Source organism: Rhodococcus sp. P4_C10 (genome assembly GCF_056402135.1).
Window position 1 is genome coordinate 169940 of sequence record NZ_JBFUHZ010000016.1, and the last position, 56637, is coordinate 226576.

At 70.1% G+C, this 56637-nt stretch carries 54 protein-coding genes and 2 pseudogenes (2 of these 56 only partly in view); 31 read left to right on the plus strand and 25 right to left on the minus strand.

Translation table 11 applies throughout. The features are described from left to right. Both AC1DWC_RS13580 and AC1DWC_RS13585 read right to left on the minus strand, forming a co-directional pair. On the minus strand, window positions 1-225 hold the beginning of the coding sequence (locus AC1DWC_RS13580; RefSeq protein WP_477908743.1) for a 2-phosphosulfolactate phosphatase. Its footprint begins 534 nt before the window's first position; only the first 225 of its 759 coding nucleotides appear in the window; its start codon is at window positions 223-225; its stop codon lies off the left edge, out of view. 76 nt (window positions 226-301) lie between these two features. Then, window positions 302-940, minus strand: a complete 639-nt coding sequence (locus AC1DWC_RS13585) for a PaaI family thioesterase (protein WP_477908745.1) — start codon at window positions 938-940, stop codon at window positions 302-304. 115 nt (window positions 941-1055) lie between these two features. Between AC1DWC_RS13585 and AC1DWC_RS13590 the strand changes: the two genes are divergently transcribed. Then, window positions 1056-1949, plus strand: a complete 894-nt coding sequence (locus AC1DWC_RS13590; RefSeq protein ID WP_072842832.1) for a 1,4-dihydroxy-2-naphthoyl-CoA synthase — start codon at window positions 1056-1058, stop codon at window positions 1947-1949. 95 nt (window positions 1950-2044) lie between these two features. On the opposite strand, the gene AC1DWC_RS13595 is transcribed toward AC1DWC_RS13590, so the two are convergent. The 3 genes from AC1DWC_RS13595 to AC1DWC_RS13605 all read right to left on the minus strand — a co-directional run bounded on the left by AC1DWC_RS13595 (window position 2045) and on the right by AC1DWC_RS13605 (window position 6241). Continuing rightward, a complete protein-coding gene (locus tag AC1DWC_RS13595) occupies window positions 2045-2839 on the minus strand; it encodes an IclR family transcriptional regulator (RefSeq protein WP_477908748.1) in 795 nt (264 codons plus the stop codon). Window positions 2840-2937: 98 nt separating this feature from the next. Next, window positions 2938-4407 (minus strand): FAD-dependent oxidoreductase, encoded by a 1470-nt coding sequence (locus AC1DWC_RS13600; RefSeq protein WP_477908750.1) that lies wholly within the window; start codon window positions 4405-4407, stop codon window positions 2938-2940. 307 nt (window positions 4408-4714) lie between these two features. Next, on the minus strand, window positions 4715-6241 hold the full coding sequence (locus AC1DWC_RS13605; RefSeq protein WP_477908752.1) for an HNH endonuclease signature motif containing protein: 1527 nt from the start codon (window positions 6239-6241) through the stop codon (window positions 4715-4717). A 352-nt stretch (window positions 6242-6593) separates the two neighbouring features. Here AC1DWC_RS13605 and AC1DWC_RS13610 point away from each other — a divergent pair, with 352 nt between their 5' ends. Continuing rightward, on the plus strand, window positions 6594-7082 hold the full coding sequence (locus tag AC1DWC_RS13610; protein ID WP_477908754.1) for an FBP domain-containing protein: 489 nt from the start codon (window positions 6594-6596) through the stop codon (window positions 7080-7082). 180 nt (window positions 7083-7262) lie between these two features. On the opposite strand, the gene AC1DWC_RS13615 is transcribed toward AC1DWC_RS13610, so the two are convergent. Next, window positions 7263-9587, minus strand: coding sequence for an arylsulfatase (locus AC1DWC_RS13615; RefSeq protein WP_477908756.1), 2325 nt, complete (start codon window positions 9585-9587; stop codon window positions 7263-7265). A 74-nt stretch (window positions 9588-9661) separates the two neighbouring features. Here AC1DWC_RS13615 and AC1DWC_RS13620 point away from each other — a divergent pair, with 74 nt between their 5' ends. Next, a complete protein-coding gene (locus tag AC1DWC_RS13620; RefSeq protein WP_477837948.1) occupies window positions 9662-10111 on the plus strand; it encodes a hypothetical protein in 450 nt (149 codons plus the stop codon). 2 nt (window positions 10112-10113) lie between these two features. Next, window positions 10114-10494, plus strand: a complete 381-nt coding sequence (locus tag AC1DWC_RS13625) for a VOC family protein (protein ID WP_477908758.1) — start codon at window positions 10114-10116, stop codon at window positions 10492-10494. A 17-nt stretch (window positions 10495-10511) separates the two neighbouring features. Here the strand turns inward: AC1DWC_RS13625 and gad are convergent, their stop codons facing one another. After that, the gene (gene gad, locus AC1DWC_RS13630) at window positions 10512-11912 is read right to left on the minus strand and encodes a glutamate decarboxylase (protein WP_477908760.1); all 1401 of its coding nucleotides are present in this window, start codon (window positions 11910-11912) and stop codon (window positions 10512-10514) included. Window positions 11913-12130: 218 nt separating this feature from the next. On the opposite strand from gad, the gene AC1DWC_RS13635 reads away from it, so the two are divergent. Beyond that, a complete protein-coding gene (locus AC1DWC_RS13635; RefSeq protein WP_477908762.1) occupies window positions 12131-13732 on the plus strand; it encodes an MFS transporter in 1602 nt (533 codons plus the stop codon). Window positions 13733-13794: 62 nt separating this feature from the next. Here AC1DWC_RS13635 and AC1DWC_RS13640 read toward each other — a convergent pair whose 3' ends face one another. From AC1DWC_RS13640 to AC1DWC_RS13660, 5 genes are all read right to left on the minus strand, one after another. After that, window positions 13795-14148 (minus strand): hypothetical protein, encoded by a 354-nt coding sequence (locus AC1DWC_RS13640; RefSeq protein WP_072842830.1) that lies wholly within the window; start codon window positions 14146-14148, stop codon window positions 13795-13797. Window positions 14149-14150: 2 nt separating this feature from the next. After that, window positions 14151-14894, minus strand: coding sequence for an ABC transporter ATP-binding protein (locus AC1DWC_RS13645; RefSeq protein ID WP_477908765.1), 744 nt, complete (start codon window positions 14892-14894; stop codon window positions 14151-14153). Beyond that, on the minus strand, window positions 14891-15652 hold the full coding sequence (locus AC1DWC_RS13650) for an ABC transporter ATP-binding protein (RefSeq protein ID WP_477908767.1): 762 nt from the start codon (window positions 15650-15652) through the stop codon (window positions 14891-14893). The genes AC1DWC_RS13645 and AC1DWC_RS13650 overlap by 4 nt, the downstream gene beginning before the upstream one ends. Beyond that, on the minus strand, window positions 15639-17966 hold the full coding sequence (locus tag AC1DWC_RS13655) for a branched-chain amino acid ABC transporter permease (RefSeq protein ID WP_477908769.1): 2328 nt from the start codon (window positions 17964-17966) through the stop codon (window positions 15639-15641). The genes AC1DWC_RS13650 and AC1DWC_RS13655 overlap by 14 nt, the downstream gene beginning before the upstream one ends. 71 nt (window positions 17967-18037) lie before the next feature. After that, on the minus strand, window positions 18038-19432 hold the full coding sequence (locus AC1DWC_RS13660; RefSeq protein WP_477908946.1) for an ABC transporter substrate-binding protein: 1395 nt from the start codon (window positions 19430-19432) through the stop codon (window positions 18038-18040). 396 nt (window positions 19433-19828) lie between these two features. Between AC1DWC_RS13660 and AC1DWC_RS13665 the strand changes: the two genes are divergently transcribed. From AC1DWC_RS13665 to AC1DWC_RS13700, 8 genes and pseudogenes are all read left to right on the plus strand, one after another. Next, complete coding sequence (locus tag AC1DWC_RS13665) at window positions 19829-21118, plus strand: inorganic phosphate transporter (RefSeq protein WP_477908772.1); 1290 nt, start codon at window positions 19829-19831, stop codon at window positions 21116-21118. Between the two features lies 1 nt (window position 21119). Beyond that, window positions 21120-21392, plus strand: a complete 273-nt coding sequence (locus tag AC1DWC_RS13670) for a hypothetical protein (RefSeq protein ID WP_072842676.1) — start codon at window positions 21120-21122, stop codon at window positions 21390-21392. A 64-nt stretch (window positions 21393-21456) separates the two neighbouring features. Continuing rightward, window positions 21457-21747, plus strand: a pseudogene (locus tag AC1DWC_RS13675) (DUF3349 domain-containing protein); the annotation flags it as partial. Between the two features lie 101 nt (window positions 21748-21848). After that, on the plus strand, window positions 21849-22154 hold the full coding sequence (locus AC1DWC_RS13680) for a DUF3349 domain-containing protein (protein WP_072842674.1): 306 nt from the start codon (window positions 21849-21851) through the stop codon (window positions 22152-22154). A gap of 149 nt (window positions 22155-22303) precedes the next feature. Then, window positions 22304-23677: an NAD(P)/FAD-dependent oxidoreductase gene (locus AC1DWC_RS13685; protein ID WP_477908774.1), complete on the plus strand. Its 1374-nt coding sequence runs from the start codon at window positions 22304-22306 to the stop codon at window positions 23675-23677. A gap of 67 nt (window positions 23678-23744) precedes the next feature. Then, window positions 23745-24896, plus strand: coding sequence for an o-succinylbenzoate--CoA ligase (gene menE, locus AC1DWC_RS13690; protein ID WP_477908948.1), 1152 nt, complete (start codon window positions 23745-23747; stop codon window positions 24894-24896). Between the two features lie 112 nt (window positions 24897-25008). After that, a complete protein-coding gene (locus AC1DWC_RS13695) occupies window positions 25009-26004 on the plus strand; it encodes an ATP-binding cassette domain-containing protein (RefSeq protein WP_477908776.1) in 996 nt (331 codons plus the stop codon). Next, window positions 26001-26840, plus strand: coding sequence for an ABC transporter permease (locus AC1DWC_RS13700; RefSeq protein WP_477908778.1), 840 nt, complete (start codon window positions 26001-26003; stop codon window positions 26838-26840). Before AC1DWC_RS13695 ends, AC1DWC_RS13700 begins: the two co-directional genes overlap by 4 nt. Before the next feature lie 55 nt (window positions 26841-26895). Here the strand turns inward: AC1DWC_RS13700 and AC1DWC_RS13705 are convergent, their stop codons facing one another. Beyond that, window positions 26896-30213 (minus strand): AfsR/SARP family transcriptional regulator, encoded by a 3318-nt coding sequence (locus AC1DWC_RS13705; protein WP_477908780.1) that lies wholly within the window; start codon window positions 30211-30213, stop codon window positions 26896-26898. Between the two features lie 92 nt (window positions 30214-30305). Between AC1DWC_RS13705 and AC1DWC_RS13710 the strand changes: the two genes are divergently transcribed. Beyond that, on the plus strand, window positions 30306-31175 hold the full coding sequence (locus tag AC1DWC_RS13710) for a 1,4-dihydroxy-2-naphthoate polyprenyltransferase (RefSeq protein ID WP_477908782.1): 870 nt from the start codon (window positions 30306-30308) through the stop codon (window positions 31173-31175). A 167-nt stretch (window positions 31176-31342) separates the two neighbouring features. After that, window positions 31343-33028 (plus strand): outer membrane protein assembly factor BamB family protein, encoded by a 1686-nt coding sequence (locus AC1DWC_RS13715; RefSeq protein ID WP_477908784.1) that lies wholly within the window; start codon window positions 31343-31345, stop codon window positions 33026-33028. A gap of 74 nt (window positions 33029-33102) precedes the next feature. Here the strand turns inward: AC1DWC_RS13715 and AC1DWC_RS13720 are convergent, their stop codons facing one another. Continuing rightward, window positions 33103-33546: a hypothetical protein gene (locus tag AC1DWC_RS13720; RefSeq protein WP_477908785.1), complete on the minus strand. Its 444-nt coding sequence runs from the start codon at window positions 33544-33546 to the stop codon at window positions 33103-33105. Between the two features lie 55 nt (window positions 33547-33601). After that, window positions 33602-33982 (minus strand): phage holin family protein, encoded by a 381-nt coding sequence (locus tag AC1DWC_RS13725; RefSeq protein ID WP_477908786.1) that lies wholly within the window; start codon window positions 33980-33982, stop codon window positions 33602-33604. A gap of 231 nt (window positions 33983-34213) precedes the next feature. On the opposite strand from AC1DWC_RS13725, the gene AC1DWC_RS13730 reads away from it, so the two are divergent. The 9 genes from AC1DWC_RS13730 (at window position 34214) to AC1DWC_RS13770 (ending at window position 42128) form a co-directional block, all read left to right on the plus strand. Further along, window positions 34214-35023, plus strand: a complete 810-nt coding sequence (locus tag AC1DWC_RS13730) for an alkaline phosphatase family protein (protein WP_477837857.1) — start codon at window positions 34214-34216, stop codon at window positions 35021-35023. Window positions 35024-35169: 146 nt separating this feature from the next. Then, a complete protein-coding gene (locus AC1DWC_RS13735; RefSeq protein ID WP_477908788.1) occupies window positions 35170-35853 on the plus strand; it encodes a phosphonatase-like hydrolase in 684 nt (227 codons plus the stop codon). A gap of 43 nt (window positions 35854-35896) precedes the next feature. After that, on the plus strand, window positions 35897-37024 hold the full coding sequence (locus AC1DWC_RS13740; RefSeq protein ID WP_477908790.1) for a TIGR03364 family FAD-dependent oxidoreductase: 1128 nt from the start codon (window positions 35897-35899) through the stop codon (window positions 37022-37024). A gap of 39 nt (window positions 37025-37063) precedes the next feature. After that, window positions 37064-38200 carry an ABC transporter substrate-binding protein gene (locus AC1DWC_RS13745; RefSeq protein ID WP_477908792.1) on the plus strand — a complete coding sequence of 379 codons (1137 nt, stop codon included), beginning with the start codon at window positions 37064-37066 and terminating at the stop codon, window positions 38198-38200. Continuing rightward, the gene (locus AC1DWC_RS13750; protein WP_477908794.1) at window positions 38197-39075 is read left to right on the plus strand and encodes an ABC transporter permease; all 879 of its coding nucleotides are present in this window, start codon (window positions 38197-38199) and stop codon (window positions 39073-39075) included. Before AC1DWC_RS13745 ends, AC1DWC_RS13750 begins: the two co-directional genes overlap by 4 nt. Continuing rightward, window positions 39063-40007, plus strand: a complete 945-nt coding sequence (locus AC1DWC_RS13755) for an ABC transporter permease (protein ID WP_477908796.1) — start codon at window positions 39063-39065, stop codon at window positions 40005-40007. Before AC1DWC_RS13750 ends, AC1DWC_RS13755 begins: the two co-directional genes overlap by 13 nt. Further along, window positions 40004-41092 (plus strand): ABC transporter ATP-binding protein, encoded by a 1089-nt coding sequence (locus tag AC1DWC_RS13760; RefSeq protein ID WP_477908798.1) that lies wholly within the window; start codon window positions 40004-40006, stop codon window positions 41090-41092. The genes AC1DWC_RS13755 and AC1DWC_RS13760 overlap by 4 nt, the downstream gene beginning before the upstream one ends. A gap of 85 nt (window positions 41093-41177) precedes the next feature. Next, entirely contained in the window at window positions 41178-41696 is a 519-nt protein-coding gene (locus AC1DWC_RS13765; RefSeq protein WP_477908800.1) for a GNAT family N-acetyltransferase, read from the plus strand. Between the two features lie 126 nt (window positions 41697-41822). Next, window positions 41823-42128 carry a hypothetical protein gene (locus AC1DWC_RS13770; protein WP_477908802.1) on the plus strand — a complete coding sequence of 102 codons (306 nt, stop codon included), beginning with the start codon at window positions 41823-41825 and terminating at the stop codon, window positions 42126-42128. A gap of 16 nt (window positions 42129-42144) precedes the next feature. Here the strand turns inward: AC1DWC_RS13770 and AC1DWC_RS13775 are convergent, their stop codons facing one another. Together AC1DWC_RS13775 and AC1DWC_RS13780 are read right to left on the minus strand one after the other, a co-directional pair. After that, complete coding sequence (locus tag AC1DWC_RS13775; RefSeq protein ID WP_477908804.1) at window positions 42145-42729, minus strand: Clp protease N-terminal domain-containing protein; 585 nt, start codon at window positions 42727-42729, stop codon at window positions 42145-42147. Window positions 42730-42733: 4 nt separating this feature from the next. Continuing rightward, window positions 42734-42949 carry a helix-turn-helix domain-containing protein gene (locus AC1DWC_RS13780; protein ID WP_072842656.1) on the minus strand — a complete coding sequence of 72 codons (216 nt, stop codon included), beginning with the start codon at window positions 42947-42949 and terminating at the stop codon, window positions 42734-42736. Between the two features lie 118 nt (window positions 42950-43067). On the opposite strand from AC1DWC_RS13780, the gene AC1DWC_RS13785 reads away from it, so the two are divergent. Continuing rightward, a complete protein-coding gene (locus tag AC1DWC_RS13785) occupies window positions 43068-43385 on the plus strand; it encodes a hypothetical protein (RefSeq protein ID WP_477837867.1) in 318 nt (105 codons plus the stop codon). A gap of 18 nt (window positions 43386-43403) precedes the next feature. Here the strand turns inward: AC1DWC_RS13785 and AC1DWC_RS13790 are convergent, their stop codons facing one another. Beyond that, entirely contained in the window at window positions 43404-43892 is a 489-nt protein-coding gene (locus AC1DWC_RS13790; RefSeq protein WP_477908806.1) for a DUF8021 domain-containing protein, read from the minus strand. 243 nt (window positions 43893-44135) lie between these two features. Between AC1DWC_RS13790 and AC1DWC_RS13795 the strand changes: the two genes are divergently transcribed. From AC1DWC_RS13795 to AC1DWC_RS13805, 3 genes are all read left to right on the plus strand, one after another. Beyond that, window positions 44136-44606, plus strand: coding sequence for a cupin domain-containing protein (locus AC1DWC_RS13795; RefSeq protein ID WP_477908808.1), 471 nt, complete (start codon window positions 44136-44138; stop codon window positions 44604-44606). Between the two features lie 128 nt (window positions 44607-44734). Then, the gene (locus AC1DWC_RS13800; protein WP_477908810.1) at window positions 44735-44869 is read left to right on the plus strand and encodes a hypothetical protein; all 135 of its coding nucleotides are present in this window, start codon (window positions 44735-44737) and stop codon (window positions 44867-44869) included. Window positions 44870-44977: 108 nt separating this feature from the next. After that, window positions 44978-46867, plus strand: a complete 1890-nt coding sequence (locus AC1DWC_RS13805; RefSeq protein WP_477908812.1) for an ABC transporter ATP-binding protein — start codon at window positions 44978-44980, stop codon at window positions 46865-46867. Between the two features lie 65 nt (window positions 46868-46932). On the opposite strand, the gene cds1 is transcribed toward AC1DWC_RS13805, so the two are convergent. Next, window positions 46933-48024, minus strand: coding sequence for an L-cysteine desulfhydrase Cds1 (gene cds1 / locus AC1DWC_RS13810; protein WP_477837871.1), 1092 nt, complete (start codon window positions 48022-48024; stop codon window positions 46933-46935). Further along, the gene (locus tag AC1DWC_RS13815; protein ID WP_477908814.1) at window positions 48021-48341 is read right to left on the minus strand and encodes a DUF4229 domain-containing protein; all 321 of its coding nucleotides are present in this window, start codon (window positions 48339-48341) and stop codon (window positions 48021-48023) included. Before AC1DWC_RS13815 ends, cds1 begins: the two co-directional genes overlap by 4 nt. A gap of 172 nt (window positions 48342-48513) precedes the next feature. On the opposite strand from AC1DWC_RS13815, the gene AC1DWC_RS13820 reads away from it, so the two are divergent. The 3 genes from AC1DWC_RS13820 (at window position 48514) to AC1DWC_RS13830 (ending at window position 50586) form a co-directional block, all read left to right on the plus strand. Continuing rightward, window positions 48514-48732, plus strand: a complete 219-nt coding sequence (locus AC1DWC_RS13820; RefSeq protein WP_477641621.1) for a BldC family transcriptional regulator — start codon at window positions 48514-48516, stop codon at window positions 48730-48732. A 193-nt stretch (window positions 48733-48925) separates the two neighbouring features. Next, window positions 48926-49399 carry a Zn-ribbon domain-containing OB-fold protein gene (locus AC1DWC_RS13825; protein ID WP_477908817.1) on the plus strand — a complete coding sequence of 158 codons (474 nt, stop codon included), beginning with the start codon at window positions 48926-48928 and terminating at the stop codon, window positions 49397-49399. Then, window positions 49396-50586 carry a lipid-transfer protein gene (locus AC1DWC_RS13830; protein WP_477837875.1) on the plus strand — a complete coding sequence of 397 codons (1191 nt, stop codon included), beginning with the start codon at window positions 49396-49398 and terminating at the stop codon, window positions 50584-50586. Before AC1DWC_RS13825 ends, AC1DWC_RS13830 begins: the two co-directional genes overlap by 4 nt. Window positions 50587-50783: 197 nt before the next feature. Here the strand turns inward: AC1DWC_RS13830 and AC1DWC_RS13835 are convergent. From AC1DWC_RS13835 to AC1DWC_RS13855, 5 genes and pseudogenes are all read right to left on the minus strand, one after another. Beyond that, window positions 50784-52427: pseudogene (locus AC1DWC_RS13835) on the minus strand (NTF2-like N-terminal transpeptidase domain-containing protein); the annotation flags it as partial. Window positions 52428-52596: 169 nt separating this feature from the next. After that, window positions 52597-53580 (minus strand): c-type cytochrome biogenesis protein CcsB, encoded by a 984-nt coding sequence (gene ccsB / locus AC1DWC_RS13840; RefSeq protein ID WP_477908819.1) that lies wholly within the window; start codon window positions 53578-53580, stop codon window positions 52597-52599. Between the two features lie 16 nt (window positions 53581-53596). Then, window positions 53597-55276 (minus strand): cytochrome c biogenesis protein ResB, encoded by a 1680-nt coding sequence (resB, locus tag AC1DWC_RS13845; protein ID WP_477908821.1) that lies wholly within the window; start codon window positions 55274-55276, stop codon window positions 53597-53599. A 20-nt stretch (window positions 55277-55296) separates the two neighbouring features. Continuing rightward, window positions 55297-56154 carry a cytochrome c biogenesis CcdA family protein gene (locus AC1DWC_RS13850; RefSeq protein ID WP_072842642.1) on the minus strand — a complete coding sequence of 286 codons (858 nt, stop codon included), beginning with the start codon at window positions 56152-56154 and terminating at the stop codon, window positions 55297-55299. 2 nt (window positions 56155-56156) lie between these two features. Continuing rightward, on the minus strand, window positions 56157-56637 hold the 3' portion of the coding sequence (locus AC1DWC_RS13855) for a TlpA disulfide reductase family protein (RefSeq protein ID WP_072842641.1). 125 nt of this gene lie beyond the right edge of the window; 481 of the gene's 606 nt are visible here — the last part of the coding sequence; its start codon lies off the right edge, out of view; it ends in the stop codon at window positions 56157-56159.

Below are 56637 nucleotides of genomic sequence, written 5' to 3' on the forward strand. Positions count from 1 at the left end.
GGCCACCGCCGCACCCAGCTCGGCGGCATAGGTCGCGGCCGAATCGGGATCCCAGCGGTACGGGTGGACGACGGTGCCGGCGTCGAGCGCGACGGACAGCGTGGTGGTGAAGGACAGCACGTCGACGACGACAGCGACGTCGCAGTCCGCGACGACCGCGGCCGCTCCCGCCGGGCCCCAGTCGAACCGGACCCGGTAGGCACCCTGACGGTGTGCGGGCAGCATGCGGTCATCCTTTCACCCGGCGGGCGGCGGCCGAGTGGCTTGCGGTCGGAGTTGGACGGAGTCGGCGCCGCCGGATTCAGGGCTGGCCGGCGAGCAGCACCAGCATCAGCGCCTCGCCGTCCGCGAGCACCGTTCCCTCGGTGTCCATGAGCTTGGCGGTGATGAAGGTCTTGCGCCCGTCGACCCGGTCGACCTGTCCCTCGATGACGAGCGGGGTGTCGATCGGGGTGATCTTGCGGTAGTTGACGTGCAGGTACGCGGTGCGGCTGATCGGGCGTCCGTACGCGTGGGTGATCATCCCGAACATGTCGTCGAAGAGCAACGGCAGCGTGCCGCCGTGCGCGGCGCCGTTGCCGCCCATGTGGAATCGGCGGAACACGCCGGTGCTGCGCACGCCGGTCGCGTCGAACTTCTCGACGGTCCACGGGAGCATCAGCAGGCTGCCGCGGCCGGGCAGCCCGATCGAGCGTCCGCCGGTCTGCTCCCCCTCGGGCACCTGGTACGGCGCGAGCAGTGCGGCGAGGGCCTCGGCCTGCTCGGCGGCCTGTGCGAGCACCTCCGGCGGCGGCGCGGTGGACACCGCGAGGTCCTGCACGGTGCGCATGCCCTCCACGAATCGACCGAAGTCGGGTCCGCCGTCGTCCTCGACGGCCCGGTAGACGGGGAACCCCCCGTGCTTCTCGTACTCGCCGCCTCGTTCCACGCGCTCACTCATGTCCTGCACGGTAACCCGCACGGCCGGGGGTCCGGTCAGTGCCCGCCGGGGTCCGGCCAGCGTGCCTGCCGGGGTCCGGCAGGAGTACACGGTCGGGGGGATAACCTTGGGCACCGTGACCTTCAATCCGCAGTTGTGGCGTCCGGTCCCCGGGTTCGAGAACCTCACGGACATCACCTATCACCGGCACATCACGCAGGGCACCGTGCGCGTGGCCTTCAACCGCCCGGAGGTGCGAAACGCCTTCCGCCCACACACCGTCGACGAGCTCTACCAGGCGCTCGACCACGCCCGGATGACCTCCGACGTGGGCGCGGTGCTGCTGACCGGCAACGGCCCCAGCAGCAAGGACGGCGGCTGGGCCTTCTGCTCCGGCGGCGACCAGCGCATCCGGGGCCGCAGCGGCTACCAGTACGCAGAGGGCGAGACCGCGGACACCGTGGACAAGGCCCGCTCCGGTCGGCTGCACATCCTCGAGGTCCAGCGCCTGATCCGGTTCATGCCCAAGGTGGTCATCTGCCTGGTCAACGGCTGGGCGGCCGGCGGCGGACACTCCCTGCACGTGGTGTGCGACCTGACCCTGGCCAGCCGCGAGCACGCCCGCTTCAAGCAGACCGACGCGGACGTGGGCAGCTTCGACGGCGGTTACGGCAGCGCGTACCTGGCGAAGATGGTCGGCCAGAAGTTCGCCCGCGAGATCTTCTTCCTCGGCGAGACGTACACCGCCGAGGAGATGCACCGGATGGGCGCGGTGAACAAGGTCGTCGACCACGCCGAGCTCGAGGACGTCGCGATCGAGTGGGCCGGGAAGATCAACGGCAAGTCCCCGCAGGCTCAGCGGATGCTCAAGTACGCCTTCAACCTGCAGGACGACGGACTGGTCGGGCAGCAGCTGTTCGCGGGCGAGGCCACCCGGATGGCCTACATGACGGACGAGGCGGTCGAGGGACGGGACTCGTTCCTCGAGAAGCGCGATCCCGACTGGTCGCCGTACCCCTGGTACTTCTGAGCAACCGGATCTCCGCGCACAAACGGCCCGGGGTGTGAGCGGCAGTCGCCGATCACACCCGGGCCGTTTGTGCGGGCAGCGGTGCCGCGGCGCCCTCAGAGCGCCATGGCGAGCCTGACCGAAGCCTCCCGGACCAGCGGGGCGACCCGCTCGGGCCGTACCTTGTGCGCCTCGCCCGCGACACACAGCGACGCCACGGTGCCGTCGCTGGTCCGGATCGCGGCCGCGAGGCTGCCTATGCCGCCCGCGCCGATGCCGGAGACGTTCTCGGTGAGCTCGTAGGCGACGCCCTGCGCGCCGCGGATGCGGTTGAGCTCGGTGTGCAGTCGGGGCAGTGTCCACTTGCCGCGGACGTCGTCACGGGCCAGCTCGTCGCCGACCAGCTGGTCCACCCGCTCGGGGGTGAGCAGCGCCAGCATCGAGCGCCCGCCGGTGCCGCGGTAGGCGGCCAGTCGCGAGCCCACCCGGGACCGCAGGGCACGGGCGAACGGCCCGCCGACCTTGTCCAGGAAGTACTCCTGGGCACCGTCGAGGACGCCGAGGTGGACCACCATCCCCGTGCGCAGGTAGAGCTCCTGCACGATGTCGCTCGCGGCGATCCGGATCCGGGCGTGCGAGGCCTGCGGCCCGAGCGCACCGAGCGCACGGGTCCCCAGGGCGTATCCGCGGCCGGTCCGGGCGAGCCAGCCCAGGTCGACCAGCTCGGTGACGATCCGATGGGTGGTCGAACGCGGCAGGCCCGCCCGGACCGTGACGTCCTCGAGCATGAGCACCTCGTTGGGGTCGTCGAATGCGTCGATGATGAACGTCATCCGTTCGAGCATCGACTCCCGCGCCGGCCGTCGTCCGGTTCCGCACGTCCTGTGCGCGTTGATGTCGACAACAGTCATCGCTGCACGCCCCTTGTGGTCGCAGCCCGGGATCACCGACCGAGCCAGAATTAGAATCAATTCTTTTTAGCAGTGATCGGCGCCACATTCAAGCCAGGTCATCCTTCGGCGGCGGCCGCCTTCCCCGCCCGACGGCCGAAGAAGCTGCCGTCGCCGAGCGAGATCCCGCTGCAGTAACCCCAGGCAGACAGGCCGGAGGTGCAGCGTCCGGCGGCGAAGAGCCCCGGGATCGGTTCGCCCGTCACGTGCAGGACCTCGGAGTCGACCGATGTCCTCAGCCCGCCCAGGGTGAAGCCGCCGGTCATGCCGCGCAGATCGATGGCCGCGACCGGACTCCCGATCGGCTTGACCCACTCGGACTTCTTCCCGAGCAGCGGGTCGGCGCCGTTCACGGCGTGCCGGTTGTACAACTCGACCGTGGCGGTGAGTGCGCCCTCGGGCAGACCCATCTCGGCCTCGAGCTCCTCGACCGTCTCGCAGACCCAGGTCGGCGTGCGGCGCAGTTGCTCGGTCGCGGTCGGGGCTGCCATGCCCTCCTCGTAGGCCGCCTCGTCGATCACCAGGAAGGCCTGGTTGTCGTTCTGCAGCAGAGTCAGCTGGCCGACCCGGCCCGGGTAGGTGTCCTCCGGCACGTATCGCTGGCCGCGACCGTTGACGAGGATGCCCCGGACGAACAGCTGCGGGTCGCAGAAGAACGCGACCTCGCTGGCGTCCATGTGGGCCAGGTCCGCGCCGAGCGCCTGCGCCATCCGGATCGACGCACCGTCGTGCTCCTCGATGGAGGCGGCGGGCCGACCGATCAGTCGCGGCACGTACGCCTCGATCATCGCGTCGTTGTAGGCGAAGCTGCCGGTTGCGAGGACCACGCCGCGGCGGGCCCGCACCGTGACCTCCTTGCCGTACTGCTTGGCGACCAGTCCGACCACCCGCCCGTCGGCATCCGTGACGAGGGTCTGCACCCGCATGTCGTACTCGGCCCTGACCCCGAGGGATTCGGCCTTCTCGGACAGCGGCTTCATCAGCATGTAACCGCCGCCCTTCTCGCCACTCTTCTTGTTGTCCATCTGCGGGACGTGGCCGCGGGGCGCGGGGACGGCGAGCGTGTTGAACGGGGCGGAGTTCTCGCCGCCGGTGTACTGCAGTCCGTCGTCGGCGGGCGGTTCCCAGCCCGGCTCACCCCAGAAGGTGTGCTTGAACGGCACCCCGCACTCGACCAGCCAGTCGAAGTGCGCGACGCTGCCCTCGCAGTAGTCCGTGAGCTTGGCCTCGTCCACACCCGGGCCGAGCGCCGCCCTCAGGAAGTTCTTCATCTCCTCGACGGAATCGTCGAAGCCACAGGACTTCTGGACTGCGGTGCCGCCGCCGAGGTAGACGAAGCCGCCGGCCAGTGCGGCAGCTCCGCCCCATCCACCGGTCCGCTCGAGCACCAGCACCTCGGCGCCCGCATCGGCGGCCTCGATGGCCGCGGAGACGCCCGCAATGCCGTAGCCGGCGACGACCACGTCGGCCTCGAAGTCCCAGGATTCGATGTCGGCGGCGGCGACTGGGCGGATCGGAGTGGTGTTCAAGTGTCGGGTCCTCTCGGATGCGGAGCCGGGAACGGCTGGTCCCAGGACCGTAGGCAGGCCTCGGCGGCGTGCCCGCGAACCGTCCCGTCCAGCGGGAAGAATTGAGCAGGACCGTTGTTCACCGTCCGATCAGCAATGCCATTGACGACGCGCTGTCGTCACCGTGACTTCAGAGGCAGTGGCCACGGTGACCGATCCCTGCGCCCCGACCGGTCCGCCTCGCCGAGGGCAGCGTCAGCCGTTCGTGCCGGCACGGCTGACCGACCGGCATCTTGATTCTCCACCGCTGCCGGTACTGCGCCGATGTCTATGCGGTGCCGGGTTTTCGGGGGTCGTCGTCACTCCCTGGCCCGCCGTCGCCGAGTATGTACTCCATCGGGTGGTGGTAGTGGTTCAGCCGCCCGGTGCGGGTGGGGTCGATGTGTGTCGGGGGATGCCACAGGGTCCGGCCCGGGAATCGGTGGTCGGGTCCGGTGCGGGTGGTCGCCCACTGGTCCGGCCGGGGTCCGACGAGGGCGTGGTGGGTGTCGCAGCCGAAGGTCAGGTCGTCGGCATTGGTGTCGCCGCCCTCGGCCCAGTCGTTGACGTGGTGTGTCTGCGACCAGTAGCCGGGGCTGGCGCAGCCGGGGAAGGTGCAGCCGCGGTCCTTGGCGTAGAGCACGATTCGCTGGTCGGTGGTGCCGAGGCGTTTGCTGCGACCGAGGTAGAGGGGCCGGCCGTCGTCGAAGATCGCGAGGTAGTGCCGGGCGCCGCGGGCGGCCATGCGCACCATCTCAGGCATGGGGATGAGGGTCCCGCCGCCGGTGACGGCGTGGCCGGTGGATTCCTGGAGGTCGCGGGCGGTCATGGTGGCGACGACGGTGACTGGGACGCCGCGGTGTCGGCCGAGTTCGCCGGAGGCGAGGACGGAGCGCAGGACGGCCTTGAGGGCGTCGTGTTGGCGTTGGCCCTGGGTGCGGTGGTCGCGGGTGGCGACCGAAGGGGCAGGTTGGGTGTCCGCGGGTGCTGTTGCTGGGGAGCTGCTCTCGGGTACCTCAGACGAGGAGTGTGGTTCGCTGCGCGACTGCGCCTCGTCCCGCTCCTCCTCCTCGGGATTGCACATACCCGGCTTGGCGAGCTTGGCCATGATCGCCTCGAGATAGGCGCGGCCCTCCGGGTCCGTGCAGAACGAACCCTTGGTCATCTTGTCCCGGCCCTGTGGCCCCATCCGGAAGAACCGCTTGCGGGCCCGGTCGATGTCGTCGTCGAGGGTCCCGTCCGGATCGAGGACCGACGCGAGCCGGCGGGCCACCGCACGCAGTTCGTCGGGCCGCAGGATCAGCGCCTGGCCGGCCAGCTGCGCCTCGGCCTGCTGCCGGGTGCCGGCGTCGACGGCGGCGGGTAGTTGGTGCAGGAACTCGCGGATCACGTGCACGTGCGCGGGGTCGAGGTCGCCGTGGTGTTCGGAGGCGGCGGTCGCGGCGAGCTTCGGCTCCAGGGGCTGCCCTCCGAGAGTGGTGGCGGCGCCGAGTTCCTTTGCCGCGTGGATCCTTTCCCCGGCCTTGGCGGGGCTGATGCGCAGGGTGTTCGCCAGCAGCTCCCGCAGCGTGACTCCGCCGAACTCGTCGGAGGCGTGTTGTTCGAGGAGCTGGTTGACCAGTGTGTGGCCGAGGGCGGGGACGGTGCGGGCGACGCGTTCGAGGCGCACCAGCAGGGCGAGGCGGTCCCGGTTGGAGACGGCGCCGGTGTCGAGTCCGCGCAGCGACTGCATCCCGGTCTCGACGGTGCGGAGGGCGGCGGCGAGCGGGGCGTTGACGACGACATACTCGTCGGCATGGTCGTCAGCTGCGGTCATCGTTGTCACCCCCCGGGACCCGATTCGACGTTCTGTTCGAAGTGTAGCGAGGGGGTCCGACAAGTCGACGGCAACGAGAAAACCGCAGACAGGACCGGCTTTCCTGAGCACCGACAGCTCACCCGCGGCGCCAGCCGAACGATCCACCACCTGACCGATTTCTTGCTGGACCGCCTCGAACCCGGGCCATGTAGCGGGCGGTCGGAATGCATACGCGCCGGGCGACCCACGGCCCACGCAGGTCGCCCCGAGCACGGAAGAACCCCGCACAGAAAACCCTTTGCCCAACACAACGACCGGTCGTAACGTCACCTCGGTTTGGCAACAGTCAACGAGAAGGAGCCGATCCGTCATGGAACCCGTCACCGAAAGTGACATCAGGGAGTCGTTCGTCAACTGTTCGAAGGGCGACGCCAAGCGACTACCGGTCCCCCGAGACCTCGACGATCTACCGTGGGACGACCTGGACTTCCTCGGCTGGCGCGCCCCGTCGCTACCCGGCCGCGGCTACCTGGTCGTCCCCCACGACGACCGTCTCGTCGGTGTCGCGCTGCGCTACCCGACCCCCGGATCGGGACGGGCGCAGATGTGCACGATCTGCAAGACCACGCACACCGGCGGGGGCGTCTCGCTGATGGCCGCGGCCAGGGCGGGCGACTCCGGGCGCCGGGGCAACACGACCGGCACGTACATGTGCACGGACCTCGCCTGCTCGCTGTACGCACGCAACAAGAAGCGGCCCGCACTCGGCAACCGGTACCGCGAACACCTCAGCATCGAGGAGAAGGTCGAACGGGTCCGCGAGAACATGAGCGCCTTCGTCGCACGGCTCTACGAGTGACGACGACCCTTGTCCTGACCACAACCCAGCCCTGACGACGCCCCAGCCCGCCGGCTGCCCGACGAAAACGGAGGCAGATGCCGTGCGCCGACACTCGAGGCCCCACCCTCCGACGTACCCCGAGTTCAGCTACACCCCAACAGAACTCGGGGCACCCCGGAGCCTGCTACCGAATCCACCTCACGTGTACTCCACCCGCATGCGCTCGATCTGCCCCTCGAACGGGAACGGGGCCCGGTCGCGGTAGTCCAGTGACACCGGCGAACCCAGGCAGGTGCCCACGTCCAGGCAGTCGTTGGCAGTGAACAGCAACGGCGCACTCACCGGGACCACCCCCTCCGCGAACGTCTCCCCGTCCACCGAGATCACCACCTGGAGCGACCCGCCCAGCCGCTCCTGCACGTACGACGTCTCCACCGTGACGACACGGCCGCCCGACGGCAACCGCTCCGACGACCGGATCTTCGTCCGCATCAGGATGAAGAGGTTGTACTCGTAGCAGAGGTACCCGTCGTCGACGTAGCACGTCAGTCCGCCCGAGTTGGCGCCGAGCGCGTACAGCATGCCGCTGGCCCGGTCCGGGGCCGTCAGCTCGAGGGTCACCCGGTTGTTCTTGTTTCCCAGTGCGGGAGCACAGAATTCGGGCATCCGGGTGATGTCGCCGGAGAAGTCCCACCGACGCTGCTGAGTCGCGACCCGCAACCCCGGATGCGTGAGCACGTACAGTCCGCCGCCGACGGGCAGCACGTCGTTGCGCGCCGCCTCCATGGCGAACAGCTCGCGCAGTTGCGCCAGCTTCTGCGGCTGCTCGGCCGCGAGGTCGTGGTTCTGCGTCCAGTCCTCGTCCAAGTTGTACAGCTCCCAGACGTCGTCGTCCGGGCTCCAGTCCATGATCCCGGGCGGCATGCCCGGCAGCCACGGCGCCCGCGGACCGAAGGCCGAGGCCATCCAGCCGTCGTGGTAGATCGCCCGGCTGCCCATGATCTCGAAGTACTGGGTGAGCTTGCCCGCCTTCGCCTCTCGATCGACCAGCGACTGCGCGAAGCTGGCGCCGTCGATCGGGTCCTGTGGGAAGCCGTCGACCATCCGCGGCGGGGTGATCCCGACGAGCTCGTAGACGGTGGGCGCCAGGTCGTTGCAGTGCAGGAACTGCGACCGCGGCGTCGGGTCGGGCGCCACCTTCCGCGGCCATCGCACCGCCATCGGGTTCCGGGTACCGCCCAGGTGCGAGGCCAACAGCTTCATGCCCTTGTACGGCGCGCTACCCGCCCACCCCCAGCCCGCGTGGTACATGTTGTCGGTCACCGGCGAGCCCAGCACGTCGAGGCCGCCGAGCTGGTCGAGCGCGGCGATGTGCTGCGCGGCCGTCGTGGGAATCCCGTTCTGCGCCAACAACTCGCTGATGGTTCCGCCCTGCCCCTCCCCCGACGAGCCGTTGTCGCCCCAGATGTACACGACGAGGGTGTTCTCGAGGTACCCGAGCCGCTCCGCCTCGTCCAGCAGCCGTCCCACCTGGACGTCGCAGTGCTCGGCGTAGCCGGCCGCGACCTCCATCAGCCGCCGTTGGAACGGCTTCTCCTCCTCGGGGATGTCGTCCCACGCCGCCATCCTCGCGTCCCGCGCGGTGAGTTCGGCCTCCGGCGGGATCCAGCCGGCCTCCTTGGCGCGCAGGAACACCCGCTCCCGGTAGACGTCCCAGCCGTCGTCGAAACGGCCCGCGTACCGGTCGGCCCACGGCTTCGTCACGTGGTGCGGGCCGTGCAGGCAGCCACTCGCCCAGTACATGAAGAACGGCCTGTCGGCGTCCAAGGCCTGGTGCCGGCGCAGCCAGCCGATGGCGTCGTCGGCGAGGTCCTCGCTCAGGTGGTAGCCCTGCTCGGGCGTCTTCGGCGGCAGCACGACGGTGGTGTTCCGCACCAGGTTCGGCTCGTACTGCGATGCCTCCCCGGCGAGGAAGCCGTAGAAGTACTCGAATCCGACGCCGGTGGGCCAGTTGTCGAACGGACCGGCCGCGGTGGTCTCCACGGCCGGGGTGTTGTGCCATTTGCCGAAGGCGGCCGTGCTGTAGCCGTAGTGCCGCAGCACCTCGGCCATGGTCGCGCTGGACCTCGGGATGTGTCCGGAGTAGCCGTCCCAGTCGTTCGCGAACTCGGCGATCTGCCCGTAGCCGACGCGATGGTGGTTTCGCCCGGTCAGCAGCGCGGCCCTGGTCGGCGAGCACATCGCGGTGGTGTGGAAGCGGTTGTACCCGACGCCCTCGGTGAGCACCCGCTCGAGGGTGGGGGTGGCGACCTCGCCGCCGAGCGGGGTGGGCAGCCCGGGCCCGGCGTCGTCGATCAGCACGACCAGGATGTTCGGGGCGTCGTCGGGCAGCCGCCGCGGTTTCGGCCGCGGGCTGTACACCGACTCCTGCATGGTCCGGCCGGCCACGCTCCCCGAGCCGGTCGGCGGGAACGGCAGCGTGTCGCCGCCGGGTATCGGGTCTGCGATCACATTCGAGCTCATGCGCGTTGTCCCTTTCGTGTCACGAATCCGGGTCGAGATCACGGCGAGCCGCGGCCGGTGTCGGGCACACTGAACTGATGGCCGATCCCGAGCAGCCCGCCCCACAGCACCTCCGACCCGACCGCGTCACCGACGCCGAGGTCGCGGCGGCAGGAAAGCTGTCGGAGGCACTGGAAACGGTCGAACGCGCGCGCGGCCACCTGTACGACTTCCACCAGCTGATCGGGCATGCCGACCGTCAGCTCGGCGAGGCGGTGGAGGCGCTGCGGGCGGCCGGACACCGCGGGCTCGCCGACCGGCTGGAGGAGGAGCTGGTCGGGCGCAACGTGCTCCGCGGGCGCTGGACCTTCCAGGTGGTCGAGGAATTCGACGACGGCTACTGGACGGAGTTCCGGGGCTGGGAACGAGAGGTGCGCGAGGCGGTCCTCGACGGCCGCCGGCACCTGTACGAGGCGTTGATGAAGGAGGCCCGGCGCACCCACGGCCGGCCGGGTCACGAGTCCACCCCACCCGAGGAGGCCTGACAGTGGAAATCCTGAGCAGCCGGCTGATCCTGCGGCCGGCGGACTACCCGACGACCCTGCGGTTCTACCGCGACACCCTCGGACTGGCGATTGCCCGCGAGTACCCGGGCGGCACGGTGTTCTTTGCGGGACAGTCGATGGTCGAGCTTGCCGCGCACGGCGGTTCGGCCGGTCCGTCGACGTTCCGCGGTGCGCTGTGGCTACAGGTCCGCGACCTGCAGGACGTGCAGGCGGAGCTGACCCGGGCCGGGGTCCGAATCGTGCGGGCCGCACAGCAGGAGCCGTGGGGCCTGCACGAGATGTGGATCGCAGACCCCGACGGCGTCCCCATCGTCCTGGTGCAGGTGCCCGCGGACCACCCGCTTCGCCGCGACACCCGCTGACGCCCAGTGGCCCGCCGTCAGTGCGCGAAGTGCTGAGCATGGGAGTGTCCCCCGGTGCCGTGCTCGCGTAGCTGCGCACACACCGCCTCGAGGTCGTCACACATGCTGTGCCCGAGGTCGGCGCTGAAGCCCTCACGGACGACGACCCTCAGCACCGCGACGTCCTCGGCGTCCGCGGGCATCGTGTAGGCGGGCACCTGCCAGCTCCGGGCCCGCAGCTCGTGCGAGATGTCGAAGACCGTGTACCCGGGGTCCCCGGTCAGCTCGAACGCGATGACCGGGATCGCGGTGCCGTCCGTGATCACCCGCAGCCCCTCGATCTTGGAGATCCGGTCGGATATCTGCACCGCGGTCGAGCGCAGCGACTGCATGATCGAGGTGTAGCCGGCGCGGCCCAGGCGTAGGAAGTTGTAGTACTGCCCGACCACCTGGTTGCCCGGCCGGGAGAAGTTCAGGGTGAACGTCGGCATGTCCCCGCCCAGGTAGTTCACCCGGAACACCAGCTCCTCGGGCAGGTGCTCGCGCCCGCGCCACACCACGAAGCCGATCCCCGGGTAGGTGAGGCCGTACTTGTGACCGCTGACGTTGATCGACACCACCCGCGGGACGCGGAAGTCCCAGTTCAGGTCCGGGTGCAGGAACGGGGCCACGAAGCCGCCGCTGGCCGCGTCGACGTGCAGGGGCACGTCCGGCCCGCCCGCGGCGGCCAGTTCGTCGAGGGTCCGGGCGATTGCCTCGACCGGCTCGAACTCACCGGTGAAGGTGGTGCCCAGGATCGCGACCACCCCGATGGTGTTCTCGTCGACCGCCTCGCGCACCTGCTCCGGGGTGATCGAGTAGCGCCCCGGCGCCATCGGCAGGTACTTCGGCTCCACCTCGAAGTAGCGGCAGAACTTCTCCCACACCACCTGGACGTTGCTGCCCAGCAGCAGGTTCGGCCTGGCGGCGTCCTTGCCCGCGGCCTGCCGCGCCGCCCGCCACCGCCACTTCAGCGCCAGGCCGGCGAGCATGACCGCCTCACTGGAGCCGATGGTGGACACCCCGGTGGCCGACGCCGGGTCGGTTTCGGACAGGTCCGGGGCGTGGAAGAGGTCCGCCACCATCGACACGCAGCGCGCCTCGATCGCCGCGGTCGCCGGGTACTCGTCCTTGTCGATCATGTTCTTGTCGAACGTCTCGGCCATCAGCGTCTCGGCCTCGGGATCCATCCAGGTGGTCACGAAGGTCGCGAGGTTGAGCCGGGAACTGCCGTCGAGCATCAACTCGTCGTGGATGAAACGGTAGGCGGCCGCCGGGTCCATGTCGTCGTCCGGCATCCGGAGGGCCGGAATGGGGTCGGTGGCGAGCCTGCCTGTGTAGGCGGGGGTGATGACATCTCTGCGGCGGGACGGGTGAGCGGTCACGGTGCCTCCGGTCATATCCGGGTAGCGACGCGAACACAACCAGCGCCGCCCTGTCAGCCTAAGTGCAGCAGTCACGGCCTGGCTGCCGATTCACCCGAGCCGGGTGAATCCGCCGTTGGCCGCGCGGGGCGAGAATCGAGAGATTGACCGGTGCACCGCTCCAGATCCAGGGCGTCCGGCGATCACGCGGCGACCGAGGACGGCGAGGCGACAAAAGTGACTGCTGAGAGATCATGAGTTCCCCGGCGCCGGTCCCCGGCGGCAGCGCCACCGGCCACTCGGGTTCACGCCTGGTACTGGCGGTACTCGCCGCCGGCCAGTTCCTGATGACCCTGGACAGTTCGGTGATGAACGTGTCCATGGCCACCGTGGCGTCGGACATCGGCACGACCATCACCGGCATCCAGACCGCCATCACGCTCTACACCCTGGTGATGGCGACGATGATGATCACCGGCGGCAAGGTGGGCACGATCCTGGGTCGTCGACGCGCATTCGGCATCGGCCTGGTCGTGTACGGGATCGGCTCGTTCACCACCGCGGTGGCGCCGAACCTGGCGGTGCTGCTGATCGGCTGGTCCCTGCTCGAGGGTCTCGGCGCGGCACTGATCATGCCGGCCATCGTCGCCCTGGTCGCGGCCAACTTCGCGCCCGATCGCAGGCCCGGGGCCTACGGGCTGATCGCCGCGGCGGGCGCCATGGCCGTCGCCGCCGGCCCCCTCATCGGCGGGGCGGTCACCACCTTCGCGTCCTGGCGGTACGTCTTCCTCGGCGAGGTCGTGCTGGTGGCGGCGATCCTGTTGGTGCTCAAACGAATCGAGGACGTGGCGCCGCGCCGGGTACGGCTCGACCTGGTGGGCTCCGCGCTGTCGGTGGCGGGCCTGGGCATGCTGGTCTACGGCGTCCTGCGGTCGAGCGAGTGGGGGTGGCTGCGCCCGTATCCCGGCGGGACCGCGGTGCTGGGCCTGTCCCCGACGTTCTGGCTGATCCTCGCCGGTCTGCTGGTGGTCTACGGATTCCTGCGGTGGGAATCGCACCTGACCGAGACCGGCGGAGAGCCGCTGCTCGACGTCCGACTGCTGCGCAACGACCAGCTCACCGGCGGGCTGACGATGTTCCTCGCCCAGTTCATGATTCAGGCGGGCGTGTTCTTCGTCGTGCCGCTCTTCCTCTCGGTGGTGCTCGAGCTCAACGCGCTCGAGACCGGTGTCCGACTGTTCCCGCTGTCGGTGTCGCTGCTGGTGGCCGCCGCGGGCATTCCCAAGGCGTGGCCGCACGCCAGTCCCCGTCGCGTGGTCCGGTTCGGGCTGACGTCGATGCTGTTGGGAATCCTGATGCTGGCGGCGGGCATGGACCCGGGCGCGAACGCCGCGGTGGTGGCCGTGCCGATGCTGCTGATGGGCTTCGGGCTCGGCGCCCTGTCCTCCCAGCTGGGCGCGGTGACGGTCTCCTCGGTGCCGGACGAGCAGAGCCCGGAGGTCGGCGGACTGCAGAACACGGCGACCAATCTCGGTGCCTCGCTGGGCACCGCCCTGATCGGTTCGGTCCTGATCGGCACCCTCAGCGCATCGGTGGCGGCGGGCATCGCGGCCAACCCGCAGGTGCCGCCGTCGGTGCAACAGCAGGCGAGCACCGAACTGGTTGCGGGCGTGCCTTTCCTGTCCGACACCCAACTACGGTCGGCGCTCGCCGAGGCCTCGGTCAGCGAGTCCACCGCGGACGCCATAGTCGCCGTCAACACCGACGCACGACTCGAGGCGCTGCAAATGGCCTTCGCCGTGGCTGCGCTGATCACCGCCGGGGCGCTTTTCGCCAGCCGCCGGATCCGGCGCTGACCCCGGGACCCTGTCGGTACATGTCAGACCGACAGGGTCCCGGGCCGGGCATCGACGAGCGACTACTTGCGCAGCGCCTCGGCGATCTGGTCGGTCTGCGCCTGCGCCTCGTAGAGCTGACGCAGCAGCCACAGCCGCAGCACCTTCGCGACCGCGCCGGCCAGGTACAGCGCCGCGCCGATCACGGTCACCGCGAGGAACGCGGTCGCCAGGATCTGGTAGGACGCGATGTTGCGCAGGTCGGACTGGGTGAGCGAGGACAGGTAGACGATGAACGCGGCCACCGCCCCGACCACCATCAACGCCAGGCCCACGATCCGGGTCGCGCCGTCGCCGCCACTGCCGCCGGACTTCAACTTCAACTCGGACACGTCCTTCTTGAACTGCTCACGACGGTCCTGCGCGAGTGCGGTCATCGTCATCCTCCTAGGTAACTGGTAGATAGTTCACGGTCGATTTCCTGCGGGTCCCCGCTGCGGACCACCCGGCCCTGCAGCATCAGCGCCGCGGAGGTTGCGATCGGCAGCACGGCGCGGGCGAACTGCTCGGCGACGAGGATCGACAGACCCTCCTCGACGAGTTGTCCGACGATGTCGTACATCTCGGTGACCACCCGAGGCGCCAGGCCCATCGAGAGCTCGTCGAGCAGCAGCACGGTCGGCGCCGTCCCCAGAGCGCGGGACAGCGCGAGCATCTGCTGCTCGCCGCCGGACATCGAGCCGGCGAGCTGGTGGCGACGCTTGCCGAGGATCGGGAAGCGTTCGTACGCGGCTGCCTCGAGGTCCTTGAGGCTGGCGCCGGTACCCGTTGCCACCCAGAGGTTCTCGCGCACCGTGAGGTTGGCGAACACCCCGCGGCCCTCGGGGATGGTGCAGATGCCCAGTCGGGCGAGCTCGGAGGCGTCGACGCCGTTGACGCACCGGCCCGCGAGCCGGAACTCGCCGGCGGACACGGGCATGATCCCCGAGCACACCTTCAGCGTCGTCGTCTTGCCGCCGCCGTTGGGCCCGAGCAACGCTACGACGGTTCCCGGGTACAGCGCCAGGTCCACCCCGCGCAGCACCTCGATGGGACCGTAGGCAGCCCGCACCCCGACCAGCTCCAGCAACGGTTCCGGTTGCGCCGCCGAGGGATTCGACGGGTCGATCGCCGGTGCCGTCATGCCACCGCCTCCGTTCCGATGTACGCGGCGATCACCGCGGGATCCTTCTGCACCTGCTGCGGGGTTCCCGACGCGATCAGGGCGCCGTAGTCCAGCACGTGGATCTGCGAGCACACCCGCATCACCAGCGGCAGGTCGTGCTCGACGAGGCAGATGGCGAGGCCGTCCGACGCCAGCCGCACCAACAGCTCGGCGAAGTCGTCCGTCTCCTTCTCCGTCTGCCCGGACGCCGGCTCGTCGAGGAGCAGTACCCGCGGGTCCGTCATCAACGCACGGGCCACCTCGACGACCCGGGCCCGGCCGGTGGGGATGTCCGAGACGTCCTGGTGCGCAACGTCGGCCAGACCCGTCAGCTCGAGCAGCCGGTCGGTCTCCGCCTCGACGTCGTACTTGCGCCGGGTGCCGCTGCGGTGGATGTCGCCGGCGACACGGAGGTTGTCCCGTACCGACAGCGACAGGAACAGCTCCAGCCGCTGGAAGGTCCGGGCCAGGCCCATGTGCGCCCGCTTGTACGGCGCCTTCCGGGTGACGTCGACGCCGTCGATGAACACCTGGCCACTGGTCGGCTTCTGCAGACCGGTGACGGTGTTGAACAGCGTCGTCTTGCCGGCGCCGTTGGGTCCGATCAGGCCGGTGACGGTGCCGCGGTGCACCGCGATGCTGGCCTCGTCCACGGCGGTGTGCCCACCGAATCGAACGGTGATGCCCCGCGTTTCGAGCAGCGGGGTGGCCGGCTCAGGCAATTCACGAGACCCCATTGACAGTCAACTCCTTCGCCGTTTCCGTCACGTTCGGGGCGGGTGGCTCGGCGACCGGGCTCGCCGCGGGCACCGCCCTGGCCGGCGGAACCGTCACTGCGGGCAGGCCGAGTTCGTTGTCCAGCCGGATCCGGCCCTCCTCGGTGTAGGGCTCGTCGATGCCGACCAGTTCCGGCGGCGTGGTGCGTCGCCGGGCCAGCTCCTCCTCACCCAGGACCGCGGCGGGCATCACCATCTGGCCGATCACCGGGAGCAGGAACACCGTCACGATGGTCAGCGACGCGAACCACCAGTTGTCGAGCATCCCGGTCAGCGCCAGCACGTACAGCACTGCCACGAACGCGGCGCCGCCGAACAGCACCGGCTTGGCGTTGCGCAGGGTGCGGTAGCCCTCGACCACCTGGTGCACGCTGCCGGACGGGTTGTGCCCGACGCCGATACCGATCAGCGCGGGGCTGACCGCGGCGATGTTGCCGAGCAGCAGGTACAGCCCCTCGAGTTCGGGCTGCGCCTTCGCCAGGTTGTTGAACGAGACCATGATGATCGCGAAACCGACGCCGGCCATGACGCCGCCGAAGAAGGCACCGCTGACGTAGCCGATGCCCGCGACGACGGTCAGCATCAGCAGCGACAGGCTGATGACGATGGTGAAGCTGTCGCCGGAGACCGCGCCCATCGCACTCGACATCAGGATGCCTCCGAGGCCCGCGATGGCGGCGGAGATCATGAACACGCTGAGCTTGAGCTTGACCAGGTTCTGGCCGAGCATCGCGGACGCGGCCGGGCTGTCCTTCATCGCGGCCAGCCGCCGGCCGTAGCCGCTGTTGCGCAGCGCCACCACCGCGACGCCGAGCACGGCGAAGAGCACCGTCGCGGTCATCAGGAAGGTGGTCTCGTTGGCCAGGTCAAGCGGGCCCACCTTGAGCGGCGGGATCACCAGGGAGCCACCGGTGAAGATGGAGAACTTCACCCCGAACAGCTCGTGCTCGGTGGTGTCACGCAGCACCATGTTGGACAGGAACACGCCGAACGCCATGGTCGCGAGCGCCAGGTACAGGCCGCGCAGACGCAGTGCGGGCAACGCGACCAGGCCGCCGACCAGTGCCGCCACCAGGACGCCGAGCACCACACCCAGCACGGTGAGGCGCTGGGCCAGGCCCGAGCCGGAGATCCCGAAGTGGTACACCACGATCGTGGCGACCGCGCCGAAAGACAGTGGCGCCAGGTTCATCTCGCCCGCGTACCCGGTGAGCACGGTCAGCGACAGCGCGACGATCGCGAAGGTGATGCCGATGGTGAGCGTCGAGATCGCGGACTCCACCATGAGCAGGCGGATCAGGTACACGATCACGATCAGGGCCGCGCCCCACGCGACGGCCTTGCGCACGCTGGGCACGTGGTACCGCTCCCGGGTGCGGACGGCGACGCCGCGCAGCCGGTCCTGCGGCAGCACGATCAGCACCACGAACAGCGCGATCATCGGCAGCGAGACCCGCAGGTTCGACGTCCAGGTCCAGGTGGTCGGCGCGTACCCCAGCAGGTAGGTGCCGGCCAGGCCGAGCACCAGGGCGCCGACGAAGGTGCGCGGGATGCTGCGCAGTCGACCGAACATCGCGGCCGCGAATGCGTCGATCACCAACAGGGTCAACAGGTTTGCCTCGAGGGTGCCGCCGCTGATCGGGGTGACAAGGATGCCGGCGAGGACGGCCAGCATCGAGCTCAGCGCCCAGGAGAAGCCGGCGATCCGCTCGGGATTGTGCCCGCTCAGCCGCAGCAGGTCCGGATCGTCCACGACGCCGCGCATGGTCGCGCCCATCCGGGTGCGGGTGAAGAGCAACCGCAGGCCCACCGCGATGGCCACGGCCGCGACGAGGCAGAGGATCTCGTGGTAGCGGACGGTGGCGCCGAAGAAGGAGACCTTGCTGTTGTCGCCGAAGAACATCGTCAGGGTGCGCGGCTCCTCGGGGTGCCAGAACCACTGCGAGAGGAACAGCATGCCGAGCATGATCGAGACAGTCACCACGATCTTGGTGACCTCCGCGGTGTCCCGCAGGCCCCGCATGATGAAGAAGTACAGCGCCAGTCCCATGAGCGGACCGAAGACACCGAGCACGATCAGCAGGGCGAGCGGGGTGGGCAGGTTCCAGCCGACGCGCAGCTGCCAGTAGAGGAACGCGCCGAGCATCGCCTGGGCGCCGTGCGCGAAGTTGAAGATGCCTGAGGTGTTGTAGGTGAGCACCAGCCCGGAGGCTGCGATCGCGTACACGGACCCGAGCACGAGGCCCAGGATCGTGAACGTCACGAAAGTGTCCATGTGAGAACCCTTGTTCTAGGACGGAGGGCGGCGGAATCCGCCGCCCTCCGTCGAGAGGAGCGAACTGTGGGTCAGGCCTGCGGCTTGATCACATTCGGTCCGAGGAACTTCGTAGCGACCCGGTCGGGCCCGAGGTCCGTGCCCCAGGTCGACTGGTCGGTCTTGACCAGGTACGCGTCGTCGCACTTGAACTCGCCCGTCGCGCTGGGGAACGCCTGGGTGTACTTGTCACCGGTCAGCTCGACCATCAGGCCGCACTTGGCCGGGATGTTCTTGCCGGGGTCGGTGGCCGCGTGCAGTCCGCCGCCGTCCCAGTCGTGGATCTTGGCGAGCTCGTTGACCATGCACTGACGGGTCAGGTCCGAGCCGCACTCCTTGGCCGCGGTGGCCCAGAGCAGGAACGAGGAAGTGGACTGCATGCCCAGCAGCGCGGTCTTGCCGCCCTCGGCGGAGACCAGGTCCAGGTACTTCTTGACGGCCGGGACCTTGTCCGCGTTCTCGAGCATCTGGAAGGTCATGCCGGCGTTGAGGTTGTCCAGGACGCCGCTGCCGGAGTTGAAGGTCTGCGCGGAGTTGCCGTACCAGGTGGCCTCACCGAGGATCACCGGGTCGATGCCGGCCTGGTCGATCGCCTTGAAGAAGTTGAACTCGTTGGGGACCGGCGAGCGGGAGGTCCACAGGCCCTTGACGCCGCACTGCTTGTACTTCTCGGCGAACGGCACGTAGCTGGGCTCGCCCTGGTAGTTGAGCGTGACGCCGCAGTCCTTGAGCTTGAACCCGGCCGCCTCCGCGATCGAGCGCACCTTGGTCAGCGAGGTGATGATCGTGGGCATGGTGGAGCCGACCAGGTCGAACTCGGTCTTGAGGTCGGGGCGCAGCTCGCCCATCTGGAACCACGCCGAGCCGTTCGCGTAGTCGACCGGGAACGGCACACCCTGGAAGGACATCGGGCCGTTGGCGGCCTCCGGCGAGACGGTGAACCCGGGCACCGCCGCGAGGTTGCAGGCGACGCGGGTCTGCTCGGCGGTCTGGTCCATCGCGAAGCCGTGACCGACCAGCATGAACTCGGAGCGGCAGGCCTCCTGCATGACGGTGTTGGCCTGCGTCATGGCGGCGTCGTAGTCGGTGCCGACGATCTTGCGGCCGTTGATGCCGCCCTGATCGTTGCACCAGTCGATCATCGCGGCGAGGGCGTCGGACATCTCCTTGTTCAGACCGGGGCTCTGCGCGTAGCCGCGGTCGTCGCCGTATCCGATCTTGATCTCGGTGTCGGTGACGCCCTGCTCGGTCGCGCCCTTCGCGTCGCCCGTGCCACACGGCGAGTCCAGGGTGCCGAACTTCGTGTCAGACGACGCCGCCGCCTCGGTGCCCGCCGCACCGCCCCCGGCGACCGGCACGCCGGCATCGCCACCCCGGTCCGTCGCGCAGCCCGTGACAAGCGTCGCCGACAAGGCCAGCGCGGCCATCAGCTTGGCCGTGTTCTTTCGTTTCACGTTCGGTGTCTCCTTCTCGCCTGCCCGGGTGGGGCCGCACTGGTCTGGACTGGCGAACTCTCGGCCGGTGGCCGTGCCGGCCCGTCGAATCAGCCGTCGGGCAACGTGTTCTGCGTCACTCGATTCGAGGAAGGTAGCCAGCGTGAACCCCCCGCCCTGGGCAGGTCCCGGTGAGTGAGACATCCGAGTGAGCCCGCCCACACGCCGACTCGGGCTGTGACGATCCGCACTCCTGTCCGGGTCGACAGCGGCCTGTACACCGGTTATGGAAAAAGGGCCAGGACGATACCCGCTCCGTGTGCGGAAGCGCACTCCCAGACGGCGCCTACTGGCTCGACTTTTACGGTTTCGTAACGGAGGATCTAGCCCGTGAACGCGGAACTCATCGTTCTTCTCGTCGTGGTCGTCACAGCCCTCGGGTTCGACTTCACCAACGGCTTCCACGACACCGGCAACGCGATGGCAACGTCCATCGCCACCGGGGCACTGAGACCCAAGGTCGCGGTGGCGCTTTCCTCAACCCTGAACCTGGTCGGTGCGTTCCTCTCCGTCGAGGTCGCCGCCACCGTCGCGAAGGGCGTCGTCAACCTCGACACGGTCAGCGGCGAGGCCCTGCTGATCATCGTCTTCGCCGGACTCGTCGGCGGCATCCTCTGGAACCTGCTCACCTGGCTGTTCGGCATTCCGTCCAGCTCGTCGCACGCACTGTTCGGCGGCCTGATCGGCGCCTCGATCGCCTCGCTCGGGGTGAACGGGGTGGTGTGGGACGGCGTGCTCAGCAAAGTCGTGGTGCCCGCGATCCTGGCCCCGGTGGTGGCCGGACTGATCGCGACCGTCGGCACCTGGCTGATCTACCGGATCACCGCCAACGTCCCCGACGGCCAGAAGAACACCGGGTTCCGGCTCGGCCAGGTCGGCTCGGCCTCCCTGGTCTCGCTGGCGCACGGCACCAACGACGCGCAGAAGACGATGGGCGTGATCTTCCTGGCGCTGGTCGCGCACGGGACCATCACCGCAGACACCGCGATGCCGTTCTGGGTCAAGGCCAGCTGCGCCGTCGCCATCGCCCTGGGCACCTACCTCGGTGGCTGGCGGGTCATCCGCACTCTCGGCAAGGGGCTGGTGGAGATCGCCGCGCCGCAGGGTATGGCCGCCGAGGCGTCGTCCGCCGCGATCATCCTCACCTCGAGCCACCTGGGCCTGCCCCTGTCGACGACGCACGTCGCGACCGGCTCGATCATGGGCAGCGGCGTCGGCCGACGCGGTGCCGCGGTGCGCTGGGGCGTGGCCGGCCGGATGGGCGTCGCCTGGCTGATCACGCTGCCGTCTGCCGCGCTGATGGGTGCCGCCTGCTGGGCCGTGGCCCACTACATCGGCGGCCTGCCCGGCGTGCTGGTGGTGTTCGTGGCCCTGATCTCGCTCTCCGCCTGGATGTTCCTGCACTCGCGCAAGCAGCCGGTGGATCCGAGCAACGTCAACGCCGACTGGGAGGAGGGCGCGGTCCCGACCAAGGCCGAGACCGACCTGGCCGCCGGCCTCGCCGCCGGCGACCTGGCCGCCGTCGACTTCGCCGACATCCCGGCACCGCCGATCGTGCCCGACACGGTCCCCGACTCCGTGACCGACTCCGTGACCGACGCCGCGATCCGAGGAAACTGACATGGATCTCCTCGTCACCACCGCCAACTCCCTGTGGCAGGTCATCCTGGTCGGGCTGCTGCTCGGCGCCGGTCTGCCCGCCCTGTTCGCCCTCGGTCTGCGCTCCCTGGCCGCCGGTTCCGACGTCGCCGCGGACGGCACCGTGACCCGCCGCCCGCTCGCGGTGGCCGGGGCTGTGGCATGTTTTGCAATCATCGTGATCGCGATCGTCGTCGGCATCCTGTTCGTGATGTCCGATTTCCTGAACCACACCTTCGGTATCGAGCTGTTCTGACGCCGATCACCGCGAGTCGAGAGGAAGTCCTCCCGTGAGTACCCCGGTCAAGCCGACCTTCCCCATGTCTGTGGTCAAGTGGCTTCGCGCCGGCTACCCGCAAGGCATCCCGCCCAAGGACCGCATCCCGCTGGTGGCGCTGCTGGCCCGCAAGCTGACCGCCGAGCAGATCGGCGAGGTCGCCGTCGAACTGGCGGAGGCACGCGCCGAGTTGACCGACCCGGACGCGGCCGCCGCCCACATCACCGAGGCGGAGATCGCCTCCTACATCGCCGACCTCACCCGGACCGTCCCCTCCGAGGTCGACGTCATCCGGGTCGGCCGGGTGCTGGCCGCGGCGGGCTGGCCGCTGGCCGACGAGCATCGCCTGGCCACCGGATTCGGCCCCGACGAGACGTCCGTCGCGGACGCGGCCGCCGAAGCGGAAACGGATGCCGCCGCCCCGGACGCCGGTCCGTGAATCGGCCGCAGTTCCTCACCTCGATCATCGGGTGGCTGCGGAAGGGCTATCCGAACGGGGTTCCGGAACAGGACTACGTCCCGCTGATCGCGCTGCTGTGCCGGCGGCTCTCGGACGAGGAGGTGGTCGCGGTGACGGATGCGCTCATCGAGCAGGGTCAGGCGCCGATCGACCGCGTCGAGATCGGCGTGCTGATCACCCGGCTCACCGACGAGATGCCGCTCGAGTCCGACATCGCCAGGGTCAGCGAGCACCTGACGACTGGCGGCTGGCCGCACGAGGACCCCTCGATCCCGTCCTGACAGGGCAACGTGTACCCGCGCCGCCGTCGGGCCCTTCGGCATCCGAGTAGTCCCGCGACCGAAGCGAGTGGTCGACTACTCGCGTCGGTCCTGCGGAGCCCGCCGAGACTGGAGTCATCCAATCTCGTCGGGTCTGCAGAGGAGTCGTCATGACTGTCCGCGATGAGCATGCCGTGGTGATCGGCGCCGGTGTGGGCGGGTTGCTGGCGGCCCGGGTGCTCAGCGATTTCTACGCCAGGGTGACCGTCGTCGAGCGGGACCAGCCCGTCACCGAGCCGACCGCCCGGCGGTGCGTGCCGCAGGGCCGCCACGCGCATGCGCTGCTCGCCCGGGGCGGGGCCGTGATGGAGGAGCTGTTCCCCGGGTTCATCGGCGAGCTGGTCCAGTGCGGCGCTATCACCGGGGATGTTCTCGCCAACTTCCGGTGGACGCTGAGCGGGCACCGGCTGGCTGCGGGCCGCTCCGGCATCCCGGGTGTCTGTGGGAGCCGACCGCTCGTCGAGTGGCAGCTGCGCAACCGGGTGCGGGCACTGCCCGGGGTCACCATCACCGACCGGTGCGCTGCGCTCGGTGTCACCACCGACCCGAGGCGCCGGACCGTCACCGGGCTGAAGGTGAGCCGCACCGCCGACCGGGCCGCCGACGACGTCGTCGACTGCGACCTCCTCGTCGATGCCTCCGGGCGCAGCTCACAGACCCAGGCCTGGCTCGAGTCGCTCGGGTACCCGAGACCGGACCAGGACAGTCTCACGATCGAGCTCGCGTACGCCACCCGACACTACCGGCGCCGGCGCACCGACCTCGGCGGCGATCTCGGAATCGGCGTCGGCGCGACACCCGAGGCGCCGCGGGGTGGCGTGATCCTTGCGCAGGAGGACGACGGCTGGATCGTGACCCTCGCCGGGTACGGCGCCGACGAACCACCGCTGGACCCCGCCGGATTTACCGAGTACGCGGCATCGCTCCCCGCGCCCGACTTCGGCGCTCTGATCGCCAGTGCCGAACCTCTCGACGACCCGGTCCGCTATCGGATCCCCACCGCGGTGCGCCGCCACTTCGACGCCGCGAGGCTGCCCGCGCACTACGTTCCGTTCGGCGACACGATCTGCTGCTTCGATCCCGTCTACGGCCAGGGCATGAGTGTCGCGGCGGCCGAGTCGCTCATGCTGCGCGAGAGTCTCGACACGAACCGGACGCGGCCGGTCAGGTCGTTCCTGCGGGCGGCGGCCCCGCTGCTCGACGATGCCTGGCAGACGTCCTGCGACACCGATCTGCGCATCCCGACGGTCGCGGGCACCCGCACCCGGCGAACGCGGATGGCCAACGCGTACACGGCCCGCGTGCACCGGGCGGCCGCGGCCGATCCCGAGGTCGGCGCCGCGTTCCTGCGGGTCGTCAACCTGCTCGAGCGGCCCACGTCTTTGCTGCGGCCGCAGATACTGGCGCGGGTGCTCCGGGAGAACCGTCCGTCGACCCGAACCCGCGACGTCCCGGTCCCGGTGCCGGACAGGCTCCGGGCCTGACCGCGGCGCCGCGCACCACCCCCGCTCTCGCGACCCCCGCTCTGGCAGCATTGAGCCGGTGAGTTCGATGCTGCAGACCCTGCCCGTCCCGTCCGGCGCCCGGGCCGCCGAGGTGCTGCCCCGGCTGGCCCGGGCGCTCGACGGCGACGGCCCCGCGCTGCTGCCGGTACCCGCCGACGACGCCCTCGAGCGCGCGCGCCTGACCGAGAGCCTGCGCCCCGGCGAACCCGTCGACGAATCGGTCGCGCTGGTCGTGGCCACCTCCGGATCCACCGGCGTCCCCAAGGGCGCCCTGCTGAGCGCGGCCGCACTGCGGGCCAGCGGTGAGGCCACCCATGCGCGGATCGGCGGCCGGGGCGGGTGGCTGCTGGCGCTGCCCGCGCACCACATCGCCGGGATGCAGGTGCTCGCCCGGTCCGTGCTGGCCGGCACCGAGCCCGTGATCATGGACGTGACGGGGGGGTTCGACCCGGCCGCACTGCCCGCCGCGGTCGCGCGGATGGCCGGGCCCAGGCGGTACACCTCGCTGGTGCCCACCCAACTGATCAAGGCGCTCGAGGTACCCGAGGCCTGCGCGGCGCTGGCCGAACTGGACGCCGTGCTGCTCGGCGGCGCCGCCACCCCGGCTCCCGTCCGGGCTCGGGCGGAGGCCGCGGGCATCACCGTGGTGCGCACCTACGGGATGAGCGAGACCTGCGGCGGCTGCGTGTACGACGGCGTCGCCCTCGACGGAGTGCGGGTGCGCGTCGAGAACGGCCGGGTGCTGCTCGGCGGCCCGACGCTGGCGTCGGGCTACCGCGGCCTGCCGGATCACCCGGCCTTCGCCGAGCCGGGCTGGTTCCGCACCGACGACGCGGGCACGCTGACCGACGGCGTGCTGACCGTGACCGGACGACTCGACGACGCCATCTCCACCGGCGGCCTGACGGTGGTCCCGCAGGTGGTCGAGGCCGCGCTGGCCAGCCATCCCGCGGTCGCCGAGTGCGCGGTGATCGGCCTGCCGGATTCGCGTCTGGGCCAACGGGTTGCGGCGGTGGTGGTACCGGTCGCCGGCACCGAGCCGACGCTCGCACAGCTGCGCGCCCACGTCGAGACCACGCTGGACGTCACCGCCGCCCCGCGCGAGGTGCACCTGGTCGACGTCCTGCCGCTGCGGGGACCGGGCAAGGTGGACCGGCGGGGGCTCGTCGCCCGGTTCGGCGGTCCCGCCGCGCCCTGAACGGCGAGCTCTCCCCGGCGACGGCGGCCGCATGCGCGACGCAAGTGCCGCGCAAGGCCCGCCCCGCACAGTGGTCCCGACACCGAAGGAACCCTTCGACGTAAGGACACCCATGAACCTCTCCGCTCCCCCCGCCATCGAGGCGGTGGGGCTGGTCAAGCGATTCGGCGACCACACCGCGGTCGACGGCGTCAGCCTCACCGTCCCCACCGGCGCCGTCTACGGCGTGCTCGGGCCGAACGGCGCCGGCAAGACCACCACGATCCGCATGCTCGCCACCCTGCTGCGCCCCGACGCGGGCGAGGCCCGCATCTTCGGCCACGACGTGGTCCGCGAGCCCAACGCAGTCCGCTCGCTGGTCGGCGTCACCGGCCAGTACGCCTCGGTGGACGAGGACCTCACCGCCACCGAGAACCTGATGATCTTCTCCCGACTGCTCGGGCTCTCCCGCGCCGATGCCCGCCGCAAGTCGGCGGAACTGCTCGAGGAGTTCGACCTCGCCGAAGCCGCGACCAAGGCGCTCAAGTACTTCTCCGGCGGCATGCGCAGGCGACTGGACCTGGCGGCCAGCCTGATCGCGCACCCGCCGCTGCTGTTCCTCGACGAGCCGACCACCGGGCTGGACCCGCGCACCCGCGCCCAGATGTGGGAGACCATCCGCCGTCTCGTCGCCGAGGGTTCGACGGTCCTGCTGACCACCCAGTACCTCGACGAGGCCGACCAGTTGGCCGACCGGATCGCGGTGATCGACCGCGGCGAGGTGATCGCGGACGGCACCGCCGACGAGCTCAAGGCCTCGGTCGGCGTGTCCTCGCTGCAGCTCAAGGTGGTCGACCGGGCCCACACCGAACAGACCCGGATGCTGCTGGCCGAGTCGCTCGGGGTCGAGGTCGCCGTCACCCCCGAGGCGGGCCGGCTCACCGCCCCGCTGACCGATCCCTCCGTCACCCCTGAACTGCTGATCCGGTTGCGCGAGCACGGAATCGCGGTCGACGAGATCACCGTCAGCAAGCCGAGCCTCGACGAGGTCTTCCTCACCATCACCGGACACGGCGCGGACCAGGTCGACCCCGCAGCGGAGTCCGGCACCGAACGGAGCGTCGCATGACCACCACCACCCTCGCACCCGGCACCGGGCGCACCGACACCCGTCCCCCGACAGCGCCCACGGCTCGGTCGATCAGCCTCGGCCAGTCCGTCACGAACTCGCTGACCATGGCCTACCGCGGCCTGCTCAAGGTGAAGCACAACCCCGAGCAGCTCTTCGACGTGGTCATCCAGCCGGTGATCTTCACGGTGATGTTCACCTACATCTTCGGCGGCGCGATCTCCGGTGACGTGGCGTCGTACCTGCCGATCATCATCCCCGGAATCCTCGTGCAGACCGTCATCACCGCCTCCATCGTCACCGGCACCCAGCTGCGTGAGGACATGGACAAGGGCGTCTTCGACAGATTCAAATCCCTTCCCATTGCCCGTATCTCGCCGCTCGCGGGTGCGCTGCTCGCCGACGTCGTCCGCTACGGCATCGCCACGACGATCACCTTCGTGGTGGGAATCGCGATGGGCTACCGGCCGGGTGGCGGCGTGGTCGGAGTGGTCGCGGCCGGTCTGCTGGTGATGGTGTGCGCGTTCTCGATCAGCTGGATCTTCGCCCTGATGGGCGTGCTGATGAGCAAGGCCTCCTCGGTGCAGGGCATCTCGATGCTCGTCCTGTTCCCGCTGACGTTCATGTCCAACGCCTTCGTACTTCCCGACACCATGCCCGGCTGGATGCAGGCGTTCGTGAATGTCAACCCGGTCTCGCACGTGGTGACCGCCGTCCGAGAACTGGTCAACGACGGGCATGCCGGCATCCACGTGGTGTGGGCACTGCTCGGCGCCGCGGCCGTCGTCGCGGTGATGGCCCCGCTGACCGTGCGGATGTACATGCGCAAGACCTAGCAACACGGCGGCCGGTGCCCGGGTGGGCACCGGCCGCCGCCGGCGTTCCACACGGTCAGCCGCGGGCGGCCAGCAGCTCCAGGATCTCGGCGCGCGCTCCGTGGCGCGCCCGCCGGGCGACGGCGGCCAGTTCCGCGTCGACCCGCTCCGCGCCGAGGACCGTGCGCGCCGCGTCCAGGTGCCGCACCTGTTGCATGGACGGGAAGTCCTGACGGGCAGCGACTCTGGCGGACAGGACGAGCAACCGCAGCCCCGCCTCCGGGTCCCGTCCGGTCGCGATGTCGAAGCTGCCCACGGCGCACGCGACCCCACCGGTCTGCGGCAGGTCCGGATAGCCGTCGGGTCCGAGGCGCTGCGCCACCAGGCGCGCGCACAGGTCGACCAGCTCCGAGATCTCCGCGGCGCGGCCGGCGAGCACGTGCGCGGCGACCGCGGCGGCGGCCACCATGAAGGTGAACGGATCGGGGCTCCCCGTCATCGCCGGCCACCCCGCCAGGTCGAGGGCACGGCGGTACCCGCGCAGGCCGGCGTCGACCGCGCCGTCGGCGAGGTCCGCCTCGGCAAACGCGGCGGCGATCGAGGCCGCGCTCTGGTGGTCACCGGACGCCCCCGCTCCTCCGGACGCCGCTCCCGTACCGGACGAGGCGCCCGGCGGCTGCGCACCGTCGAGTTCGCGACGGGCCTCCTCGACTCGTCCCGCACCGACCAGGGCGGCCCCGATGTAGCTGCGCAGTGTGGTGCTCTCCTCGAATGCATGCAGGTCCCAGAGGATCTCGGCGGCCTGCCGGTAGTAGCCGACCGCCTCCCCGTAGCGCGCGGACTGACCGGCCAGGCTGCCGAGGTGCTGACACACCATCGCCAGGCCCCAGACGTCGCCCTCGGCCCGCGCGAGTTCCAGCGCGGCCAGGCCGTCCGCCTGCGACCCGTACAGGTCGCCGTTGTTCTCCCGCAGGTTTGCCCGAGCCATGAAGGCCGCGCTCCGGGCCGACGGATCCGGTGACCGCACCGCGTGAGCGAGCCTGCGCGCCATCCCCTTTCCCGACGGCGGCATCACCATCAACGAACCGTCCAGCCGCAGCGCCGGGTCGATGTCCGTGCGTGTCGCGAGGATCCGGCGCAGCAGGAACCGCGCCACCGCCAGCTGCCTGCTGACCCCGCCGAATGCCAGGTGTGCGCTTGCCATCAGGTAGGTCAGCACGAGGAGGTTCCCCGGCACGTCCTCGGGGCCGTAGGCCCGCGGGTCGATGTCGATGATCCGCGGCGCCAACGCGATCACCTCCGAGTGCGCACCCCGCGAGGACCACAGCGCGCCGAGCACCGGGAACACCGTCAGGGCCGCCCGCCCGTCGCCGACGGACAACGCGTGCCGCAGCGCCGCGAGCAGGTTGTCGTGCTCGGCCTCGACTCGATGCGAGGCGGAAACCTGTGCTCCGCTGAGGAACTCGCGCACCACGGCGAGGCAGAACTCCTCAGCCCAGGCCGAGGTGCGTGCCGCCACCTGGTCCGCCTCCTCCGCGCGCGTCAGTTGCTCGTCGCCGAACTCACGGACCGTCTCGAGCATGTGGTAGCGCAGACCGAACGAGCCGGGACCCTCGACGACGGACAGCATCGACTGGTTCACCAGGCCCTCGAGGGCCGCGGCGACGTCGGTCACCTCGCCCCATCCCGCCACGGCGGCGGCCCCGTCGAGGGTGAAACCCGCCGGGAACCGGCACAACCGGCGCAGCGCCGCCCGCTGGTCGGGTTCGAGCAGGTTCCAGCTCCACTCGATCACCGCGTGCAGCGTGCGATGGCGTTCGGGCGAGGTCCGGTCGCCGGAACGCAGCAGCGCGAACCGGTCGACGAGCCGGGCGTTGATCTCGGGCACGCTCATCGTGCGCACCCGGGCCGCCGCGAGCTCGATGGCCAGGGGCAGCCCGTCCAGGGTCCGGCACAGCTGGGCCACCTCGACCGGGTCGAGCCGTACCGACGGCCGGACCGCCTGCGCGCGGGCCCTGAAGAGTTCGGTGGCGGGCGATCCGGACTCGTCGATCGTCAACGGCGGCAACGGGTACACCGACTCCGCCGTGATCGCCATCGGCGCCCGGCTGGTGGCCAGCACGGTCAGGTGCTCGCTGGCCGACACCAGGTCGGCCACCACGTCCGCGACGTCGTCGACCAGGTGCTCGCAGTTGTCGAGGATCAGCAACGACGGCCGCGCCGACAGCGCGTCGCGAAGCCGGTCGCGGGCACCGTGCAGCCGGGCCCGCGTCAGTCCGGCACCCGGCGTGACCTCCACCTCGCTGAGCCCGAGCGTGCCGCTGATCGCCGCGACCAGGTCCTCGCCGCTGCGCAGCGAGGACAGCTCGATCAGCGCGACCGGAATCCGCTCCGTGGCACGTGAACCGAGTGCGTGCGCGACCCGGGTCTTTCCCGTCCCGCCCGGCCCGAGGACGGTTACCACCCGCGCGACCTCCATCAGGACCTCGATCGCGGCCAGGTCTGCGTCGCGGCCGAGCAGCAGGTTCGGCGCGGCCCGCAACCCGACGGCGTTCGGAACCTGCCTGGCGCCGCCGGCGCCGGGCCCGTCCGGGCCTGGACGCACCGGGACCGCTGCCCCCAGCTCGCCGGTGAGCACCGCCCGGTTCAGCTCGACGAGCCGCGGTGACGGGTCGGCGCCGAGCCGGTCCACCAGCCGGCCGCGCAGACCGGCGAACACGTCCAGCGCGTCGCCGATGCGGCCGAGCCGGTAGAGCACGGTCATCAGCTGCTCGTGCGCGTTCTCGTCCAGCGGGGCGCGTTCGGCTCGCTCACGCGCCAGCGGCAGCGCCTCGCCCAGATCCCCCGCCGCGACGAGCGCGGCCAGCTCGACCGAGGCCAGCGCGGTCGACCGCGCGGCGGCCTCCGCGCCGAGGTCGCGCGCCAGGTCGCCGTCGGGCAGGTCCGCACCGGGCTCGCCTCGCCACAGGGCCATGGCCCGGCGAACCGTGTCGACCGCCTCGCGGGGTTCGCCCTCGGCGAGCTGCTGCTGCGCCTGCTGTTCCCACACCCGGGCCAGTGTCAGGTCGACCTGGGTTCGGGCGAGCTCGAGTCGGTAGCCGGCGGGACCCATCTCGATCGCGCCCTCGGGCAACGCCGCCCGCAGCCGGGAGATCTGGGTGTGCAGAGCGTTGCTCGGCGAGCGCGGCGGGTCATCGCCCCAGACGTCCTCGATCAGTGCCTGCGCGGTCCGGGCGCGGCCGGGCCGACGGGCCAGCGCCACCAACAGGCTGCGGGCCCGCGCTCCCGGCAGTGGAACGAGGCCGCCGTCGCGGCGCGTCGAGACCTCGCCCAGCAGTGCCACCTCGATGTCTGCGGGCGACCGGGTCGCGGCGACACTCTTATCCGGATTCACCGGCGCCCATGCTAGTGCCCCGCCGGAGTGCGGGCACCCGGTGATCGACGGTCCGTGCCGCGACCCATACGAGTGGGTGCGAGGATCGACGCATGGCTTCTGTCTCCGAATGGATCGAAGGTGCCCGCCCGCGCACCCTGCCGAATGCGATCGCCCCGGTACTGGTGGGGACCGGCGCGGCCGCCTCGATCGGCGGTGCCGTGTGGTGGAAAGCCGTGCTGGCATTGGTGGTCTCGATGTCGCTGATCGTCGGCGTCAACTTCGCGAACGACTACTCCGACGGCATCCGCGGCACCGACGACGAGCGGGTGGGGCCGCTGCGCCTGGTCGGCTCGAAGGTGGCCTCCCCCGCCGCAGTGAAGGGTGCCGCCTTGGGCTGCTTCGCCGTCGCCGCGGTGGTCGGCGTCGTGCTGGCACTGACGTCGGCCTGGTGGCTGATCCTGGTGGGCGCGGTCTGCATCCTCGGCGCCTGGTACTACACCGGCGGCCGGAACCCCTACGGGTACAGCGGGTTCGGCGAGATCGCCGTGTTCGTGTTCTTCGGGCTGGTCGCGGTGTGCGGCACCCAGTTCGTGCAGGCCGACCGGGTGGACTGGGCCGGCCTGGTCGCGGCCGTCGCCGTCGGGTCGTTCTCCAGCGCGGTGCTGGTCGCGAACAACCTGCGTGACATCCCCACCGACACCGAGTCCGGCAAGAACACCCTCGCGGTGCGGCTCGGCGACGCCCGCACCCGAACCCTGCACCTGGTGCTGCTGGCCCTGCCGTTCGTGATGACGCTGGTGCTGGTCGCCCGCACCCCCTGGGCACTGGTCGGGCTGCTCGCGCTGCCGCTGGCGGTCAAGGCGAACGCCCCGGTGCGTTCGGGCGGCCACGGCATGGCGCTGATCCCGGCACTGGCCGGCACCGGGCTGACCATGCTGGTCTGGGGCGCGGTCACCGGACTGGCGCTCGGGCTGGGCTAGTCCGTCAGCCGGCCAAGACAATCCGCCTGCCCTCGTTTTCGATCTGATCGTCCGAGACCAGTTCGAGCGCCAACGGGGGATCCCTTGCGCGCGCCTGTGACGGCCGTTACATTCTGCCTCCATACATATCGATACAGAATGTAACGACTAACCCTACGGAGGCTCGCTTGCCGACACCGACACGGATCACCCGCAAGTCCGCCGCGGCCCTCGCCTTCACCACACTGGCGGCTGTCGGAGCAGGCGCACCGCAGGCGGCCGCGGACCCGCCCGGAATCGACTCCTACTACGCGCAGACCGGCTGGGCGACCCTGCACGGCGACGCCGGCAACCGCAAGGCAGTCCCCGTCTCACCGGGCGACGAGTACACGTCCGCCTGGTCCGGACTGGCCGATGCGTCGGTGCTCACGGCCCCGGTGGTCGGCCCGGACGGGACCACGTATGTCACCACCGGACTCGGCCCCGGCCGGTCGAACCTCTACGCGTACGCGCCCGACGGCACGTTGCGGTGGCAGTCCCCCGCATGGCAGAACGCCGACGACTTCGACAGCTGCGCCGTCCTGCAGAGTCCGCTGGTAGCCCGCAACGGCGACCTGTACGTCAGTGACTGCAACCAACTTTGGGCGTTCCGCCCGGACGGCCAGGTGAAGTGGACGATCGCGTTGCCCGACGCGGTCCCCGGTTCGCCGTGGCAGGAACCCGGCCGGGCGACCCCGTTCCGGCCGCTGGTCACCGCCCAGTTCCTCGCCGACGGCTCCGTCATGGGCATCACGACCTGGAACAAGGCGGTGGTGGTCGACCCCGAGACCGGAGCATTGCGGGCACCCGTGACCCAGTTGCCGGCCACCGCTGCGCCGGCGGCAAGCCAGCCCCAGCCCCCCACTCTCCTCGGCGGCGGACTGCTCGATCCCGAACTCAGGGCCCCGGCCTGGGAACTGTTCTGGGGCGGCACCATGCCACAGGGCAACACGCCGTCGGTGTCGGACAAGACCGGCCGGATCTTTGCCGTCGCATCGGACATGACGCAGGGGTACGTCTACGGAATCGACTATGCCCCCGGCGCGAACGGTGCGCCGGGTGGGTTCACGCTCGCCTTCAGCGCACCCGTCGGTTCGGGCAGCGGTTCGAGTCCGACCATCTCCTCGGACGGTAGCGCCGTCTACGTGACCGACAACGCCGGAATCCTCTACGCGGTCGAGAGCAACGACGGAGCGGTCCGTTGCACCGCCGACGCGGGCAGCAACGGTGGCTCGCCGACCGCCGCCCCGGACGGGCACATCTACCTGCTCGGCGACCAGGGCAAGAGCCTGACGTCGTACGACGGGCAGTGCCGGCGACTGTGGAGTGGCGACTACTCTGCGCTCGCGAAGGAGACGCTGCCGACCAGCCCGACGCTCGGGGAACCCGCCTGGATCGTCGGCGGGCCGCCGACGATCACGGACAACGGGCTACTCGCACCGATCTCGCTCGGCTACAACGTCCCGCTCGGTCCCGGCGCCGCTCCGTTCGTGGCAACGGACTTCCGGCTCGTGAAGATCAACCCGGCGAACGGCACGATGGAGAAGGTTCTCGCGCCACAGGCCGGTGAGAGCGACGGGTTCACTGTCCCGAACACGATGAACGACCTCGTCGTCGTCGGGTACGGCGCGATCGGAACCTCCTCGGTCGAACCCGCCCGTGCGGCAATCGATCCGCGGTTGCCCGAGGGACACAAGATGCCCCCGCTCCGCGGCGGTGTCGAGGCCTTCCTCCCCGTCGGCGCCCCGGGGGCCGGGTCGTCCGGATCGAGTGGCTCGTCGGGGTCGAATGGGTCGTCCGGCAGTGCGGACATCGGCAGCATCTTCGGCAGCTGACCGTCCACCACGACATCGACTGCGGCTGACCGTCCGTGTGCACCGGCACACGGACGGTCAGGACCGATCTGATGTCACAGCGCCGAGCAGACGAACGGCGCCACCCCGGCGTACATGTTGTCGAACGGGTTGGCGTCCACGCCCGCCGCGAACGCGGCGGCCCCGACGGGGTTGAGGATCAGCGCGTTGGAGCGGGTGTCGTGGTCGTAGGCCACGCTGCGCCCGGGTGCGATCTCCGGCGCGAACTCGCGCGCACCGAAGGTCAGCGGGATCTGGACCAGGGTGCTCACGCCGCGCACCGGCGCCGACCCGACGTTCGTCACCGTCGTGAGGACGTGCGCGGTGGTGCGCCAGTCGGCCGGGCCGGTCCCCGTCGTCAGGCAGCGGTAGCCGACCGACACCGCGAGGTCTCCGATCCCCACGCTGCCGGCGCTCGACGCGGCAGCACTGCCGGCGGCCGCCGTGACCGTGACTGCCGCCATCGCCGCCGCGACGGCAAATGCTCCTCGAGCGTGCACGGCGACCTCCGGGTGGTTGGCGACCTGTCCTAGTGGTGTGTCGTCGCCGGTCCGGTCAGCGTTTCGCGGACGGGAACACCGCGGTGAGCACGAAGTTCACGACGGAGATGATCAGGGCACCCCACACCGCCGTCCAGAATCCCTCGACGGAGATGCCCCAGTCGGTGGACGCGGTGATCCACGAGGTCAGCATCAACATCAGCGCGTTGATCACCAGCGTGAACAGGCCGAGGGTGAGGATCAGCAGCGGCAGCGACAGCAACTGCACCAACGGCTTGACGAAGGCGTTGACGACGGTGAACACCAGCGCGATGAACAGCACCACCCACAGCCCCGAGTAGTCACCCGACGGGGTGGCGATGTCGATGCCGTTCACCCACTGCGCGGCCAGCCAGATCGCGACAGCGTTGATCACCAGACGTATCAGAAAGCTCATGCCCAGGATGCTAATCCGCCGTCGACGTATCCCCGGTGTGCAGAGTCACCGCCCGTCCCAAATCACAGTCGCCACCGAGCTGTTGTCCTGCCGATGTTCACCGTCTCGCCACCACTCTGCGCGGAATCGGACAACCGGAAGTGTGAGCCTCACTTGAGCCGATTCGGGCGATTGATCACGTTTCGGGACGACGAGCGTCCTGGAGCCCTTCTGAGATGAGTGGTGGTACCGGTGCGTCGCAAGGTGTGTCTGTTCGGTGTCGACGGAGTGCGCGCGGACATCGCGCTCACGGAGCGAGGCATGCCGTGGCTCGCGAAGCTTGCCGACGCGGGCCGTCGGCACGAGATGACCGTCGAGCCACCCACCCTGTCGGGCCCGAGCTGGTCCACGATCCTGACGGGTGCCTCGTACCCGGAACACGGGGTGCTCGACAACAGCTTCGTCGGCAAGCGCCTGGCCGCCCACCCCGACCTGCTGAGTCGAGCCTTCTACGCCGACCAGACGACGACCACATTCGCGGCTGCGAGCTGGCCGCCGCTCGTCGCCGCCGGAGGGCTCGGGCCAGTCGTCCACGAGCGGCGCGAGCAGGCGGTCGCCGGCCTGCATCGCGTGGTGGTGCGCGACGGAGAGACCAACGGGTACCCGGAGGCCGACGCCCAGATCATGGCCCAGGCTCGGTGGATGCTCGTCAACGAGGGGCCGGACGTCAACTTCGTCTACTTCTGCTCGGCCGACGATGCCGGGCACTTGCACGGCGCCCGGTCCGACGAGTACGGCGTCGCCCTTGCGCTCGTGGACTCGCACCTGCGGACCCTGACGGAATGCATCGCTGCCCGGGCCGAATCCCTGGACGAGGACTGGCTCTTGGTCGTCACCACCGATCACGGCCACCTCGACTCCGGGGGGCACGGCGGCGCAAGTGACGAGGAGCGAGCATCATTCGTCGTCACCCACCGGTTCGGGCGCCCCGATGTCGAGTGGCCGGACCGTGTCGAGCCGGCCGAACTGACGCCACTGATCCTCGACTACCTGAATCAGTAAGTCCTGTCCGCCATTTCGCTCCCTATTCACCTGACGGACAGCAATCCTCAACCACGGCACCACATTCGGTCCACCTCTGCTGGCTAATTTCTCCTGGTACCCGAAAAGTCCGTTGTGCGGCTTTTCCATTGACTGAGGAGTACCCCTTGCTCTCGCTCGTAGCACTCGACATGGCCGGCACCACCATCGACGAGGGCGGTGCCGTGTACGCATCGCTGAAGAAGACCGTCGAGGCCGTGACCCGGACGACCCTCAGCGAGGAGCAGTTGCGGTCGGCGATGGGCGCGAACAAGCGCGACGCCATCCGGGCCTTCCTCGACGAGTTCGGCATGGACTCCTCGACGGCGACCGTGGAACAGATGTACCAGGACTTCCGGGTCGAACTGGTGTCGGCGTACGCCGCCCATCCGCCGAAGGCACTGCCGGGTGTCGAGGACGCGTTGGCCCGCCTTCGCGCCAACGGCATTCGGGTCGCGCTGACCACCGGCTTCAGCCGCTCGATCGCGGCACTGATCCTCGACAACATCGGCTGGACGGTCGGCGAGGGCCCGGAGCACACCGTGGACCTCGTGGTGACGGCCGACGACGTCGCCGCGGGCAGGCCCGCGCCGGACCTGGTCCTGCACGCGATGAAGGTCTTCGGCATCGAGGACCCGCAGCAGGTGCTCTCGGCCGGTGACACCGAGCTGGACCTGGTCTCCGGCACGAATGCAGGCGCGCGCTTCGTGGTCGCCGTCAGCACCGGTGCGCAGTCCGTCGAGTTGCTGCAGACCTTCCCCCACACGGACGTCTGCGACGTGCAGGACCTGCCCGAGCTCCTCGGCGTCTGACGCCGGCGTCAGCACCGAACACGGAATCGTCATGTCTCGATCAATGTCACAAGATCAGTTCGACCTGGCGGTGGTCGGGTCGGGCATCGTCGGCCTCGCCCATGCGGCCCTCGCCCTGGACCGGGGGCTCCGCGTCGTGGTCGTCGAGCGTCACGACCGTCCGGTGGGCGCGTCGGTCCGGAATTTCGGGCACGTCGGCATCACCGCGCAGAGCGGGGAGGGCCTCGCGTACGCGAAGGCCGGGCGCAGGCACTGGCTGAACTTCGGTGCCCGCGCGGGGTTCTGGGTCGGCGAGCTGGGCACGCTGGTGGTGGCCCGGGCGGACGACGAGGTGGAACTGTTGCGGGAGTTCGCATCCCAGCGCGACGGAGACGTCGCGCTGCTGGACCGCGACGCGGTTTCACGGCATGCCTCGATCAAGGACCCGGCATTGCGGGGCGGCGCCCTGTTCACCGAGGACGTCCGGGTCAGCTCCCCCGAGGCCATCCCCGCGCTGGCCCGCTACCTGTCCGAGGAAGGTGTCGAGTTCCAATTCCGGACCAACGTCACCGGCCTTGACGAGGGTGTGGTGTACACCAGCAGGGGCGAGATCCGGGCCACCGAGATCGTGGTTGCCGTCGGACACGACACCGACATGCTCAGCCCGAGCACGGCCGAAGAGATCGACCTGCAGCGCTGCTCCCTGCACATGCTCGAACTCGACTGCCCGGCAGGCTCGCACTTCGACCCTGTGCTGCTCACCGGGCTGTCCGTGCTGCGCTACAAGGGACTGAGCGGATGTGCTGCGGCACAGGAGGTCCGGGCCCGAATCGAACGGACAACACCCGACCTGTTCGAACTCCTGGTGAACCTCAAGATGTCACAACGCCCCAACGGCCGGCTCGTCGTCGGCGACACCCACGTCTACGGACACACCCACGACCCGTTCCGCGACGAGGCCATCGACGACGTGCTGCTGCGCGAGTTCCGGCAGCTGCTGGGCACGGACCTGACCGTGCGCCGACGTTGGACCGGCGAGTACGCCTCGTCCACGCAGGTCGACTTCCTGATCGCCGAGCCCACGCCTCGGGTCCGCTACGTCAGCGTCACCAACGGCACCGGCATGACCACCGCGTTCGGGCTCGCAGAGCACGTGCTCGAGGCCGCGCTCACACCTGCCGCGGCCCGCTGAACACCACGCCCACAACCTTCGCAGACGAGAGAAAGCACTATGAAGCGTCCCAATTCGAGATCGGTCCTCGTCGCGCTCGCCGCGGCCGTGACCCTGTCCCTGACCGGTTGTTCCGCCACCGGTGACACGTCCTCGGACGGATGGCGCACCGCCGAGTCCGCGGCGGCCGGTGGCGGCATGGACGCCCTGATCGAGGCTGCCCAGGCCGAGGGCAAGTTGAATGTGATGGGGCTGTACCCGACCTGGGCCAACTACGGCGAACTGCTCGACGCGTTCTCGGCGAAGTACGGCATCGAGGTCGTCAACGACACCTCGCAGGGCACCAGCCAGGACCAGGTCAACGCGATCGAACAACGCATAGGCCAGGACCGCTCGCTGGACTACCTCGACACCGGCATCCCGTTCGCCGACGCCGCCGCCGCCAAGGGCCTGCTGGCCTCCTACACCCCCGTCGGCGCAGCTCGACTGCCGGCCGCCCTGCACCAGCAGGACCGGCAGTGGACGAGCCAGTACGGCGGCTACATGAGCATCGGCTGCGACGCCTCCCGGGTGCGTACCTGCCCGACCTCCTTCGCCGCACTCGCCGACCCGCAGTACCGGGGCCAGGTGGCGGCACTGGAGGACCCACAGACCGGGAACATGCAGTTCAACGCAGTCTGGGCGATGTCGCTGGCCAACGGCGGTTCCCTCGACGACATCACCCCCGGCATCGAGTTCATCGGCTCGCTCGTGCGCAACGGCAACCAGGCCCCGGTGACGCCGAACACCGGCACCATCGAGCGAGGCGAGACCCCGATCGTGGTGGCATGGGACTACACGAACATCGCCTCCGCGGAAGAACTGAGGTCCGCCGGCATCCCGTTCGAGGTACACGTACCCACCGATGCCCTGTGGTCGGAGTACTACGCGGCCTCGATCAACGCCGACGCCCCGAACCCGGCTGCCGCGAGGCTCTGGATGGAGTACATCTTCAGCGACGAGGGCCAGAACATCTTCCTCGCCGGCAAGACCCGTCCGGCCCGGATGGAGGAGATGCGGGCGTCGGGCACCCTGGACCCGACCGCCGAGGCGGCGCTGCCGCCGGTCACCGGTGCCGCGACGCTGGCCTCCGCAGCCCAGCGGGAGGCCGCCAAGAAGACCCTGAACGCCAACTGGGACGAGACGGTCAACAGATGAGTCCGCAGCCTCGGGTGGGCCGGCTGCCGGCCGCACTGCAGGGGATCTCGGGCCTGATCCCCTTCCTCGCCTTCACCGCTGTCTTCCTGGGGCTGCCCCTCGTCGGCCTTGTCGTCTCGGCCTTCCTGATCACCGACCCCGACAACCCACGGTCGAAGGTGTTCTCGCTGGACAACTTCCGGGCCAGCTTCACCGGCTCGGCGGGTGACGCAATGCTCACCAGCCTCGGTGTCAGCCTGATTGCCGCTACCATCGCCACCGTCCTCGGCGTCCTGCTCACCCAGGCGATCGTGTACACCGGCTCCGAACGCCTGCAGAAGGTCACCACGGTGCTCTCGAGCGTGCTCGCCAACTCCGGCGGGGTCAGCCTGGCATTCTCGTTCATCGTCGTGCTGGGCAGCACCGGGGTGCTCACCAGTCTGTTCAACCTGAACGAGACCTCCTTCAGCCTGTACAGCGCGGCCGGACTGGTGCTGATGTACCAGTACTTCCTGATCCCGACGATGGTCATGGTCAGCTACCCGACCATGGCCGCGCTGCGCCAGGAGTGGAAGGACGCGGCCGCCGCCCTGGGCGCGACGCCACGGCAGTTCTGGCGCACCGTGGGCGTCCCGATCGTGCTGCCGGCGGTGACCAGTGGCTTCGTGCTGCTCTTCGGCGCCTCGCTGGCCACCCACGTCTCGGCTGCGGCCCTGGTCGGGGGCGCGGGCTTCTCGCTGATCACCCTCAAGATCGCCGGCGCCCTGTCCGGCGGCAACGCCGCGGGCCTCGAGAACGTGGCGATGGCCATGAGCGTGAACCTGGTGCTCATCGCGGCGGTGACGCTGCTGGCGTACCTGCCGCTGCAACGAAGGAGCCGGGCATGGCTGTCGTAGACGAGCGGCCGGCCCCGAGCCTCCTCGACGCCGATGTGGTACCCCCGGTCGCACGGCCGGTGCCGGACGCCACGGCCTCACGCCGGCCACGGCTGCCTCGGTTACCGCGGATCGTGCGGGTACCGCGGGCGGCGGCGTGGGGACTGATCGCCGTCGTCGCGCTCTACTTCGCGGTGCCGATGATCGCCTCGCTGCAGTACAGCGTGTGGTTGCCGAACCGGGGCTGGACGTTCGCCGCGTACCTCGACGCGTTCTCCTCGAACGGGGTGATGACGGCGCTGGTGTTCTCCGTCGGGCTGGCACTGGTCTCGGTCGCGGGCCTGGTCGGGCTGCTGGTACCGACGATGGTCTACGTCCACCTGCGGGCACCGCGGTTTCGCGCCCTCGTCGAGGTGATCTGCACGCTGCCGCTGGTGATCCCGGGGATCGCGCTGGTTGCCGGAATCACGGCAACGCTCAAGTACGGCTCGAGCTTCGGACGCGGGTCGGCCCCGGCCGCCGTCAGCCAGTTCCTCCAGCACCCGAGTTTCCCGATCGTTCTGGTCGGCACCTACATCGTGATGCTGCTGCCCTTCACCTATCGGGTCCTCGACGCCGCGTTGACCGCCGTCCCGCTGCGCACCCTGATGGAGGGCGCACGTAGCCTCGGCGCCCCGACCCGGACCGCCATGGTCACCGTCCTGCTGCCGAACATCGTTCCGGCGCTGTGGTTCTGCCTGTTCTTCGGGCTGTCCGCCGGGATGGCGGAGTACACCGTCTCCGCCACCCTGGGCTACCACACACTGTCCGTCGAGCTACTGACGCTGGCCGGCAACAACTTCCGCAGCTCCATCTCGCTGTCGCTGCTCGTCACCCTGCTCAGCTGGGCCCTGATGATCGTCGTCATGCTCAGCGCCACCCGTGCCACCAAGGCCAGGAAGGTACACCCGTGAGAAACCACTTCAGCCCACACCACGGGGCCGGCGCCGAGGTCGAATACGTCGGCGTCACCAAGAAGTTCGGAGACAACACCGTCCTCGACAGCCTCGACCTGCGGATCGAGCCGGGCGAGTTCGTCGCACTGCTCGGCCCATCGGGATGCGGGAAGACCACCGCGCTGCGCATCCTCGGCGGGTTCGAGACGGCGACCACCGGAATCGTGAAGATCGCCGGTGCGCCGGTGACCGACGTGCCCGCGCACCGCCGCGGCGTCGGGATGGTGTTCCAGTCCTACAGCCTGTTCCCACACCTGACCGTCGCACAGAACATCGCGTACGGGCTCGCGCTGCGGAAGGCACCGCGTGCCGAGAGAACCGCACGGGTACGCGAGTTGCTCGACGTCATCGGCATGCGCGGCTTCGACGACCGGTACCCAGCCCAGCTCTCCGGCGGACAACAGCAGCGGGTGGCGCTGGCGCGGGCACTGGCCACGAGCCCGGGAATCCTGCTGCTGGACGAGCCTCTCTCGGCCCTGGACGCCCAGGTGCGGGCTTCGCTTCGCGAAGAAATCCGGCAGATCCAGCTCCGACTGGGGGTGACTGTGCTGTTCGTGACCCACGACCAGGAGGAAGCACTGGCGATGGCCGACCGAGTGGCCGTGATGCGCGCCGGCCGGATCGAGCAGATCGCGACCCCCACAACGCTGTACAACGATCCCGCCACCGAGTTCGTCGCCACCTTCGTGGGGACCACCAATGTTCTGGAGATTCCTCGCGGCGCGCCGATTCCGAGCGTGTGGCAGCCGCGGCGGTCGCAGTCGCCAGACAAGTTGTTCGTCCGGCCGGAGGCATTGAGCTGCGAACCCAGCGCCTCCGGAGCGGGTGAGGTGGTGGGGCATCTGTTCATGGGGTCGACCACGCGCGTCACCGTCCGAACCGGCGTCGGCGAGCACCCGGTGCGGATCGACCTGCCGTCCCACCTGGCCATGGCAACCCCGGTAGGTCAACGGGTCGACATTCACCTGCGCAGGCGGCCGGCGCTGAGGGAAGACGCCGCGGGGAATGCCGTCGCCACACCCGAACTCGTGGCTGTGAGCTAGTCGACCGTCGCTGCCATACTCGAGTCGGATACTGCGCCTGCCGACCGACGACAGCAGGACGAGCAGCCGAGAGGTGGCGCCACACATGCTGATCCGTCCTGCAACCGACAGTGACCTCGCCCTGCTGCCCGCAATCGAGGTGGCGGCCGGTGAGGCCTTCCGCGCGCTCGGCATGGACGCCGTGGCCGACGACGCACCCCCGACCGTCGAGGAACTGGCGGCGTACCAGGTCGACGGCCGGGCCTGGGTCGCGGTCGACGCCACGGACCGCCCCGTCGGCTACGCGCTGGCCCTGGAGGTCGACGGCGGGGCCCATCTCGAGCAGGTCACGGTGCACCCCGCGGCGGCCGGGCACCGGATCGGCTCGGCCCTGATCGACGAGGTGGACCGCTGGGCGGCCGGGCACGGGCTGGCGTGGCTGACCCTGACCACCTTCGTCGACGTCCCCTGGAATGCGCCGTACTACCACCGACTCGGGTTCCGGGCGATGGCGGCGGAGACGTTGCCGGCCGGGTTGCGGTCGATCCGCGGGCACGAGCGCGCGCACGGTCTCGACGCCTGGCCGCGGGTCACCATGCGGCGCGCGGCCGGCGGCACCGGGTAGGCGGGCCGGGATTGCCCCAGGTGGTACCGACCGGCGCGGGCGCGTAATACTGGGAGGGTCGTCCGGCACCGGAGTTCGAGCGCACGGGAGTCCGGGCGTGTGATCACCGAGGGCAAGGAGCCCATCATGAGCACACTCGTCATCGTGCGATTCCTCGTTGCGGACATGTCGACGGCCAAGAAGACCCTCGCCGACAACGCGGCACTGCTCGAAGAAATCGGCACCGAGGCCAAGAAGAGCGGCGCCCTGCACCACCGGTTCGCGGAGGGCATCGGCGAACTCGTCGCGATCGACGAATGGGACTCCGTCGAGGCCTTCCAGGACTTCTTCGACGACAACCCGAAGATCGCCACCGTCACCAAGAAGGCCGGCGCCCAGATGCCGCCGTCCCTGGAGTTCCTCGCCGGCGTCGAGGCCGCGGGCGCCTTCTGACCGGGCGGGCCCGGTCCTAGGCCGCGCGGTCGAGCAGCGCGAGTATCCGGCCCCGCAGCTCGGCGGGTGTCAGGTGTCGGGCGACCACCGCGGCCGCGTCGTCGTCGCCCCCACGGACGACGCCCAGCAGCAGGTGCTCGGCGCCGATGTGACCGTCCTTGCGGGCCAACGCCTCTCGCAGTGACAGCTCGATCGCCTTCTTCGCACCCGGGGTGAACGGGATGTGCCCGGTCCCCTTCAGCCCGAACCAGCCGCGCCGCTCCGTGGTCTCCGCCGACTCCGCGCGGTCGAGCGCGTCCTCGCCGAAGGTGGCGTCGAGGCTCTCCCGCACCGCGTCGAGGTCGATGCCGATCGACCGCAGCGCCGCCGCGTCCTCCTCACCGAGGGCCTGCCCGCCGCGTCGGCGCGCGACCTCCGCGCGGGTGTCCGCGATCGTGAGTCCGGCGTCGGAGAGGACCGCCCCGAGCGGAGTGCCCGCGGCGCCGACCAGCACGCCGAGCAGGAGGTGCACGACCTCGATCCGGGGCGCCTTCAGCGCTTTGGCCTCGGCCTGCGCGTCGATCACGGCCTCGCGGGCCTGCGTCGTGAACCGTTCGAACATGGGACTACCGCCCTCTCCGGTTGTGCTTCTGGTGGACCGCCTGCCTGCTGACCTCGAGCGACTCCGCGATGGCCTGCCAGGACCAGCCCTGGTCGCGGGCGTTCTGGACCTGGATGGCCTCGAGCCGTTCGAGCAGTCGGCGAAGGGCAAGGACGGCCCGGAGCCCGACCTTCGGGTCGGGACTGCCTGCCGCCGCCGCGAGTGACGTTGCCTCGGTCATGTTGTCAATTTAGATTGACAACATGGGGGCGTCAAGAGAGGTTGACAGATCGGGGTCGGCCGGGACCGCGGCTACGGTGGTGTCCAGCCCACCCGACCTACCCCGAGGAGCCCAGCCGATGTCCGTGTTCGACGCCACCCTGCCCAAGACCGCCACCTCCGCGCTTGCCGCGGCGGGACTCGTCGGCGGCTACGCCGTGGCCCGGCAGACCGAGAACCGGCAACTCGGCGGCGCGGTCCTCGCCGTCGTCGGCGCCGTGTGCACCACCAACTGGGTGCGGACCTCGGGCGCGGCCCGCGGGGCGGCTCTGCTGGGCACCTACGTCGGGGCGTTCGGCGCGTCCCACCCGCTGGCGAAGAAGATCGGCGCCTGGCCGTCCGTCGGCGCCGTCGCCGTCGGTACCGCACTCGTCGCGCAGCTGGTCAGCAAGGGCTGACGCCGCCCCGGGCCCGTCCTACGAGCCCGAGTTGCCGAGAGACTTCGGGGTGATGCGCGCGACGATCGCGTGGATCGAGCCGTCCCGGACCTCGAAGGTCTCGACGATCTCGACGGTCATCAGCCGGGCGCCGGCGATCCCCGCGTCGAGCAGGTAGCGGGTCGACACCACGTCCCCGGACTCGGACATCTCGAGGTCCCGGATGCCCTGGATGACCCGGTACTGCGGGCCGTGCGCGAGGTCCCACGTCATCTGCGAGCCGGAGAACCCGGTCTTGAGGCCCGCCTCGACGCGGGTGGCGCGGGGAGCGAACCGGACGGCGCTCGAGTCGTGGGAGATCAGCGCGTCGATGTAGGCGCGGGCCACCGCCTCCCGGTCGGAGTCGGTGCGTGACGGGTCCGCGGAGATCGCGGGGCCTCCGGCCACGCGGCCGGAGGTCCGCCCGGCGGCGACCAGGGCGACGACGGCGGCCGTGACGGACAGGGTGAGAACTCGGCGGGTGCGCATGCCGCGATCCTAGTGAGCGCCACCCGCGCGGTCCGACGTTCGGTCGACCAGCCGAAGGGGACGCGGTCGAGCCAGGAACGCCGAGTCGGCTCCGCGGCGTGCCGCTCCACTTCGTGCCGGACGTTCTGGGGCATTCGACGGCGCGAGCGCCCGCCTCTGCGTCACCATCGAGGGGGAGAGCGCCTCGCCCAGGGGCCGCGACCCGCGGCGCCCCGAGGATCTCCGGACCGAACGGACCCGGACATGCCTGCCGTGACCACGTTTGCCAAGCTCGCCGCCCCCGCCGCCCTCGCCTCGGCCCTACTCGGCGCCGCCGCCCCCGCACACGCGACGCCGTCGCAGGGGGTCACCGCCGAGACCCTCACCCAGCTCGAGATCCCCGGGTCCTGGCTGCCCGGGCCGCCGGCCGGCCACCCCGCGGTGCCCGAACAGGTGTCGACGACGCTGCGGCGGATCGTGATCGCGCCCGGCGGCAGTACCGGATGGCACCACCACCGCGGCCACGTCCAGGGACTGGTCGCCGAGGGGACGCTCACCCGGGTGTTCGCCGACTGCTCGCAGCAGGCGTCGCCCGCGGGGTACTGGGTCACCGAGGAACCCACCGGCGACCACGTCGGGCGCAACCTCGGCACCACGCCCGTCGTGCTGCTGGTGACCTACGCGCTGCCCGACGGCGAACCCTTCTCGCAGGACGCGCCGGCCCACTGCCCCTGACCCGACGCAGCACCTCCGATTGCGGACCGCGACTGTCCGCGATCGCTCCTGTCCTCCGTCGGAGACCACGAATCGTCCCCGACGGAGGACCATGGAACGACCTCCCTCACCATCGACGTGCTCCGGACGTGCTCGACGACCTACGGCGCCGGCTAGAGCACACCCGCCGGCCCAACTTCGAGGAGCCGGAGCTGACGGCCGGCGGCATCCGGGCCTTCGTCGCCGGGCCGCGCGGGGTCGAGTGCGCGGCGGATTTGACCTGAAGTGCACTTGAGGTCCTACCGTCGGGCAGGCGAGGCGTGGAACGGGATGTCACACCCCCCTCGTAGCGTTGCACCGGTCAACAACGAACACCGAGAGGTCCACCCCCCATGAGCATGGAATCGGTTGCCTGGTCCTCGATGCACCAGATGATGACCGCACAGGACGAAAAACGTCCCTTCTCCCGCGCGACGCTGCGCCGGATCCTCGGATTCGCGCGGCCGCACCGACGTCGGCTGGTGCTGTTCCTCGTGATCAGCGTCGCGACCGCGGCGCTGGCGGTCGCCACCCCGGTGCTGGCCGGCCGCGTCGTCGACGCCATCGTCTCCGGCTCCGACACCGGCGTCGTGGTGCGGCTCGCGCTGCTGATCGCGGTGATCGCGATCGTCGAGGCCGCGCTGGGGCTCTACAACCGGTTCCTCTCGTCGAGCATCGGCGAGGGCCTGATCCTGGACCTGCGGACGGCCGTCTTCGACCACGTCCAGAAGATGCCGATCGCGTTCTTCACCCGCACCCGCACCGGCGCGCTGGTCAGCCGGCTCAACAACGACGTCATCGGCGCCCAGCGGGCCTTCAGCAACACCCTCTCCGGAGTGGTCGCGAACCTGGTGACGCTGACCCTGACGCTGGTGGTGATGCTCGGGATCTCCTGGCAGATCACCCTGCTCTCGCTGCTGCTGCTGCCGGTGTTCGTGCTGCCCGCGCGGCGGATCGGCCGGCGGATGGCCGGGATGCAGCGTGAGGCCGCCAACCTGAACGCCTCGATGAGCACCCAGATGACCGAGCGCTTCTCCGCACCGGGCGCCACGCTGGTCAAGCTGTTCGGCCGGCCTGCCGACGAGTCCGCCCAGTTCGAGCTGCGGGCCCGGCGGGTCCGCGACATCGGCGTCCGCACCGCGATGACGCAGTCCGCGTTCGTGACGGCCCTGACGCTGGTCTCCGCGCTCGCACTGGCCCTGGTGTACGGCCTGGGCGGCTGGTTCGCGCTGGCGGGCACGCTGGATGCCGGTGCGGTGGTCTCGCTGGCGCTGCTGCTGACCCGGCTGTATGCGCCGCTGACGTCGCTGGCCAGCGCCCGCGTCGACGTGATGAGCGCGCTCGTCAGCTTCGAGCGGGTCTTCGAGGTGCTGGACCTGCCGCCGCTGATCGCCGAGCCCGAGCACCCGAGGCCGCTGCCCGACGGCCCGGTCGCCGTCGAGTTCGACGGCGTCGACTTCGCCTATCCGTCGGCGGACAAGGTGTCGCTGGCATCCCTCGAGGAGGTCGCCGGGCTGGACACGCGGGGCGGGCTGCAGGTGCTGCACGACGTCTCGTTCCGCGTCGAGCCCGGGCAGATGGTGGCGCTGGTCGGCTCCTCCGGGGCAGGCAAGTCGACGATCGCGCAGCTGCTGCCACGCCTCTACGACACCGACTCCGGCGCCGTCCGGCTGTCCGGGGTGGACGTACGGGACCTGTCCGCGGCGTCGATCCGCCAGTCGGTGGGGATGGTCACCCAGGACGGCCACCTCTTCCACGAGTCGGTGCGGGCGAACCTCGTGCTGGCCAAGCCCGGGGCCACCGACGAGGAGCTGTGGGAGGTGCTCGGCCGGGCCCGCCTGACCGATCTCGTCGAGTCCCTGCCGGAGGGGCTGTCCACCGTCGTCGGCGAGCGTGGCTACCGGCTCTCCGGCGGCGAACGCCAGCGCCTGACCATCGCGCGACTGCTGCTCGCCCACCCGCGGGTGGTGATCCTCGACGAGGCCACCGCACACCTGGACTCCACCTCGGAGGCGGCCGTGCAGGCCGCCCTCGCCGAGGCGCTGGCCGGGCGGACATCGGTGGTGATCGCGCACCGTCTCTCCACGATCCGGGCCGCCGACCTCATCCTGGTCGTCGAGGACGGCCGGGTGGTCGAGCGGGGCAGCCACACCGAACTGCTCGCGGCCCGCGGCCGGTACGAGGAGCTCTACCGCACCCAGTTCGCGGACGGCGACGCCGAGGTCCAGGTGCCCGCCCGCTGACCGCGGGTCCGCGCCCGCCTGCTGCCGTGGGGGGCGGGGGGGGGCCGGTCGAGCCACGGGCCGGGTCAGGCCTGCCAGCGCCCGGTGGCCACGAAGGTGTCGAGGACCGCCGTCGGGCCGGTCAGGTCCAGGCCCTCACCGCGCACCCACTCGTCGTCGAAGTAGGTGTCCGCGTACCGCTCGCCGCCGTCGCACAGCAGCGTCACCACGCTGCCGCTGCGTCCGTCCGCGAGCATCTGCGCGATCACCCCGAACGCGCCCCACAGGTTGGTCCCGGTGGAACCGCCGACCCGGCGGCCCAGCGCCCGGCTGGCGTGCCGCGCGGCGGCAATCGAACCGGCGTCGGGCACCGTCACCATCCGGTCCACCACCTGGCCCACGAACGACGGCTCGACGCGCGGACGGCCGATCCCCTCGATCCGGGACGGCATCCCGGTCTCGAAGTCGGCGCTGGCGGTCCGGTAGCCGCCGATGAATGCCGAGTTCTCCGGGTCCACCACCAGCAGCCGCGTCGCGTGCCTGCGGTACCTGATGTACCGGCCGATGGTCGCGCTGGTGCCGCCGGTGCCGGCACCGACCACCACCCACTCCGGGACCGGATGCTGCTCGAGCGTCATCTGCTGGAAGATCGACTCGGCGATGTTGTTGTTCCCGCGCCAGTCGGTGGCCCGCTCGGCGTGCGTGAACTGGTCCATGTAGTGCCCGTTGCACTCGGCCGCGAGACGGCCGGCCTCCGCGTAGATCTCCGACGGGGTGTCGATGAAGTGGCAGCTGCCGCCCTGCGCCTCGATCAGCGCGATCTTCGCCGGACTCGTGCTGCGCGGCATCACCGCGACGAAGTCCAGGCCGAGCAGCTTGGCGAAGTAGGCCTCGCTGACCGCCGTCGACCCCGACGACGCCTCGATCACCGTGGTGTCCTCGGTGACCCAGCCGTTGCAGATCGAGTACAGGAACAGCGAGCGCGCCAGCCGGTGCTTGAGGCTGCCGGTGATGTGAGTTGACTCGTCTTTGAGGTAGAGCGCGACGTTCCACTCCGACGGCAGCGGGTAGCGCAGCAGGTGGGTGTCCGCGCTGCGCTGGGCGTCCGCATCGATCAGCCGGACCGCGTTGTCCACCCAGTCCCGCGCGGCACTGTGGTCGACCGTCGTGTCGCTCACTTGATGCCGTCGTCGCCACGCAGCTTCGACCGCAGGTCGTCGCGGTCGCGACGGCGCTGCTCGTCCACCGCGGCGATCTGCACGTTGACCCGGGTGCGCAGCTTCGCGAACAGCACCAGGGACAGCGGCAGCGCGATGATCACGGAGAAGATGGCCGCGACGAGCAGCGGGACCTCCACGCCGACCAGCTTGCTCACGCCCACGATGAGCGCCGCGACCAGGATGACCAGACCCAGCCGCGCGACGGTGTAGAGAGCCAGGTCACGGGCGAGCTTGCCCTTGGCGGAGGGGGCGGGGTTCTGGGATGCGTCAGTCACCCTCCCAGGCTACCGACCCCCGTTCAGGCAGCGCAGTCGCGCACGTCCCGGTTGCCGGACCTGTCCGTTATGTCCATTACCTCCGCTTTACTCGAATTAGGCGGTTCGAGTACCCGGGGGTCCCGATGCCACCATGACGCTGAACCCACCGGCACGACCCGTAAGGATCTCAATGAGCGTTCCCGCATTCCAGCAAGCCAACGACTCACTGCTGACCCCCGGCCAGGTGGCGGCGATGTTCCATGTCGATCCGAAGACGGTGACGCGCTGGGCGCACGCGGGCCGACTCGGCTCGCTGCGCACCCCCGGCGGCCACCGACGCTTCCGCGAGTCCGAGGTGCTGGCCCTGCTCGATTCACTCACCACCGAGGCCACCCCCCGACATCTCTGAGACAGACATCTCCGAGCCCCGCTGCCGCGGAACCCGCCCGACGAGTCCGGTCAGTGGGAAATCTTCGGCAACCCGATGCGACCTCGTGTAATACTGCAACACGTTTCATTTCCGGGCACGGTGCCGTTTCCGGTCACGTCGTCATGCGTGAGTCGGCCACGGCGAACTGGCCCGACCAGCAGATGAGGATTGCATGAGCGACATCGCGACGCCAGCGGTGCAGGGCTGGTTCACCACCGGGCCGGCGCCGGCCCTGATCGGTACCGAGTGCCGGTCCTGCGGCACCATCTCCTTCCCGCGGGAGACCACCTTCTGCAAGAACCCGGCCTGCTCCGGCGAGGAGTTCGTCGACACCGAACTCTCCCGCCGCGGCACCGTGTGGTCCTACACGGACGCCCAGTACCAGCCGCCGGCCCCGTACATCCCGGTCACCGACCCGTACGTGCCGTTCGCGCTGGCCGCGGTCGAGCTGCCCGAGGGCCTCGTGGTGCTCGGGCAGGTGGCCGAGGGCTACGGCGTCGACGACCTGAAGGTCGGGGACCCCGTCGACCTGGTCGTCGAGACCCTGTACACCGACGAGACCGGTGAGCGCACCATCTGGCGATGGAAGCCCGTCACCGCCGCAACGAACAGCGCCGCCGCAACGAACAACGAGGAGCAGGCATGAGCAACGACGTCGCCATCCTCGGCGTGGGGATGCACCCCTGGGGCAAGTGGGGCCAGTCGTTCGTCAAGTACGGCGTCGCCGCGGCCCGGGCCGCCCTCGCCGACTCCGGTGTGAACTGGCAGGACGTCGACTTCATCGTCGGCGGTGAGACCGTCCGCAACGGCTACGGCGGATACGTCGCAGGCGCCACCTTCGCGCAGGCACTGGGCTGGAACGGCGCCCGCGTCGCCACCTCGTACGCGGCGTGCGCCACCGGCGCCCAGGCCCTGGACACCGCCCGCGCGCGGATCCTCGCGGGCCTGAGCGAGGTCGCCCTGGTCGTCGGTGCCGACACCACCCCGAAGGGCTTCCTGGCCCCGGTCGCCGGCGAGCGCTGGGACGACCCGGACTGGCTGCGGTTCCGCCTCATGGGCATGACCAACCCGGCGTACTTCGCGCTCAACGCGCGGCGCCGGATCGACCTGTACGGCGCGACGTCCGAGGACTTCGCCGCGGTCAAGGTCAAGAACGCGCGACACGGGCTCAACAACCCCAACGCGCGGTACCGCAAGGAGGTCTCGGCCGCGGACGTGCTGGCCTCCCCCGTGGTGTCCAACCCGCTGCACCTGCTCGACATCTGCGCCACGTCCGACGGCGGCGCGGCGATCATCCTCACCTCGATGGAGTACGCCCGCAAGATGGGCATCGCCGAGCCGGTACGGATCAGCGCCATCTCCACCGTCACGCCGACGTTCCCGCAGACCATCATGGACATGCCGAACTTCTCCACCGACTCCGCGTCGGCGGTGCCCGCTCCGGAACTCACGTTCAAGGAGTCCATCGGTCACGCGGCCTACGAGGAGGCCGGCATCTCGCCGGAGGACGTCGACGTCGCCGAGGTCTACGACCTCGCCACCTCGGTCGAACTGGACTGGATCGAGGACCTCGCGCTGTGCAAGCGCGGCGAGGCCGAGCACCTGCTGCGTGCGGGCGAGACCACCATCGGCGGCCGCATCCCGGTCAACCCGTCCGGCGGCCTGGCCTGCTTCGGCGAGGCCGTCCCGGCGCAGGCGCTCGCGCAGGTCTGCGAGCTCACCTGGCAGCTGCGCGGCCAGGCCGAGGGCCGTCAGGTCGAGGGCGCCCGAGTGGGCATCACCGCGAACCAGGGCCTCTTCGGCCACGGCTCGTCGGTGATCGTCTCCGTCTGACGTCCCCGCCCGCGCGCCCGCACCACAGTGTCTCGGCACCATCGGCTCCGGCTGATGGTGCCGAGGCGTTTGGGGCGGCTACGCTCGAGACAAGGAGGTGCGTCGTGATCTACCTGTTGGCGCTGATCGGGCTGGTGACGCTCGCGGTGCTGTTGTGGAAGGCATTCGGACCGGACACCACACGTCCGGCGGGTCGAGTCGTCGGGCCCGACGACCGCGGTGAACATCCGGTCGGTCATCTTGACCGCCTGATCACCGCCGTCCGCGTCCTGCACGTAGACAGCGAACGCCAGGTCGCCCTTCGTCCCGTAGAACCACCGGTCCTGGCCGGACGCGCCGGTGGCGCCGATCAGGTCGCCGTAGCCCTTGAGCTGGGACGCGTCGCCACGCTGCACGGTGTCTCGCATGATCGTGCGAAGCTGCTCGGTCACCGCCGGGGGCAGCGGCGCCGCACCCTGGTTGGCCACCGGCGGCCGTCCGGACGAGATGACCGGAATCGTCGGGGCCCCGCGGGCGATCGACGACGCCACCAGCGCCATCCCGAGCGGGCTGACCCGTACCTCGTCGTCGGCGCGGCCGTCCGTGGCCGCACGCATCAGCTTCGGTCCGCCGCCGGGGAACGCCGCCGTCTGCTGGTCCAGACCCGGGATGTCGACGTCCAGCCCCAGCCCCAACTGCCGGGCGGTGTGCTCGAGGTCGCTGTTCTGCGCGCCGGCCGCGGTGCGGACCAGGTCGATGGCCGAACCGGACGGGAAGAGTCCGTTGAACGCGATCGGGCCGAGGTCGCTGGCCTGGTTGTTCTGCGCGGCCGCAATCACGGCCCCGGACGAGGGCTGCAGCGCCACGATCGCGGCCGGCGTGCCGACGCTGACCACCGCGTCCTCCGCCGCCAGCTGCAGGCGTGAGTCGAGCGACGCCCGGATGTCCGGCCCGGGCGGGCCCTGGTAGCCGGTCAGCTGGGTGACGGTGCCGTCCGGGTCCACGGCGTTGACCGCCCAGCCGGCCGTCTCGTCGCGGTTCGCCTGCCAGACGTTCTTGAGCGAGTCCGTCAACGGCGTCGCGATCCGGCGGTCGACGGTGATGAGCTTGGGGCGTTGGACGATCACCACGCCCGGTACCGCCCGCAGGTCGGGTTCGAGGATCTCGAAGTCGGCGTCGCGCAGGCTCACCGCGGTGACCTGCTGGCCGTTCGACTTCGCAAGGTCCTGCCGCATCGACTCCGCGGTGATCAGCGGCGCGACCGGTTCGATCGCCTTCGCGAGCATGTCGGTGGTCCGGACCGGGTCCGTGATGGTGGCCGGGTCCAGGTTCACCGCGTTGATCCGCTGCTCGGTCATCAGCGGCGTACCGACGAGGTCGAACACCCTGGGGGCCGCCGCGTCCGTCCGGTCCAACCGCAGGATGCGTCCGTTTCCGAGGCCGGGCGCCAGCGTCTGCGGGTTCCACGACACCCGCCAGCCGATGGACAGCTGCCGGACCCAGCCGTTGACGTTGTAGTCCCAGTGCCGCCCGTTGCCGAGGTCCCACGACGCGGCCGCGTTGAACATCCCGGAGCCGTCGCCGAGGTCGATCACCTGGTTGACGTCGTACTCGACATGTTCAGGCTCGAGCGCGTCGAACATCTGCGACATGGTCGCCTTGGCCGCCGCCGGGTACGAGGTGACACTCGCTGCGGTGTCCACGTCGCCGGAGTTGAGCGCGTCGACGAAGGTCGCGACGACCGTTTCGGCGTCGGTCTTGGGTCTGTCCAGCACCCCTGAGACCACGCCCACACTCAGCAGCAGCACCGCACCCAGCGCGATACCGTTCCAGACCCGAAGCTTCGCCCGAACCGTGCGCATGAGTCGATCATTGTGCATGTGCGGCCGGTCCGCTCGCAGGCCGCCAACCGAAGTGGTCACAACTGGAACACAGTTCCGTGTAGCACCTTCTGCTCACCGCAACCATTCTGTGACCGTCCAGGTAACCGGATCGCTGCAACCTGCGACTTCGTTGGGACGGCGCGGCAAATCAGTTCAGGCCGGCGTACGAATGCAGGCCAGAGACGACCATGTTGATGATGAAGAGGTTGAACAACATCGCCACGAAGCCGGCGACATTGATCCACGCGGCGCGCGTGTCGCGCCAGCCCGAGGTGGCCCGGGCATGCAGGTATGCGGCATAGATGACCCAGGCGATGAAGGACACGGTCTCCTTGGGGTCCCAGCCCCAGAACCGGCCCCAGGCCGCCTCGGCCCAGATCGCGCCGAGGATGACGCCGGCACCGAAGAGCGGGAACGCGATGATCGTGGTCTTGTAGGCCAACCGGTCCAGCGTCTGCGCGTCGGGCAGTTGCGCCGCCACCTTGCCCCAGACGCCGGCCGTCTCCTCGCCCTTCGGCTGCCGGATCCGCAGCAGGAACAGCAGGCTGGCGACGCCCGAGACCAGGAAGATGCCGCTGCCTGTGGCCACGATGGTGACGTGGATCGGCAGCCAGAACGAGCGCAGCGCCGGGACGACGGGGGCGGCGTCGGCGTAGAGCACGGTGGCGGAGAGGAACATCAGCGGGATGACCACGACCAGCACGTACACCCACATCGAGCGGTAGGCCTGCCCGCGCAGCGCGATCAGGCCGACGAGCATCGCCGCGGCCGTGGCCATCGTCACGAACTCGTACATGTTGCCCAGCGGGAACCGGTCGGTCGCGAATCCGCGCAGCACGATCGAGGCCACGTGCAGCGCGACCCCGACGACCAGGATGGACAGCGCCATGTTGCCGAGCCGCTCGGACCACGGCTTGCGCGGCTGCTCGACGAGCTTGCCGGGCACCGTGGCGTCCACGGGCGCCGGCACCCCGCCCGCCGCGATCAGCTCGCGAGCCTCCCGTTCGGCGACCACGTCGGCTCGGGTCGTGGCGTACTGCGCGATCAGCAGCACGAAGGCGAGCACGTAGATCGCGAACGCAGACTCGAACGCCCAGTCGCTGTAGTGGGCAATCGTCTCGTTGATCGGCATGGTTGTCTCCTGCGCCTCAGGCGCGGTTCTGCGATGTGGTCTGTGCGGGATCGAGATCGTCGAGCAGACGGCTACCCAGCCGGTCGAACTCGTCGCCCCAACCGGCCTGGTCGGTGCGGGCGAGCCCACCCAGCTCTACTACGGTACGTCGTTGTGAACCCAATGTAGCCGACACTGCGTCGGCATCTTCCGGCGCCGGGTAGACACGCACCCAGATCCGGCGTCGCTTGACCACCAGTGAGACGAGCAGACCCGCCATCATCGACAGCGCGAACACCAGCACCCACTGTTGCCCGGGGTCGTGCGAGACCTGCAGGTTCACGAAGTCCGTGGCCCCGTCGAACCGGACGACGGTGCCGTCCGCGAGCGTCGAACTCTCGCCCGGCCGCAGGTTCACCCGGTCCTGCTTGACCATCCGGCCCTGGTTCACCAGTTCCTTGCTCAGCGAGAAGATCGACTGCGGGTTGCCGGTGTCGAGCCCGGTGTCGCCCTTGTAGATGTCGATCGCCACCGCCGGGTCGTTCATCGCGGGGAAGCTCGACGAGAGCAGGTTCCCGTGGAAGAGCGCGGTCGGCGCGAACAGACCCTCGATGCCGATCTGGTTCTTGCGGCGTTCCTCGGAGTCGGGGTACATGCCACCCGGCGGGTCGATCCGCAGCGCACCACTGGAGAGGAAGGTGGTCGCGTCGTCGGGACGCCACTGCAGCGTCTCGGTGCGGGTCTCCCCGTTCGGGAAGGTCACCGTGAACGTGGGCGCGTAGCCGTGTCCCTGCAGGTAGACGCGGTCGCCCGCGACCCGCAGCGGGTGGTTCACCTGGAGCTGCTGCGAGCGCCAGGTGTTGCTGGCGATGTCGGCGCCGGCCTGGTACTCGATGTTCGAGGTGAACATCTCGGCCTGGCCGTTCTCCAGGTAGTCGGCCGTGAAGTCGTTGACCTTGACGCACAGCGGGGTCAGCCCGGTGCCGTCCTCGTTGTTTCCTGCCCGGAACCCGTCGAACACCGCCGGCGAGGTGGTGCAGAAGCCCGGACCGCCGTTGGCGACCACCACGACGTTGCCCTCGTAGCTGAAGAGCTTGCCCGCGGCGATGGCCACCAGCAGGCCTACCAGCGACAGGTGGAAGACCAGGTTGCCCGCCTCACGCAGGTAGCCCTTCTCCGCGGAGAGGGTGATCTCGCCGGGGCGGCCCGCGCGCAGGTCGCCGCCGGTGCGGGTGACCTTCCGCCAGCCCCGCAGCCGGGCGCCGACGAGCTCGACCACGGCCTCCGGGTCGGCGTCGGTGCCGGTGGTCAGGTGATGCGGCAGCCGGGACAGCCGGCGCGGTGCGGCCACCGGCTGGGTCCGCAGCGCCCGGTAGTGCTCCCAGCAGCGCGGCAGGATGCAGCCGACCAGCGAGATGAACAGCAGCACGTACACCGCGGTGAACCAGAAGCTGCCGAACACGTCGAACAGCTCGAGCTTGTCCATCAGGGTGCCCAGGCTGCCGCGGTTGGCGATGTACTCGTCGACCTTGCCCGCATTGAGGCTGCGCTGCGGCAGCAGCGCGCCGGGGATGGCCGCGAAGGCCAGCAGGAACAGCAGCACCAGCGCCGTCCGCATCGAGGTCAGCCCACGCCAGGTGTTGCGCACCAGGGCTACCACGCGGCCGAACGCCGACTGCCGCCGCGGCGGGGTGCCCGCCGGCTGTTGTTCCGTCACAACCTGCTCCTCGTTCACCGTCATATCGGCAACGTCACCTCCGAGATGAACGCATCGCGTACCCAACTGACAAAGACGTCCCAGGCGCCGGTGACCAGGGCCAGGCCCACCGCCACCAGCATCACGCCGCCGAAGATCTGGATCACCCGCGCGTTGCGCCGCAACCAGCCCACCCCGCGCAGCGCGCTCACCGAACCGAACGCCAGGATCACGAAGGGCAGCCCCAGGCCGAGGCAGTACGCGACGATCAGCAGCACGCCGCGGGCCGCCGTCGCGCCCTCGGTGCCTGCCGCCACGGACAGCACCCCGGCGAGGGTCGGGCCCAGGCACGGCGTCCAGCCGAGGCCGAAGACCGCGCCGAGCATCGGGGCGCCGATCAGGCCGGAGACCCGCCGCGGTTCGAAACGCACGTCGCGTTGCAGCGCGGGCACCAGGCCGATGAACACCAGGCCCATGGCGATGGTGACCACACCACCGACCCGTTGCAGCACCTCACGGTTGATCATCAGCGTCGAGATCAGCCCGAACACCGAGGCGGTGGCGAGCACGAACACCACGGTGAAGCCGAGCACGAACAGCCCGACCGCGCCGGCGATGCGGAGCCTCGCGGCCCGGACCTCGGTGCGGACCGACCCCTCGCTGCGGGCGGACGCCTCGGCGGCCGTCACCGCCGGGGCGTCGGCGCCGACGATGCCCGCCAGGTAGGAGAGGTAGCCGGGCACCAGCGGCACCACGCACGGCGAGGCGAAGGACACCAGGCCGGCGAGCACGCAGACCGCCATCGCCAGCAGCAGCGGTCCGGAGGCCGCGGTGCTCTGGAAGGTCTCGCCGATTCCGGCGGCCAGGACGGCCTGGTGGGGAGCGGTCAGATCTGTCATGTTCACTGCTCTCGCGCGACCCTTTCGACCACCGGTTGCAGATCCTCGGCCAGCAGGGCCTTGAGGAACACCGCCGCCACCCGGTGCTCCCGGTCCAGGACCAGGGTGGAGGGGATGACGCTGGTGGGGAACTTGCCGCCGAGCGCGGTGAGGGTGCGCATCGCGGGGTCGTACACGGAGGGGTAGCTCACGTTGTTGTCGGTGACGAAGTCCTGCGCCTTGTCCTGCTGCGGGTCCTTGACGTTGATGCCCAGGAAGGCGACGCCGAGGTCCTTGGTGTTCTCGTACACCGTCTCGAGGTCGTCGGCCTCGCCCCGGCACGGCCCGCACCACTGGCCCCACAGGTTGACCACGACGGGCTGGCCGGCGAAGTCGGAGAGCGAGGTGGTCTTGCCGTCGACCATCAGGTCCGGACCGGAGATGTTGCCGATGGTGCCGCGCTCGCTCGGCGGGTCGTAGAAGATCTCGGTCTTGCCGCCGGGG

Coding starts and splice junctions, on each gene's coding strand:
- AC1DWC_RS13585 (WP_477908745.1), bottom strand. CDS start 940: ATGAGTGAGCGCGTGGAACGAGGCGGCGAGTACGAGAAGCACGGGGGG.
- AC1DWC_RS13595 (WP_477908748.1), bottom strand. CDS start 2,839: ATGACTGTTGTCGACATCAACGCGCACAGGACGTGCGGAACCGGACGA.
- AC1DWC_RS13605 (WP_477908752.1), bottom strand. CDS start 6,241: ATGACCGCAGCTGACGACCATGCCGACGAGTATGTCGTCGTCAACGCC.
- AC1DWC_RS13610 (WP_477908754.1), top strand. CDS start 6,594: ATGGAACCCGTCACCGAAAGTGACATCAGGGAGTCGTTCGTCAACTGT.
- AC1DWC_RS13615 (WP_477908756.1), bottom strand. CDS start 9,587: ATGAGCTCGAATGTGATCGCAGACCCGATACCCGGCGGCGACACGCTG.
- gad (WP_477908760.1), bottom strand. CDS start 11,912: ATGACCGGAGGCACCGTGACCGCTCACCCGTCCCGCCGCAGAGATGTC.
- AC1DWC_RS13635 (WP_477908762.1), top strand. CDS start 12,131: ATGAGTTCCCCGGCGCCGGTCCCCGGCGGCAGCGCCACCGGCCACTCG.
- AC1DWC_RS13640 (WP_072842830.1), bottom strand. CDS start 14,148: ATGACCGCACTCGCGCAGGACCGTCGTGAGCAGTTCAAGAAGGACGTG.
- AC1DWC_RS13645 (WP_477908765.1), bottom strand. CDS start 14,894: ATGACGGCACCGGCGATCGACCCGTCGAATCCCTCGGCGGCGCAACCG.
- AC1DWC_RS13650 (WP_477908767.1), bottom strand. CDS start 15,652: ATGGGGTCTCGTGAATTGCCTGAGCCGGCCACCCCGCTGCTCGAAACG.
- AC1DWC_RS13655 (WP_477908769.1), bottom strand. CDS start 17,966: ATGGACACTTTCGTGACGTTCACGATCCTGGGCCTCGTGCTCGGGTCC.
- AC1DWC_RS13660 (WP_477908946.1), bottom strand. CDS start 19,432: ATGGCCGCGCTGGCCTTGTCGGCGACGCTTGTCACGGGCTGCGCGACG.
- AC1DWC_RS13670 (WP_072842676.1), top strand. CDS start 21,120: ATGGATCTCCTCGTCACCACCGCCAACTCCCTGTGGCAGGTCATCCTG.
- AC1DWC_RS13685 (WP_477908774.1), top strand. CDS start 22,304: ATGACTGTCCGCGATGAGCATGCCGTGGTGATCGGCGCCGGTGTGGGC.
- menE (WP_477908948.1), top strand. CDS start 23,745: ATGCTGCAGACCCTGCCCGTCCCGTCCGGCGCCCGGGCCGCCGAGGTG.
- AC1DWC_RS13695 (WP_477908776.1), top strand. CDS start 25,009: ATGAACCTCTCCGCTCCCCCCGCCATCGAGGCGGTGGGGCTGGTCAAG.
- AC1DWC_RS13700 (WP_477908778.1), top strand. CDS start 26,001: ATGACCACCACCACCCTCGCACCCGGCACCGGGCGCACCGACACCCGT.
- AC1DWC_RS13710 (WP_477908782.1), top strand. CDS start 30,306: ATGGCTTCTGTCTCCGAATGGATCGAAGGTGCCCGCCCGCGCACCCTG.
- AC1DWC_RS13725 (WP_477908786.1), bottom strand. CDS start 33,982: ATGAGCTTTCTGATACGTCTGGTGATCAACGCTGTCGCGATCTGGCTG.
- AC1DWC_RS13740 (WP_477908790.1), top strand. CDS start 35,897: ATGTCACAAGATCAGTTCGACCTGGCGGTGGTCGGGTCGGGCATCGTC.
- AC1DWC_RS13745 (WP_477908792.1), top strand. CDS start 37,064: ATGAAGCGTCCCAATTCGAGATCGGTCCTCGTCGCGCTCGCCGCGGCC.
- AC1DWC_RS13750 (WP_477908794.1), top strand. CDS start 38,197: ATGAGTCCGCAGCCTCGGGTGGGCCGGCTGCCGGCCGCACTGCAGGGG.
- AC1DWC_RS13755 (WP_477908796.1), top strand. CDS start 39,063: ATGGCTGTCGTAGACGAGCGGCCGGCCCCGAGCCTCCTCGACGCCGAT.
- AC1DWC_RS13765 (WP_477908800.1), top strand. CDS start 41,178: ATGCTGATCCGTCCTGCAACCGACAGTGACCTCGCCCTGCTGCCCGCA.
- AC1DWC_RS13770 (WP_477908802.1), top strand. CDS start 41,823: ATGAGCACACTCGTCATCGTGCGATTCCTCGTTGCGGACATGTCGACG.
- AC1DWC_RS13775 (WP_477908804.1), bottom strand. CDS start 42,729: ATGTTCGAACGGTTCACGACGCAGGCCCGCGAGGCCGTGATCGACGCG.
- AC1DWC_RS13780 (WP_072842656.1), bottom strand. CDS start 42,949: ATGACCGAGGCAACGTCACTCGCGGCGGCGGCAGGCAGTCCCGACCCG.
- AC1DWC_RS13785 (WP_477837867.1), top strand. CDS start 43,068: ATGTCCGTGTTCGACGCCACCCTGCCCAAGACCGCCACCTCCGCGCTT.
- AC1DWC_RS13790 (WP_477908806.1), bottom strand. CDS start 43,892: ATGCGCACCCGCCGAGTTCTCACCCTGTCCGTCACGGCCGCCGTCGTC.
- AC1DWC_RS13795 (WP_477908808.1), top strand. CDS start 44,136: ATGCCTGCCGTGACCACGTTTGCCAAGCTCGCCGCCCCCGCCGCCCTC.
- AC1DWC_RS13805 (WP_477908812.1), top strand. CDS start 44,978: ATGAGCATGGAATCGGTTGCCTGGTCCTCGATGCACCAGATGATGACC.
- AC1DWC_RS13820 (WP_477641621.1), top strand. CDS start 48,514: ATGAGCGTTCCCGCATTCCAGCAAGCCAACGACTCACTGCTGACCCCC.
- AC1DWC_RS13825 (WP_477908817.1), top strand. CDS start 48,926: ATGAGCGACATCGCGACGCCAGCGGTGCAGGGCTGGTTCACCACCGGG.
- AC1DWC_RS13830 (WP_477837875.1), top strand. CDS start 49,396: ATGAGCAACGACGTCGCCATCCTCGGCGTGGGGATGCACCCCTGGGGC.
- ccsB (WP_477908819.1), bottom strand. CDS start 53,580: ATGCCGATCAACGAGACGATTGCCCACTACAGCGACTGGGCGTTCGAG.
- AC1DWC_RS13850 (WP_072842642.1), bottom strand. CDS start 56,154: ATGACAGATCTGACCGCTCCCCACCAGGCCGTCCTGGCCGCCGGAATC.